The organism is Epibacterium sp. MM17-32 (genome assembly GCF_022348205.1).
Taxonomy (GTDB): Bacteria; Pseudomonadota; Alphaproteobacteria; order Rhodobacterales; family Rhodobacteraceae; genus Epibacterium.
In genome coordinates this window covers 1-57,671 of sequence record NZ_JAKRFC010000021.1, presented here as the reverse complement: position 1 = coordinate 57,671, position 57,671 = coordinate 1, and the positions used below count along the sequence as shown (strand labels likewise).

46 protein-coding genes and 1 pseudogene are annotated in these 57,671 nt (G+C 64.9%); 32 read left to right on the top strand and 15 right to left on the bottom strand.

Annotated elements, in window-relative coordinates:
- The first annotated feature begins 476 nt into the window (after window positions 1-476).
- The 8 genes from mraZ to murD all read left to right on the top strand — a co-directional run bounded on the left by mraZ (window position 477) and on the right by murD (window position 10,156).
- Complete coding sequence (gene mraZ / locus MHM88_RS21595) at window positions 477-980, top strand: division/cell wall cluster transcriptional repressor MraZ (RefSeq protein WP_239324029.1); 504 nt, start codon at window positions 477-479, stop codon at window positions 978-980.
- 3 nt (window positions 981-983) lie between these two features.
- A complete protein-coding gene (gene rsmH / locus MHM88_RS21590; protein WP_239368915.1) occupies window positions 984-1,973 on the top strand; it encodes a 16S rRNA (cytosine(1402)-N(4))-methyltransferase RsmH in 990 nt (329 codons plus the stop codon).
- Window positions 1,973-2,320, top strand: coding sequence for a cell division protein FtsL (locus tag MHM88_RS21585; RefSeq protein WP_239368913.1), 348 nt, complete (start codon window positions 1,973-1,975; stop codon window positions 2,318-2,320). Before rsmH ends, MHM88_RS21585 begins: the two co-directional genes overlap by 1 nt.
- Entirely contained in the window at window positions 2,317-4,101 is a 1,785-nt protein-coding gene (locus MHM88_RS21580) for a penicillin-binding protein 2 (RefSeq protein ID WP_239368911.1), read from the top strand. Before MHM88_RS21585 ends, MHM88_RS21580 begins: the two co-directional genes overlap by 4 nt.
- 15 nt (window positions 4,102-4,116) lie before the next feature.
- Window positions 4,117-5,601, top strand: coding sequence for a UDP-N-acetylmuramoyl-L-alanyl-D-glutamate--2,6-diaminopimelate ligase (locus tag MHM88_RS21575; RefSeq protein WP_239368909.1), 1,485 nt, complete (start codon window positions 4,117-4,119; stop codon window positions 5,599-5,601).
- Entirely contained in the window at window positions 5,598-6,989 is a 1,392-nt protein-coding gene (gene murF / locus MHM88_RS21570; protein ID WP_239368907.1) for a UDP-N-acetylmuramoyl-tripeptide--D-alanyl-D-alanine ligase, read from the top strand. The genes MHM88_RS21575 and murF overlap by 4 nt, the downstream gene beginning before the upstream one ends.
- Window positions 6,990-7,029: 40 nt before the next feature.
- Window positions 7,030-8,112, top strand: coding sequence for a phospho-N-acetylmuramoyl-pentapeptide-transferase (mraY, locus tag MHM88_RS21565; protein ID WP_239368905.1), 1,083 nt, complete (start codon window positions 7,030-7,032; stop codon window positions 8,110-8,112).
- A 640-nt stretch (window positions 8,113-8,752) separates the two neighbouring features.
- Entirely contained in the window at window positions 8,753-10,156 is a 1,404-nt protein-coding gene (gene murD, locus MHM88_RS21560) for a UDP-N-acetylmuramoyl-L-alanine--D-glutamate ligase (protein ID WP_239368903.1), read from the top strand.
- 37 nt (window positions 10,157-10,193) lie between these two features.
- Here the strand turns inward: murD and MHM88_RS21555 are convergent, their stop codons facing one another.
- Entirely contained in the window at window positions 10,194-10,355 is a 162-nt protein-coding gene (locus MHM88_RS21555) for a DUF1127 domain-containing protein (protein ID WP_239368901.1), read from the bottom strand.
- A gap of 92 nt (window positions 10,356-10,447) precedes the next feature.
- Here MHM88_RS21555 and MHM88_RS21550 point away from each other — a divergent pair, with 92 nt between their 5' ends.
- The gene (locus MHM88_RS21550) at window positions 10,448-11,344 is read left to right on the top strand and encodes a LysR substrate-binding domain-containing protein (protein ID WP_239368899.1); all 897 of its coding nucleotides are present in this window, start codon (window positions 10,448-10,450) and stop codon (window positions 11,342-11,344) included.
- A gap of 37 nt (window positions 11,345-11,381) precedes the next feature.
- Here MHM88_RS21550 and MHM88_RS21545 read toward each other — a convergent pair whose 3' ends face one another.
- The gene (locus MHM88_RS21545) at window positions 11,382-12,563 is read right to left on the bottom strand and encodes an NAD(P)/FAD-dependent oxidoreductase (RefSeq protein WP_239368897.1); all 1,182 of its coding nucleotides are present in this window, start codon (window positions 12,561-12,563) and stop codon (window positions 11,382-11,384) included.
- A 263-nt stretch (window positions 12,564-12,826) separates the two neighbouring features.
- Between MHM88_RS21545 and ftsW the strand changes: the two genes are divergently transcribed.
- The 14 genes and pseudogenes from ftsW to MHM88_RS21475 all read left to right on the top strand — a co-directional run bounded on the left by ftsW (window position 12,827) and on the right by MHM88_RS21475 (window position 31,070).
- Entirely contained in the window at window positions 12,827-13,996 is a 1,170-nt protein-coding gene (ftsW, locus tag MHM88_RS21540; RefSeq protein ID WP_239324083.1) for a putative lipid II flippase FtsW, read from the top strand.
- Window positions 13,997-14,042: 46 nt separating this feature from the next.
- Entirely contained in the window at window positions 14,043-15,140 is a 1,098-nt protein-coding gene (locus MHM88_RS21535) for a UDP-N-acetylglucosamine--N-acetylmuramyl-(pentapeptide) pyrophosphoryl-undecaprenol N-acetylglucosamine transferase (RefSeq protein WP_239368895.1), read from the top strand.
- Window positions 15,137-16,546 (top strand): UDP-N-acetylmuramate--L-alanine ligase, encoded by a 1,410-nt coding sequence (gene murC / locus MHM88_RS21530; RefSeq protein WP_239324087.1) that lies wholly within the window; start codon window positions 15,137-15,139, stop codon window positions 16,544-16,546. The genes MHM88_RS21535 and murC overlap by 4 nt, the downstream gene beginning before the upstream one ends.
- 154 nt (window positions 16,547-16,700) lie before the next feature.
- Window positions 16,701-16,949 (top strand): DUF2484 family protein, encoded by a 249-nt coding sequence (locus MHM88_RS21525; protein ID WP_239368893.1) that lies wholly within the window; start codon window positions 16,701-16,703, stop codon window positions 16,947-16,949.
- A 59-nt stretch (window positions 16,950-17,008) separates the two neighbouring features.
- Window positions 17,009-18,544 carry a DUF6161 domain-containing protein gene (locus MHM88_RS21520; protein WP_239368891.1) on the top strand — a complete coding sequence of 512 codons (1,536 nt, stop codon included), beginning with the start codon at window positions 17,009-17,011 and terminating at the stop codon, window positions 18,542-18,544.
- Between the two features lie 153 nt (window positions 18,545-18,697).
- The gene (gene murB, locus MHM88_RS21515; RefSeq protein WP_239368889.1) at window positions 18,698-19,624 is read left to right on the top strand and encodes a UDP-N-acetylmuramate dehydrogenase; all 927 of its coding nucleotides are present in this window, start codon (window positions 18,698-18,700) and stop codon (window positions 19,622-19,624) included.
- Window positions 19,625-19,968: 344 nt separating this feature from the next.
- Window positions 19,969-20,853, top strand: coding sequence for a D-alanine--D-alanine ligase (locus MHM88_RS21510; RefSeq protein WP_239324145.1), 885 nt, complete (start codon window positions 19,969-19,971; stop codon window positions 20,851-20,853).
- Entirely contained in the window at window positions 20,841-21,740 is a 900-nt protein-coding gene (locus tag MHM88_RS21505) for a cell division protein FtsQ/DivIB (protein ID WP_239324093.1), read from the top strand. Before MHM88_RS21510 ends, MHM88_RS21505 begins: the two co-directional genes overlap by 13 nt.
- 1 nt (window position 21,741) lies before the next feature.
- Window positions 21,742-23,076 (top strand): cell division protein FtsA, encoded by a 1,335-nt coding sequence (gene ftsA, locus MHM88_RS21500; protein WP_009179265.1) that lies wholly within the window; start codon window positions 21,742-21,744, stop codon window positions 23,074-23,076.
- Window positions 23,077-23,495: 419 nt separating this feature from the next.
- Complete coding sequence (gene ftsZ, locus MHM88_RS21495) at window positions 23,496-25,250, top strand: cell division protein FtsZ (RefSeq protein WP_239368887.1); 1,755 nt, start codon at window positions 23,496-23,498, stop codon at window positions 25,248-25,250.
- A 209-nt stretch (window positions 25,251-25,459) separates the two neighbouring features.
- Window positions 25,460-26,395, top strand: coding sequence for a UDP-3-O-acyl-N-acetylglucosamine deacetylase (lpxC, locus tag MHM88_RS21490; protein ID WP_239324096.1), 936 nt, complete (start codon window positions 25,460-25,462; stop codon window positions 26,393-26,395).
- A 328-nt stretch (window positions 26,396-26,723) separates the two neighbouring features.
- Complete coding sequence (locus MHM88_RS21485) at window positions 26,724-27,575, top strand: outer membrane protein assembly factor BamD (RefSeq protein WP_239368885.1); 852 nt, start codon at window positions 26,724-26,726, stop codon at window positions 27,573-27,575.
- Between the two features lie 76 nt (window positions 27,576-27,651).
- Window positions 27,652-29,301 (top strand): DNA repair protein RecN, encoded by a 1,650-nt coding sequence (recN, locus tag MHM88_RS21480; RefSeq protein ID WP_239368883.1) that lies wholly within the window; start codon window positions 27,652-27,654, stop codon window positions 29,299-29,301.
- A gap of 87 nt (window positions 29,302-29,388) precedes the next feature.
- Window positions 29,389-31,070 (top strand): annotated as a pseudogene (locus MHM88_RS21475) (chloride channel protein).
- A gap of 29 nt (window positions 31,071-31,099) precedes the next feature.
- Here the strand turns inward: MHM88_RS21475 and MHM88_RS21470 are convergent.
- The 7 genes from MHM88_RS21470 to MHM88_RS21440 form a co-directional block, all read right to left on the bottom strand.
- On the bottom strand, window positions 31,100-32,059 hold the full coding sequence (locus tag MHM88_RS21470) for a LysR family transcriptional regulator (RefSeq protein WP_239368881.1): 960 nt from the start codon (window positions 32,057-32,059) through the stop codon (window positions 31,100-31,102).
- Between the two features lie 534 nt (window positions 32,060-32,593).
- Window positions 32,594-32,935 (bottom strand): DUF427 domain-containing protein, encoded by a 342-nt coding sequence (locus tag MHM88_RS21465; protein WP_239324102.1) that lies wholly within the window; start codon window positions 32,933-32,935, stop codon window positions 32,594-32,596.
- A gap of 61 nt (window positions 32,936-32,996) precedes the next feature.
- A complete protein-coding gene (locus MHM88_RS21460; RefSeq protein ID WP_239368879.1) occupies window positions 32,997-34,781 on the bottom strand; it encodes an aminopeptidase P family protein in 1,785 nt (594 codons plus the stop codon).
- Window positions 34,782-35,212: 431 nt separating this feature from the next.
- A complete protein-coding gene (gene cobT, locus MHM88_RS21455; RefSeq protein ID WP_239324106.1) occupies window positions 35,213-37,090 on the bottom strand; it encodes a cobaltochelatase subunit CobT in 1,878 nt (625 codons plus the stop codon).
- A 156-nt stretch (window positions 37,091-37,246) separates the two neighbouring features.
- Window positions 37,247-38,233 carry a cobaltochelatase subunit CobS gene (gene cobS / locus MHM88_RS21450; protein ID WP_239368877.1) on the bottom strand — a complete coding sequence of 329 codons (987 nt, stop codon included), beginning with the start codon at window positions 38,231-38,233 and terminating at the stop codon, window positions 37,247-37,249.
- Window positions 38,234-38,528: 295 nt separating this feature from the next.
- Window positions 38,529-39,131: an isoprenylcysteine carboxylmethyltransferase family protein gene (locus tag MHM88_RS21445; protein ID WP_239368875.1), complete on the bottom strand. Its 603-nt coding sequence runs from the start codon at window positions 39,129-39,131 to the stop codon at window positions 38,529-38,531.
- Between the two features lie 313 nt (window positions 39,132-39,444).
- Window positions 39,445-40,071 (bottom strand): DnaJ domain-containing protein, encoded by a 627-nt coding sequence (locus tag MHM88_RS21440; protein WP_239368873.1) that lies wholly within the window; start codon window positions 40,069-40,071, stop codon window positions 39,445-39,447.
- Between the two features lie 117 nt (window positions 40,072-40,188).
- Between MHM88_RS21440 and MHM88_RS21435 the strand changes: the two genes are divergently transcribed.
- Window positions 40,189-40,443 carry a BolA family transcriptional regulator gene (locus MHM88_RS21435; RefSeq protein ID WP_239368871.1) on the top strand — a complete coding sequence of 85 codons (255 nt, stop codon included), beginning with the start codon at window positions 40,189-40,191 and terminating at the stop codon, window positions 40,441-40,443.
- A 50-nt stretch (window positions 40,444-40,493) separates the two neighbouring features.
- Here the strand turns inward: MHM88_RS21435 and MHM88_RS21430 are convergent, their stop codons facing one another.
- Window positions 40,494-41,069, bottom strand: coding sequence for a DUF4177 domain-containing protein (locus MHM88_RS21430; RefSeq protein WP_239368869.1), 576 nt, complete (start codon window positions 41,067-41,069; stop codon window positions 40,494-40,496).
- A 76-nt stretch (window positions 41,070-41,145) separates the two neighbouring features.
- Window positions 41,146-42,390 (bottom strand): peptidase T, encoded by a 1,245-nt coding sequence (gene pepT / locus MHM88_RS21425; protein ID WP_239368867.1) that lies wholly within the window; start codon window positions 42,388-42,390, stop codon window positions 41,146-41,148.
- Between the two features lie 95 nt (window positions 42,391-42,485).
- Here pepT and MHM88_RS21420 point away from each other — a divergent pair, with 95 nt between their 5' ends.
- Together MHM88_RS21420 and MHM88_RS21415 are read left to right on the top strand one after the other, a co-directional pair.
- On the top strand, window positions 42,486-43,466 hold the full coding sequence (locus MHM88_RS21420) for a hypothetical protein (protein WP_239368865.1): 981 nt from the start codon (window positions 42,486-42,488) through the stop codon (window positions 43,464-43,466).
- A 66-nt stretch (window positions 43,467-43,532) separates the two neighbouring features.
- Window positions 43,533-43,994 carry a hypothetical protein gene (locus tag MHM88_RS21415; RefSeq protein WP_239368863.1) on the top strand — a complete coding sequence of 154 codons (462 nt, stop codon included), beginning with the start codon at window positions 43,533-43,535 and terminating at the stop codon, window positions 43,992-43,994.
- 129 nt (window positions 43,995-44,123) lie between these two features.
- Here the strand turns inward: MHM88_RS21415 and gatB are convergent, their stop codons facing one another.
- Window positions 44,124-45,632, bottom strand: coding sequence for an Asp-tRNA(Asn)/Glu-tRNA(Gln) amidotransferase subunit GatB (gatB, locus tag MHM88_RS21410; RefSeq protein ID WP_239368861.1), 1,509 nt, complete (start codon window positions 45,630-45,632; stop codon window positions 44,124-44,126).
- A 291-nt stretch (window positions 45,633-45,923) separates the two neighbouring features.
- On the opposite strand from gatB, the gene MHM88_RS21405 reads away from it, so the two are divergent.
- Window positions 45,924-48,272 carry a Tex family protein gene (locus tag MHM88_RS21405; protein ID WP_239368859.1) on the top strand — a complete coding sequence of 783 codons (2,349 nt, stop codon included), beginning with the start codon at window positions 45,924-45,926 and terminating at the stop codon, window positions 48,270-48,272.
- A gap of 75 nt (window positions 48,273-48,347) precedes the next feature.
- Here MHM88_RS21405 and MHM88_RS21400 read toward each other — a convergent pair whose 3' ends face one another.
- From MHM88_RS21400 to pepN, 3 genes are all read right to left on the bottom strand, one after another.
- Window positions 48,348-49,685: a hypothetical protein gene (locus MHM88_RS21400; RefSeq protein ID WP_239368857.1), complete on the bottom strand. Its 1,338-nt coding sequence runs from the start codon at window positions 49,683-49,685 to the stop codon at window positions 48,348-48,350.
- A gap of 191 nt (window positions 49,686-49,876) precedes the next feature.
- The gene (locus MHM88_RS21395; RefSeq protein ID WP_239368855.1) at window positions 49,877-50,329 is read right to left on the bottom strand and encodes a hypothetical protein; all 453 of its coding nucleotides are present in this window, start codon (window positions 50,327-50,329) and stop codon (window positions 49,877-49,879) included.
- Entirely contained in the window at window positions 50,322-52,886 is a 2,565-nt protein-coding gene (pepN, locus tag MHM88_RS21390) for an aminopeptidase N (protein WP_239368853.1), read from the bottom strand. Before pepN ends, MHM88_RS21395 begins: the two co-directional genes overlap by 8 nt.
- A gap of 122 nt (window positions 52,887-53,008) precedes the next feature.
- Here pepN and MHM88_RS21385 point away from each other — a divergent pair, with 122 nt between their 5' ends.
- The 5 genes from MHM88_RS21385 to MHM88_RS23165 form a co-directional block, all read left to right on the top strand.
- Window positions 53,009-53,227 carry a hypothetical protein gene (locus tag MHM88_RS21385; RefSeq protein ID WP_239368851.1) on the top strand — a complete coding sequence of 73 codons (219 nt, stop codon included), beginning with the start codon at window positions 53,009-53,011 and terminating at the stop codon, window positions 53,225-53,227.
- A gap of 292 nt (window positions 53,228-53,519) precedes the next feature.
- Complete coding sequence (locus tag MHM88_RS21380; protein WP_239368849.1) at window positions 53,520-55,649, top strand: malate synthase G; 2,130 nt, start codon at window positions 53,520-53,522, stop codon at window positions 55,647-55,649.
- A gap of 62 nt (window positions 55,650-55,711) precedes the next feature.
- Entirely contained in the window at window positions 55,712-56,137 is a 426-nt protein-coding gene (locus MHM88_RS21375; protein WP_239324133.1) for a heme-binding protein, read from the top strand.
- 277 nt (window positions 56,138-56,414) lie between these two features.
- Window positions 56,415-57,191, top strand: a complete 777-nt coding sequence (locus MHM88_RS21370; RefSeq protein WP_370645759.1) for a gamma-glutamyl-gamma-aminobutyrate hydrolase family protein — start codon at window positions 56,415-56,417, stop codon at window positions 57,189-57,191.
- 348 nt (window positions 57,192-57,539) lie between these two features.
- On the top strand, window positions 57,540-57,671 hold a 132-nt coding region (locus MHM88_RS23165; protein WP_370687527.1), incomplete at its 3' end, for a hypothetical protein.

Sequence of the window (57,671 nt, the reverse complement as noted above, 5' to 3'; positions counted from 1 at the left end):
GAATCGTGGGAAACTAGGGGAAGTTTTTCTCGGCTGCAAGTCGTGCGTATATATGGTGGTCCCTTGTGGTTTTGCACCAATATACGGCAGGAAACTCCTAATTTTCTCTTGAGATCACGCGCAAAATGCGACTCGCACTGCCGATTCTGGGCGTGGAGTGGCAAAAATCCCTTGCAGGGCCATGCATTCCCATAGTATCCCTAATTCATCCGATGAGGACGAAGAGCACGGGGCACCAAACGACCCCAACCTTACAAAACGGCAGGTTTCATACAGGCCTTCGCTTTCATCAACAAAGAGATCCGGCGCGCGGGCGAGCAGACATCCCCCCAGGTGGCGCGCGCAGTCGGACACCCCGCAAAGCGGGTCAAGGCGGCGGGTTGATCAGTGGCAGCGGATCAACTCGCCCCTTTTAGTTTCGGGCCCCTGAATTGGGGCGACACGGCAACGCGAGGGGCGCGGAAAGGGTCGGCACATTGGGCCGCAGGTTCAGAGGCGAAAGCCAGCACAAGGTCGATACGAAGGGGCGGGTGTCTATCCCGGCCTCTTTTCGGCGTGTGCTGGAGGCCTCCGATCCCAACTGGCAGCCCGGTGACAACCCGGAGCTGGTGATTGTCTACGGCGACCAGCGCCGCCAGTACCTGGAATGCTATACCATGGAAGCGATCGAGGAGGTCGACGCCAAGATCGCCGCCTTGCCGCGCGGCTCCAAAGGGCGCAAGATCCTCGAACGTATGTTCAACGGTCAGTCCCTGCCCACCACCGTCGATGAGACCGGTCGCCTGGTGCTGCCCGCGAAGCTGCGCCAGAAGATCGACCTCGATGGTGAGGCCTTCTTTATCGCCTCCGGGGATACCTTCCAGATCTGGAAGCCCGAGACCTATGAAGAGGTCGAAATGGCCGAAGCCGAGAAGATGATGGAAGAGCTGCCCGAAGACTTCGATCCCCTTGAGTTCCTAGACGGCGCCGGAGGCGCGTAACCGATGACGGACCGCCCCGCTGCCCCTTCCGGTCCCCATGTTCCCGTCCTGCTGAAACCGCTGCTGGAGGCGGTGGCGCCGGTCACGGGCCGCTGGCTTGATGGCACGTTCGGCGCCGGAGGCTACACCAAGGGCCTCTTGGCCGCGGGTGCCGATCAGGTCATTGGCGTCGACCGTGACCCGCTGGCCTTTGAGATGGCGCAGGATTGGGCGGCAGAGTACGGTGACCGCCTCGTGCTGCAACAGGGCGTGTTCTCGCGTATGGATGAATACGCCTCTGATCTGGATGGCGTAGTGCTGGACCTTGGGGTATCCTCGATGCAGCTGGATCTGGCAGAGCGCGGTTTTTCCTTCATGAAGGACGGACCGCTGGACATGCGCATGTCGCAGGATGGCCCCTCGGCGGCGGATCTGGTGGCAGAGCTCACAGAGGTGCAACTGGCTGATATTATTTACAGTTTTGGCGAAGAACGCGCCTCGCGCCGGATTGCAAAGGCGATCGTGCGGGAACGCGCGCTGGAGCCGATCACCACCACCCTGCGTCTGGCCGAAATCATCGAGGGCTGCCTGCCGCGTCCCAAGCCCGGTCAGTCGCACCCGGCGACCCGCAGCTTTCAGGCGCTGCGCATCGCGGTGAATGGCGAATATGAGGAGCTGATGGGCGGGCTACTGGCCGCAGAACGGGCGCTCAAACCCGGCGGGCTGCTGGCGGTTGTGACCTTCCATTCGGTCGAGGACCGCATGGTCAAACGCTTCTTTCAGCATCGCGCCAACAAGACCGGCAATGCCAACCGTTTTGCGCCGGCGATGGAAGAACAGCCCAGCCAGTTTGAGCTGGTCACCCGCAAGGCCGTTGGCCCCGACAAGGACGAGCTGGCGCAGAACCCGCGTTCGCGCTCGGCGCTGTTGCGCGTGGGCCGCCGCACCGATGCCGCCCCGGTGGAGATCACCGCCAAGGAGCTGAGCATGCCGCAGCTGAAAGAGACGCGCTGATGAGAACCCTTGCCTATATCATGACGATCCTCGCGGTCTTTGGTCTGGCATTCTGGGCCTACCGCGAGAATTACGCCACCCAGCAGGTGCTGAAGGAAACCCGCGCGCTGCGCAGCGAAATCGCCGCGGCGCAGGTCCGGCTCAGCGTGCTGCGCGCCGAATGGGCCTATCTCAACCGTCCCGACCGCCTGCGCGAGCTGGCGGAACTGAACTTTGAACGCCTCGGCCTGCTGCCGCTGCGCCCGGATCAGTTTGGCCGCGTCGATGAGGTCTCCTATCCGCCGTCGGGTCTGGTGATCGAGGAGGGGGTCGAGGTCTCCGCCTATGGCCGGGAGGACGACCAATGATCCGCACCCCCCTGCGTCCGCTGGCCCGTGTTCTGCCCGCCCGTGCGCGCGGCGAGAACCCGGATCTGATCGAACGCGAGAACCTCGCGCAGCGCCACCGCGACATGGAAGTCCGCGCCCGCACCCGGGCCGAGGGGCGCCTGCTGGTGCTGGCGGCCTTTTTTGTCTGCGCCTATCTGGCGATCGGCGGACGCATGGCGATCATGGCGACCTCGGAACCTTCCGAGCCCGTGGCCTCGATCGGCGGCAGCGCCATTGCCAACCAGCGCGCCGATATCGTCGACCGGGCCGGGCGCATTCTGGCGACCAATTTCGAGACCCATTCGCTCTATGCCCAGCCGCCGCAGATGATCGACCCGATCGCTGCCGCCGACAAACTGGTGGCGATCTTTCCGGATCTGGAGCGCGAACGCCTGGTCAAGGACTTCACCGGCAAGCGCAAGTTCCTGTGGATCAAGAAGAAAATCAGCCCCGAGCAGATGCAGGCGGTGCATGACATCGGCGATCCCGGCCTGTTGTTCGGCCCGCGCGAAATGCGGCTCTATCCCAATGGCAAGCTGGCCGCCCATGTGCTGGGCGGGGCCTCCTTCGGCAAGGAGGGCGTCAGCGCGGCTGAGGTGATCGGGGTGGCCGGGGTCGAAAAGACCTTTGACGACTATCTGCGCGATCCGGCCAATGCGGGCAAGCCGCTGGAACTGAGCCTCGATCTCTCGGTGCAGGACGCCACCGAAGAGGTGCTCTATGGCGGCATGAAGCTGATGAACGCCAAGGGCGCGACCTCGATCCTGATGGATGTGAACACCGGCGAGGTGATCTCTGTCGCGTCGCTGCCGGATTTTGATCCCAACGACCGCCCGCGCCCGCCGACCTCGGGCTTTGATCCCTCGCAGAGCCCGCTGTTCAACCGTTCGGTGCAGGGGGTCTATGAGCTGGGCTCCACCTTCAAGATCTTTGCCACCGCACAGGCGATGGAGCTGGGGCTGGTGAACCCCTCGACCGTGATCGACATTCGCGGGCCGTTGCGCTGGGGCAAGTTCACAATCCGGGATTTCCACAACTACGGCAAGGAGTTGACGGTCTCCAAGATCATCGAGAAGTCCTCCAACATCGGCACCGCGCGACTGGCGCAGCAGATCGGCGCGGAGCGTCAGCGCAGCTTCCTGGAGGATCTGGGCATGCTGAAGCCGACGCCGTTCGAAATCGTCGAGGCCTCGGGCGGTCAGCCGCTGTTGCCGAAGAACTGGTCGGAGCTGTCGGCGATGACGATCTCTTATGGTCACGGTATTTCCACCACGCCGATGCATCTGGCGGCGGGCTATGCGGCGATCGCCAATGGCGGCCATTACGTGGCGCCGACGATCCTGAAGCAGAAGACGCCGCAGCCGGGTCCGCGGGTGATGCGCGAGGAGGTGGCGAATGCCTCGCTCGACATGCTGCGCCGGGTGGTCAGCGAGGGCACCGCCTCCTTTGCCGAGGTCAAGGGCTACGAGGTGGGCGGCAAGACCGGCACCGCCGACAAGCCCAAGCCCCGCGGCGGCTATTACGAGAACAAGGTGATCGCCACCTTTGCCGCCGTTTTCCCGGTCAGCGAGCCCAAGTATGTGCTGGTGGTGACGCTGGATGAACCGGAGGTCGTGGCCCATGGCGAGCCGCGTCGCACCGCCGGTTGGACCGCAGCGCCGGTGGCGGCGGAGATGATCGCACGTCTGGCGCCGCTGCTGGGGCTCAGACCGCAGATTGAACCTGCCCGTATCTCTGGTGTAACCCTCACCTCAAACTAAAGAGGTGGGGACGCCATGACAGACAAACCAGCGCTCAAGCTCAGCCAGTTGGGGCTGACCGCCCGTGGCGGCATGGATCCGGAGATCACCGGGCTGGCGGTGGACAGCCGCGAGGTGCAAAAGGGCTTTGTCTTTGCGGCCTTGCCCGGGGTTCGCGTGCATGGTGCGGAATTTGTCGTACAGGTGCTGGAGCAGGGTGCTGTGGCGGTGCTGACCGATGCCAGGGGCGCCGAGATCGCGGGCGATGCGGTGAGTGCGGCGGGTGCGGCGCTGGTGGTCACCGAGGACCCCCGGCAGGCGCTTTCGGGTGCGGCGGCGCTGTGGTTCGGCGGACAACCGCCGGTTTCGGTGGCGGTCACCGGCACCAATGGTAAGACCTCGGTCGCCACCTTCCTGCGCATGATCTGGACCGAGTTGGGCCATCAGGCGGTGAACCTCGGCACCACCGGGATCGAGGGCGCCTGGTCGCATCCGCTGGCCCATACCACGCCGGAACCGATCACCCTGCATCGCGCCCTCGCGGCGGCGGCAGAGGCGGGGGTGACCCATGTCGCGATGGAGGCCTCCTCGCACGGGCTCGATCAGCGCCGGCTCGACGGGGTGCAACTGATGGCGGGTGGCTTTACCAATTTCACCCAGGACCATCTGGATTATCACGAGACCTTCGAGGCCTATTTTGCCGCCAAGGCCGGGCTGTTCCGCCGGGTGCTGTCCGAGGACGGTGTTGCCGTCATCAACATGTCCGATCCGCGTGGTGCCGAAATGCGCGCCATTGCCGCCGCGCGCGGGCAGGAGATCATCTCGGTCGGTCGCGGTCTGGGCGACATTGCGCTGATGGGGGTGCGGGTGGATGCCACCGGGCAGGACATCCGGTTTAGCTGGCATGACCGGCCCTTTACCGCGCGGCTCAATCTGATCGGGGGCTTTCAGGCGGAAAACGTGCTGGTCGCCGCCGGTCTGGCCATCGCCAGCGGCGAGGTGCCGGAGCAGGTGTTTGAAACCCTGCCGCATCTGACCACCGTGCGGGGCCGGATGGAGCTGGCTGCGACCCGCGACAATGGCGCCACGGTCTTTGTCGATTACGCCCATACGCCCGATGCGGTGGCCACCGCGATCAAGGCGCTGCGCCCGCATGTGCTGGGCCGCCTCGTGGCCATCGTCGGGGCAGGTGGGGATCGCGACGCGACCAAGCGCCCTCTGATGGGGCAGGCGGCACATGAAAACGCCGATGCGGTGATCGTGACCGATGACAACCCGCGCTCCGAAGACCCCGAGGCCATCCGCGCCGCGGTGATGGGCGGGGCGCCCGATGCGCTCAATGTCGGCGACCGGGCCGAAGCGATCCTGCGCGGTGTCGACATGCTGGAGCCGGGCGACGCGCTGCTGATCTGCGGCAAGGGCCACGAGAGCGGCCAGATCATCGGCACCGATGTGCTGCCTTTTGACGACGTCGAACAGGCCAGCATGGCCGTCGCCGCGCTGGACGGGAGAATGGTATGAGCCTCTGGACCTCTGTAGATGCCGCTGCCGCCACCGGTGGGCGGGCCACCACCGACTGGGTGGTGGAGGGGATCTCCATCGACACCCGCAGCATCGCGCCCGGTGATCTCTTTGTGGCGCTGACGGCGGCGCGGGACGGTCACGACTTTGTGGCGCAGGCGCTGGAGAAGGGTGCAGGCGCGGCGCTGGTCTCGCGCATTCCCGACGGCGTTGCCGAGGACGCGCCGCTGTTGCTGGTCGATGCCGTGCAGACCGCGCTGGAGGCTCTGGGTCGCGCCGGTCGGGCGCGCACGGCGGCAAAGGTCGTTGCCGTGACCGGATCTGTCGGCAAGACCTCGACCAAGGAAATGCTGGCTGCGATGCTGGCGCCACAGGGGCGCACTCATGCCGCCGTGGCCAGTTTCAACAACCATTGGGGCGTGCCGCTGACGCTGGCCCGGATGCCCGCCGACTCCGAATATGCGGTGATCGAGATCGGCATGAACCATCCCGGCGAGATTGCCCCGCTGGCCCGTCAGGCGCGCCCGCATGTGGCCATGGTCACCACCGTCGCCGCCGTGCATCTTGAGGCGTTCGAGGATGTCGCTGGCATCGCCCGCGAAAAGGCCGCCATTCTTGACGGGCTGGAACCCGGCGGGATTGCGGTGCTGAACGCCGACCTGGTTGAGAGCCCGGTGCTGGCCGCGGTGGCTGAGGCCAAGGGCTGCGCCACCCGCTGGTTTGGCCGCAGCGCATCGGACTATACGCTCCGTGCCGTGGAGCTGGACGGTGATGTGACCCGCGCCAGCTTCGGGGTCGAGGGGCGCGAAGTCACCGCCGAGATTCAGTCGCCGGGTGCCCATTTCGCCATGAACGCCATCGGCGCGCTGGCGGCGGTGACGGCGCTGGGCGCGGATCTGGATCTGGCGCTGGCGGGTCTTGCGGGCTGGTCGCCGGTCAAAGGGCGCGGTGCGCGGTTCACGGTGGATCTGCCGGACGGGCCGGTGACGGTGCTGGATGATGCCTATAATGCCAACCCGACCTCGGTCGCCGCCGCATTGACCGTGCTGGCGGCAACGGCCGGGGAAGGGCGCCGGATCGCGGTGCTGGGCGACATGGGCGAGCTGGGACCGCAGGCCGAGGCGCTGCATGCCGGGCTGGCCGCGCTGCCGGCGATGGAGAAGATCGACACCGTGCATTGCGTCGGCCCGCTGATGGGGGCGCTGCATGCGGCGCTGCCCGAGGCCAAGCGCGGCCTGCGGGTTGAGACCAGCGCGCAGGCGGTCGCGGCCCTGACGGGGCAGATCCGCGGCGGCGACATGGTGCTGGCCAAGGGCTCTCTCTACATGCAGATGGCGCGCGTGGTTGACGCGATCCGGGAAATCGGTCAAGGCAACGCACCTTCATGACTCTTCAACTTGCACCACACAGAACAGGAACCGCTCTGGTATGCTTTACTGGCTGACTGCCCTGTCGGACGGGGGGGACTTTTTCAACCTCTTCCGCTACATCACCTTCCGCGCGGGCGGAGCCTTTCTCACGGCGCTTGTCTTTGGCTTCATGTTCGGCAAGCCGCTGATCAACGTCCTGCGCCGCACCCAGGGCAAGGGCCAGCCGATCCGCGATGACGGGCCGGAGGCGCATCTGGCCAAGGCGGGCACCCCGACCATGGGCGGACTGCTGATCGTGGGCGCGCTGCTGACCTCGACGCTGATGTGGGCGCGCTGGGACAATCCGTTTGTCTGGCTGGTGCTGTTCGTGACCATGGCCTTTGGTCTCATCGGGTTTGCCGACGACTACGCCAAGGTCTCCAAGCAGAACACCAAGGGCGTGCCGGGCAAGCTGCGGCTGCTGCTGGGATTTGCCATTGCGGTGATCGCGGCGCTCTGGGCCAGCTGGAACCACCCCGGCGACCTGCAGAACCAGCTGGCGCTGCCGGTGTTCAAGGACACGCTGGTGAACCTCGGGTTCCTTTATGTGCCGTTCTGCATCTGCGTCATTGTTGGCGCGGCCAATGCGGTGAACCTGACCGACGGGCTCGACGGGCTGGCGATCATGCCGGTGATGATTGCCGCCGGCACGCTGGGGATCATTGCCTATGCGGTGGGTCGGGTCGACTTTACCGAATATCTGGACGTGCACTATGTGCCGGGCACCGGCGAGATCCTGATTTTCACCGCCGCATTGTTCGGCGGCGGGCTCGGGTTCCTGTGGTACAACGCGCCCCCGGCGGCGGTGTTCATGGGCGATACCGGATCCTTGGCGCTGGGCGGCGCGCTTGGGGCGATCGCCGTGGCCACCAAACACGAGCTGGTGCTGGCGATCGTCGGCGGCCTGTTCGTGGTGGAGGCGCTGTCGGTCATCGTGCAGGTGCTTTATTTCAAGCGCACCGGCAAGCGGGTGTTCCTGATGGCACCGATCCATCACCACTATGAGAAGAAAGGCTGGGCAGAGCCGACCATCGTGATCCGTTTCTGGATCATCTCGCTGATCCTGGCGATGATCGGGCTGGCAACGCTGAAGGTCCGCTAAGGCCCAAGCCCGGAGTGGCTGCATAATGTCTGGCCGATAGGCCGGACAGCCCCCGACCTCCCCCATGGGAGGGGCTTTCACCCCCACCCGAGGTCGGCAGCTGTCCGTGTTCGTCTGTCGTTGGGGTCGTCATCGCAGGACCTTTGGCGCCCGGCCTGCTGGCGGGGCGCGTGTTGGGGGCACTGGTCTATATGGAGCCGCGTGGGAGAGATCTCGCGCGGCGTTTTTTGTCAAAAGAAGGCGGCGCCGCCGGGAGGGCGGAGCATCGGCTGGCCTTTTTAAGGGCCAGATCCGCTGAGGCCTCGGGTGGACCCGCCCTGCACCCAATGAGGGGGTGGTCTCGGGACGGGCCGAACTCCTGTGGTCTTTTGATGTCGCGACGGGGGAACTGTAGCGCGTCGGCATGAAGGTGGCGTCAGCAGGGCGTGCGCGGGGTTGGCAACGCGAAAGGGCAGCGCCCGACCGAGGTGGGGGCAAAGCCCCGCCTGGGGGGGGGGCGGGCGGGGGCTGCCCGGCCTATCGTCCGGGCGAAGAGCCTGCGACCTCCCCAAGGCGGGACGTGTGGGCCTCAGCCCGCTTGCATTCCCGCCGCGCTCCGGTGCAGTGTCGCGCCGAACTGAGATGTCAAAAGAGGTAAGGCATGATCCCGGTACGAGGCGTTCAAGGTCAGAAGGTGGCGGTTCTGGGATTGGGCCGGTCCGGCCTCGCCACCGCGCGGGCGCTGCGCGCAGGCGGTGCGGAGGCGATCTGCTGGGACGACAATCCGGCGGCGCGCGACACCGCCGAAGGTGAGGGCTTTGCCTGTCGTGAGTTGACCAGGCAGGGGGCCTTTGACGACATCGCGGCGTTGATCGTGTCGCCGGGCATTCCGCATCTCTACCCCAGGCCCAACCCGGTGGTGCGCGCCGCGCTGATCGCCGGCGTGCCGGTGGACAATGACATCGGGCTGTTCTTCCGCTCGGTCGCCTCGGGCGAGTGGGACGAGTTCGACACTCCGCCCAAGGTGGTTGCGATCACCGGGTCGAACGGCAAATCGACCACGGTGGCGCTGTTGCATCATATCCTCGAACATGTGGGCCGCGACAGCCAGATGGCGGGCAATATCGGCCGGGGGGTGCTGGACATCGACCCGCCGCGCGATGGCGGCGTGGTGGTGCTGGAGCTGTCGTCCTACCAGACCGATCTGGCCCGGGCGCTGACGCCGGATGTGGCGGTGTTCACCAATCTGACGCCGGATCATCTGGACCGCCACGCCGGCATGGGCGGCTATTTTGCGGCCAAGCGGCGGCTGTTTGCCGAAGGTGGTCCCGACCGCGCGGTGGTTGGCGTCGACGAGGACGAGGGGTTGTTCCTGGCCGGGCAGCTGAGCGAGGGCAACGGTGACGACCGGGTGATCCGGGTGTCGTCAGGGCAGAAGCTGACGGGCGGCGCAGGCTGGACGGTCTTTGCCCGCAAGGGGTTCCTGTCGGAATATCGCAAGGGGCGGCAGGCGGGGTCGATCGACCTGCGCGACATTCCTGGCCTGCCCGGCGCCCACAACCATCAGAACGCCTGCGCGGCCTATGCGGCGGCGCGCACCCTGGGCCTGGCGCCCCGGGTGATCGAGGCGGCGATGCGGACCTATCCCGGATTGCCGCACCGCAGTCAGCGCGTGGCCGAGGTCGATGGCGTGTCCTACGTGAACGACAGCAAGGCCACCAATGTCGACAGCGCGGTCAAGGCGCTGAGCGCCTTCAGGAAGATCCGCTGGATCTGCGGTGGGCTGGAAAAGGAAGGCGGGCTGGAGGGCCTCAAAGGCGCGACCGGCGAGGTGGTCAAAGCCTATGTGATCGGGCGCGAGGCGGCGCAGTTCGCCATGCAGCTGGACGTGGAAGCCGAGGTTTGCACCACCATGGCGCAGGCGGTGGCGCAGGCGAGTGCGGAGGCCGAGGCGGGCGAAACCGTGCTGCTGGCCCCGGCGGCGGCAAGTTTCGACCAATACGACAGTTTCGAGAAACGCGGCGAGGATTTCATCGCCGAAGTCACGGCCCGATTGCAGCTCTGAGGTCTCAGGCTGCCCGAACCTGCTGTCGCGGCCTTGGTTATAGCCCGAGGTCGCGCAGCATGTGGTCGGACATATGCGACAGCTCACGGCGGGCCTGGCTGTGCAGGGCGTGCTGACCCGGGCCGCGTTTCTGCGTGGGGCGGGTAAAAAACCTGCTGATGGCGGGCCAGAGGCTCAGCTGTGCGATCATGGTGGTCATGGCAGTCTTCCTTGCGTGATGTCGTGTAGATGTGCGCTTTGCAGAGGCAAATGACCAATTGAAACTCAAGGGGCATGGTATAAGCTGGCTTTATGGATAAGGCGAAATCCCCCCTGCCACCCCTGCCTGCGGTGCGCGCCTTTGAGGCGGCGGCCCGGTTGGGCAGTTTCAGCCGCGCCGCGGAAGAGCTTGCGATGACGCAGGCGGCGGTCAGCTATCAGATCAAGCTGCTTGAGGATCGCGCCGGTCAGCCCCTGTTTCGGCGCCTGCCGCGCGGGGTGGTGCCGACAGCGGCGGGCAAGGCGCTGCAGCTGCAGGTTGGTGAGGCGCTGGACATGGTGCGTCGCGGCTGGGCCGAGGTGCGCGGCGGTGGGCAGGAGCTGGTGATCAGCGCCATTGCCAGTTTCGCGGCCTTCATTCTGGGCCCGCGACTGGGGCTGTTTCAGGTCGCCCATCCCGGCATCACCACGCGGGTCGAGGTCAATCACCGTTACGTCGATCTGGAGGCAGGCGAGGCCAGCGTGGCCATTCGTGTCGGACATGGCAGCTGGCCCGGCTTGGCGGCGGACCTGCTGTTCCGCTCCAGCTATACGCCGCTCCTGACCCCGGCCCTGATGGAGGCCTATGGCCCGATCACGCAGCCCGAAGATCTGCTGCGGGTGCCCTTGGTGGATGCGGGGGATCCGGCCTGGGAGATGTGGTTCCGGGCGGCCGGTGTCGACTATGTCCCACAGGCGGACCTGCACAGTCTGGGCACTCAGGTGCTGGAGGTGCAGGCGGCCTTGGCAGGGCATGGCGCCTGCCTGCTGACCCCGGCTTATGCCAGCGGCATGATCGCCAGCGGCGCGTTGGTGCAGCCGTTTGATCAGGTGACGGAGGATGATATCTCGGTGTGGCTGGTCTACCCGGAAGCGCGTCGCGCGGACCCTGCGGTTGCCGCCTTTCGCAACTGGCTGCTGGCCGAGGTTGCGGATTTCGACAGCACCTGAGGCGGGCTGGATCGCAGTGCCGGTGTCAGGGCGCGTATCAGGCGCTGCTGGCGATGGCCTGTCCGGCGGCATGGCCCGAGGCCCAGGCCCATTGGAAGTTGTAGCCGCCAAGCCAGCCGGTGACATCCACCGCCTCGCCGATCGCATAGAGGCCGGGCTGCGCTTTGGCCTCCATCGTGCGCGAGGAGAGCGCGTCGGTGTCGATGCCGCCAAGGGTCACTTCGGCGGTGCGGTAGCCCTCGGTGCCGGTGGGCTTTAGCTGCCAGTTGTGCAGCCGGTCGCACAGCGCCTGCAAGGCGGCGTCGGATTGGTCCGCAAGGCGTCCCTTGAGGCTACCATCGGCGGCGAGGTCTTCGACCAGCCGGGCGGGCAGGTGGCGCGCAAGCTCGGTGGTCAGATCCTTGCGCCCGCTTTGCTGGCGCTGGTCGCGCAGGGCACTGAACAGATCGACGTCGGGCAGCAGATGCGCGGTGATTTCCTCGCCTTCCTGCCAGTAGCTGGAAATCTGTAGCACCGCCGGGCCCGACAAGCCACGATGGGTGAACAGCAGCGCCTCGTCAAAACTGGCGCGCGCGTTCGACAGCCGCGCGGGCAGGGCGACGCCGGCCAGCGGCTTGAACCGCTCCGCGCCAAAGGTGAAGGGCACGAGGCCGGGGCGGGTGTCCAGCACCGGCAGGCCGAACTGCTGTGCGATGTCATAGGCCAGCCCGGTGGCGCCCATCTTGGGGATCGACTTGCCGCCGGTGGCCAGCACCAGGTTCTGCGCGGTGACGGTGACGGGCGTGCCCTCACGCTCCAGCCGGACCGTGTATCCGTCGGTGCTGTGGCGCACGTCCACCACCGAGGTTTGCAACCACAGATCGGCGCCCGCATCGCGCAGCTCCTGCACCAGCATGGCAACGATTTGGCGGGCCGAGTCGTCGCAGAACAGTTGGCCGAGGGTTTTTTCGTGCCAGGCGATGCCGTGGCGGGTGACAAGGTCGATGAAATCCCACTGGGTGTAACGGGCCATGGCCGATTTGCAGAAATGCGGGTTCTGAGAGATGTAGTTTTCGGGCGCGGCATACATATTGGTGAAGTTGCAGCGCCCGCCGCCGGAGATGCGGATCTTCTCGCCCGGGTTCCTGGCGTGATCCACCACCAGGCAATCGCCGCCCGCATGGGCTGCACACATCATGCCAGCCGCGCCGGCGCCGAGAATCAGGGTCTTTATCCGCATGGGGCGCATCGACCACGAAAGCCGCAGCCGCGCAAGCGGCCACCTCCGGGCCGGCGCGGGCCTGCGGCAATTGATGCGAATGTGACGGATCTGCGGCGGTGCAGCGGAATTTTCCCGGCACGAAGGGCAGGAAGAGGCTGGCCTGTGCGTCGCAATCGGGGTACAGTTTCCTCAATAAATCCCGAAAAAGGGATATTTTTGAGGCAAAACGCGCCCTTGCATCTGTATTTGCACCTGCGGGGCCGAACCAAGGCAGTGAACCCATGACTGAGATGGTCTATGGCGCGCTTCCCGCGCAAGAGGGGGAGCCGATCCTCCCGAAATGGTGGCGGACGCTGGACAAGTGGACGATGACCTTTGTCATCACCCTGTTCATCATCGGGTTGCTGCTGGGGCTGGCCGCCTCGGTGCCGCTGGCGGCGCGCAACGGGTTCGACAATTTCCACTATGTGCAACGGCAGGCCTTTTTTGGCTGCACCGCGCTGGTGGCGATGGTGCTGACCTCGATGATGTCGCCGACGCTGGTGCGACGGCTGGCGGTGATCGGCTTTGCCTGCGCGTTTGTGGCGCTGGCGCTGCTGCCGATCTTTGGCACCGACTTTGGCAAGGGGGCGGTGCGTTGGTACAGCCTCGGCTTTGCCTCGCTGCAACCGTCGGAATTCCTGAAGCCCGGTTTCATCGTGCTGGCGGCCTGGATGATCGCGGCCAGCCAGCAGATCTATGGCCCGCCCGGGACGCTGTTGTCCTTTGGCCTCTGCCTGTCGGTGGTGATGCTGCTGGTGATGCAGCCGGATTTCGGGCAGGCCTGTCTGATCCTGTTTGGCTGGGGCGTGATGTATTTCGTCGCCGGCGCGCCGATGCTGCTCTTGGTGGGCATGGCGGGCGTGGTGATCTTTGGCGGTGTGGTTGCCTATTCCAACTCCGAACATTTTGCCCGCCGCATCGATGGCTTCCTGAGCCCGGATCTCGACCCGACCACGCAGCTTGGCTATGCCACCAATGCGATCCGTGAGGGTGGCCTGTTTGGTGTCGGCGTCGGCGAGGGGCAGGTGAAATGGTCGCTGCCGGATGCGCATACCGATTTCATCATTGCCGTCGCGGCCGAGGAATACGGTCTGGTGCTCGTCTCCATCATCATCTTCCTCTATGCGATGATCGTCGTGCGCTCCCTGTTCCGCCTGATGCGGGAGCGGGACACATTCATCCGCCTCGCCGGGGCGGGTCTGGCCTGCACATTCGGCGTTCAGGCGATGATCAACATGGGGGTTGCGGTGCGTCTTCTGCCCGCGAAAGGCATGACTTTGCCGTTCGTGAGCTATGGCGGCTCCTCCCTGATTGCAGGCGGCATCGCAATGGGTATGCTCCTGGCCTTCACCCGGTCCCGACCTCAGGGCGAAATCGCGGACGCCTTGCGCGGCCGTGGGCGCGGATAAGAGAGGTGGGCCGGTCAACGGATAAGAACGCGAAGGCAGGCACGAGATGACACAGAAACTGCTCCTGATGGCGGCGGGCGGCACCGGGGGGCATATGTTCCCCGCGCAGGCCCTGGCAGAGGCGATGTTGCGCAAGGGCTGGCGGGTGAAGCTTTCTACCGATGCGCGTGGCGCGCGCTATACCGGCGGCTTTCCCCATTCGACCGAGATCACCGAAGTGTCCTCGGCGACATTTGCCCGTGGCGGCCTGCTGGCAAAGGCCATGGTCGCGCCCCGGATCGCGGCGGGCGTGGCGGCGATGGCGCTGGAGATGCGGCGTGAGCGGCCTGACGCGGTGATCGGCTTTGGCGGTTACCCGTCGATCCCGGCGCTGGGGGCGGCGACGTTGTTGGGACTGCCCCGCATGATCCACGAACAAAACGGCGTGCTGGGCAAGGTGAACCAGAAATTCGCCACGCGTGTGGCGCAGGTCGCGTGCGGCGTCTGGCCGACCGATCTGCCGGAGGGCGCGCAGGGCGTGCATGTCGGCAATCCGGTGCGCGGCGCGGTGCTGGAACGTCAGGGCGCGCCTTATATTCCGCCCGGCGATTATCCGATGTCACTATTGGTGATCGGCGGCAGCCAGGGCGCGCGCATCCTGTCGGATGTGGTGCCCGGCGCGATCGCCGCGCTGCCGGATGAGGTGCGCCGCCATTTGCGCGTCAGCCATCAGGCCCGCGACGAAGATCAGGCGCGTGTTGCGCAGTTTTACGCCGATGCCGGGATTGATGCCGAGGTGCAGCCGTTCTTTACCGATGTGCCTGCGCGGATTTCGGAGGCGCAGCTGGTGATCTCGCGCTCCGGTGCGTCGTCGATTGCCGATATTTCCGTCATTGGACGGCCCTCGATCCTGATCCCGCTGGCCACAGCTGCAGGGGATCACCAGACCGCCAATGCCCGCGGGCTGGTCGAGGCCGGGGCGGCGATCCGCATCCCGGAGAGCGCCCTTGACACCGCATCACTGTCAGAGCAAATCGCCGCAGTCCTGACCAATGCCCAAGGGGCCACCAAGATGGCGAATGCCGCATTGAGCACAGGCATTCCCGATGCCACGGATCGTCTGGTGGCGTGTGTTGAACAATTGTCCGAGGAAGCTGCCCCATGACCCCTGCCACCAAACTGCCCGGCGACGTTGGCCCGATCCATTTTGTCGGCATCGGCGGCATCGGTATGTCTGGCATCGCCGAAGTTCTGCTCAATCTCGGCTATGTGGTGCAGGGCTCGGATCTGAAATCCTCCAAGATCACCCAGCGGCTGGAAACCCTCGGGGCCACCGTGTTTGAGGGCCAGCGCGCCGAGAACCTGGAAAACGCCGAAGTGGTGGTGATTTCTTCTGCGATCAAACCCGGCAATGCCGAACTGGATGAGGCGCGCGCGCGCGGCCTGCCGGTGGTGCGCCGGGCCGAGATGCTGGCCGAACTGATGCGGCTCAAATCCAACATCGCCATCGGCGGCACCCACGGCAAGACCACCACCACCACCATGATGGCCGAGTTGATGGTCGCGGGCGGTTTTGATCCTACCGTGGTCAACGGCGGCATCATCCACGCCTATGGATCGAACGCGCGGATGGGGCAGGGCGAGTGGATGGTGGTTGAGGCCGACGAGAGCGACGGCACCTTTAATCGGCTGCCCGCTACCATCGCCGTGGTGACCAATATCGACCCCGAGCATATGGAACACTGGGGCGACTTTGACCGGCTGCGCGACGGGTTTTACGAGTTTGTCTCCAACATTCCCTTTTACGGTCTTGCGGTCTGCTGCACCGATCACGCCGAGGTGCAGGCGCTGGTGGGGCGGATTTCGGACCGCCGCGTGGTGACCTATGGCTTTAACGCACAAGCGGACGTGCGGGCGGTGAACCTGACGTACAAGGGCGGCGTGGCGCATTTCGACATCCTGCTTCAGGCCGAAGGGCAGAAGATCGAAGGCTGCACGCTGCCGATGCCGGGCGATCACAACGTCTCTAACGCGCTGTCGGCGGTGGCGGTGTGCCGTCACCTCGGCATGAAGCTGGATGAGATCCGCACGGCACTTGCGGCCTTTGGCGGCGTGAACCGGCGCTTCACCAAGGTTGGCGAAGTCGACGGCGTCACCATCATCGACGATTACGGCCACCACCCGGTCGAGATTGCCGCGGTGCTGAAGGCCGCGCGTCAGGCGATCGGATCTGAGGGCGACGGTCGGGTCATCGCGGTACACCAGCCGCACCGCTATTCGCGCCTGTCGAGCCTGTTCGACGATTTCTGCGCCTGTTTCAACGACGCCGATGTGGTCGCCATTGCCGAGGTCTTTGCCGCCGGTGAGGACCCGATTGAGGGCGCCAGCCGCGATGATCTGGTGGCGGGTCTGATCCGCCATGGCCACCGTCATGCCCGCGCGATCCTCAACGAGGACGACCTGCTGCGCCTGGTGCGCGAACAGACCCGCCCCGGCGACATGGTGGTCTGCCTCGGGGCCGGTACCATTTCCGCCTGGGCCAACGGCCTGCCCGAAAGGCTGCAGGGGTGAGGGCGCGCGCACTCCGGCCCGCGATGGCAGGGGAGGGGACAGGGATGCTGTCCGCCTTGCGCCTTGCCGATGGGGGCCGGGGGGCTGGCGACGGCGCCGCAGGAGGCGCTCCGGGTGGCATCTGCGACATCTCAATGGCGGGAGGGGCGCGCCCATGAACACCTCCCTGATCCTCGCGTGCCTCTGGGTGGTGCTGGCGAACGTGCTGGCAATGCTCCCGTCAAAGGACAACCACTGGTCCCGGGCCTATGTGCTGATTGCCCTCGGCATCCCGATCCTCGGCTATGTGACCCTGGAGAACGGCCCCTGGTGGGGGCTGGCGATGCTGGTTGCGGGCATGTCGATCCTGCGCTGGCCGGTGATCCATCTGGTACGCTGGCTGCGCGGATTGCGCAGAGGTTAAGCGCTTGCCAAGCTTTCCATGCTGCCTCAAGTTGAGCGCAAGGGTATTTTGAGGCGGCGATGATTGAGATTAGCGAGATTACGGATCAAGACAGCCTGATGAAATGGTTGGATGGGCAACCCCAGGAAGTCATTGTGGCGGTTGCGCTTCGAATGGCTCTCAGGGTGTTTCCCATATTTCTACGTCAGGCGATTGAAACTGACCAGTCACGAGGCGAGCAATTAGCATTGGCAGGTATTCGAGCGCTGCTCTTGTCATCAGTCGCTCATGAAACCGCTAATGCTAGGTTGCGTACCAAAGCTGCGGACTTGGCTCGCCGGCATTCCGTTGCAAAAAGGAGTAAAGTCGAGACAGCAGTATTTGCTTCAGTCTTTGTGGTCGGCAACGTTAACGCGATGCGTACATCAATCGGTGCTGCGCTTGCTGCTTTTCGTGAGTTTGGTAAGTCAAATAAGTATGTCGATGCGGGATTGGCTGATGAAATCGCCATCGACAATATGCGAAATGACTGCTTGGCTGTATCGCAAAACGAAGATGTTTGGCAGTTGCCGCTTTGGGTAGATGAGAACCCTATAGGTCGTGATATCGTCAGACTGTTCGCAAGGCTCCATAACGCCGTAGGTGATTGGTCGTTCTGGATGGAGTGGTACGAGCAGATGCTCGACCCCGTCACCAACCCGCCCGACTGGGACCTGCTGGAACAGGTTGCGCTGATCGAACCTGAGGTCTGGGATGCCGGTCCAGAAGCTGTGGGCGTGGCAATCGAGAGGATCAAGCAGGGGCGTGTTAAAAATGCGCGGTCCCGATCCACCAACATGGATGTGATCGACGAGCGGCAACATGTGCTGCAATCCACAATGGACAGTCTGCAGGATGAAGTGTCCTCGCTGGAAGAGCGCTTGCCATTGCTTTCCAAAGAGAATGAAGCACTTCACGAACGATATTCCGCGCTCTCAAATGAGATAGACGCGCAGAAAAAGCACTTTCAATCCTCCTTTGACGCGTTAAGCGCGGATTATCAGGACAAGTTCTCAACCGCGCTGGCGAGTTTTGTTGAGGATCAGAAGATCAAGGCCCCGGTTGAGCTCTGGCAGGAAAAAGAAAAGGAACACACCGAACGGCGTGATAAAGCATGGACAGGGTATCTGAGGGCACTTTTTCTCGTTGCGGGGCTGATTGTTGCGATCATCAGTGTGCTCTGCTTTGGCAATGAAATATTGGAACGGGTTTTGACGCCGGTTGGCTGTGACCCGATCAATAAGCCTGAGCTTTGCAATGGTTTCAGCTTTAGGGGCATGATCGTATCGGGTTCGGTGCTGACCTTGCTGACTCTGGCGCTGTGGTTTGCGCGTATCCAAATGAAGGAATACCTGTCAGAGCGACATTTGGCGCTGGATGCGCGCGAGCGCCGGGCTTTCGCACAGGCCTATATTGGGCTGATTAATGAAGGCGATAGCGTGACGGATGAGGCTAGGGACCAGCGCGCGCTTGTTTATGCGGCTCTGTTTCGACCGAGTTCAGATGGCATAATTAAAGAGGATAGCGGGATCGATCCCTCGCTGACAGCTGCGCTGAGTAAGCTACTGTCGAAATGATGTGCTAAGCGTCCGACCGAGATCGGGGGCGAAGCGCAGACACCGGGGCGGGCGCTCGGCATGAAATGCGTGATCGACGGGTGGCGCGGGCGCGGGGGTTTTCCTCGGCACGCGCATGGCCTAAACCCGCCCTGAAACCAGAGACGAGCCACCATGACCGATCTTCCTGCCGTGCGCGGGCGGCTGACGCCGAACCGTGACCTTTCAGACCTGACCTGGCTGCGCGTGGGCGGGCCGGCGGATTACCTGTTTCAGCCTGCGGATCTGGAGGATTTGCAAAGCTTCCTGCGGGATCTGCCCGCCGAGGTGACGGTGTTCCCGATGGGCGTGGGGTCGAACCTGATCGTGCGCGATGGCGGTTTGCGGGCGGTGGTGATCCGGCTCGGGCGGGGCTTTAACGGGATTGACGTGGACGGCGATACCGTCACCGCGGGGGCCGCGGCGCTGGACAGCCATGTGGCGCGCAAATCGGCGGAGGCGGGCGTCGATCTGACCTTCTTGCGGACCATCCCCGGCAGCATCGGCGGCGCGGTGCGGATGAACGCGGGCTGCTATGGCGCCTATGTGGCGGATGTCTTTGTCTCGGCGCAGGTGGTGCTGCGCGATGGCAGCCTGACCACGCTGACCGCCGAGGACCTGCAATTCCGGTATCGCCAGACCGAGCTGCCCGCGGGCGCGGTGCTGGTCTCTGCCACCCTGCGCGGCCCGGCGGGCGACCCCGCGGCGCTGGCCGACCGGATGCAGGCGCAGCTGCAAAAGCGCGATGAAAGCCAGCCCACCAAAGAGCGTTCGGCAGGCTCGACCTTCCGCAATCCGGCCGGGTTTTCCTCTACCGGCAGGGCCGATGACGTGATGGATCTGAAGGCCTGGAAGGTGATCGACAACGCCGGGATGCGCGGGGCGACCCTTGGCGGGGCGCAGATGAGCGAGAAACATTCCAATTTCATGATTAACGCGGGTGGCGCAACCGCCGCAGATCTTGAAGGTCTTGGCGAAAATGTGCGAAAAAAGGTTTACGCGGACTCCGGCATTTGGCTAGAGTGGGAAATCATGCGTGTTGGCGATCCTGAGCGGTCGTGATCCTAGAAAACCCAGTGAATTCATACGATTGCCCCAGTCTGGCGACATGCTGGTCGAGGGCGGGTGGTTCAGGTGTCACGGCGGGCGTCGGCTCCGGTTGGCAATCTTGGTTAATCAAGCCGTAAGGTTTTGGTCATATCCTGATTGCCGCGGGCATCGTCCTGGACCACAGGCATGCGTGACATGCTGGCGATGGGGAACAGGCCCCCGCTGCCGGAATGCGGATTTGCTATGCGGGAGCCGGAAAACCGGGCCTGCGAGAATGATAAAATGGGCGCAAACGCCCGGGTATAATTGAGGCAGTGATCGTGGGTGGAGCGAGCGGAACACTCCCGAAGGTTGCGATGTTGATGGGTGGCCCCTCTGCCGAGCGCGAGGTGTCACTGTCGACGGGGCGTGAATGCGCCCGCGCGCTGAGGGGCGAAGGCTATGAGGTGGTCGAGGTCGATGCGGGCCCGGACCTCGTGGCGCAACTCAAGGACATCAAGCCGGATGTGGTCTTCAACGCGCTGCATGGCCGTTGGGGCGAGGATGGCTGCGTGCAGGGCATCCTGGAATGGCTGCGCATCCCCTATACGCATTCGGGCGTGCTGGCCTCGGCGCTGGCGATGGACAAGGAACGCTCCAAGGCGGCCTATCGCACCGCGGGCCTGCCGGTGGTGGACAGCGTGATTGCCGCCAAGGCCGATGTCATGGCCGCGCATGTGATGGCGCCGCCCTATGTGGTTAAACCCAACAACGAAGGCTCCTCGGTCGGGATCTATATCGTCTGGGAGGCGGCCAACAGCCCGCCGCAGCTGTCGCAGGACATGCCCGCCGAAGTGATGGTGGAGACCTATGCGCCGGGCCGCGAGCTGACCGTGACGGTGATGGGAGAGCGGGCGCTGTGCGTGACCGACATCCTCACCGATGGCTGGTATGACTACGAGGCGAAATATGCCGATGGCGGCTCGCGCCATGTGCTGCCGGCGGAGCTGCCCGAGGAGATCACGCAGCTCTGTCTGGACTATGCGGTGCGCGCCCATCAGGTGCTGGGGTGCCGGGGCGTGTCGCGCACGGATTTCCGCTGGGATGAGGCGCGCGGCGCGGCGGGGCTGGTGCTGCTGGAGACCAACACCCAGCCTGGCATGACGCCGACCTCCCTGACGCCGGAACAGGCGGAGCATTGCGGCCTGTCCTTTGGTGCCTTCTGCGCCTGGCTGGTGGAGGATGCCTCATGCGAGCGCTGACCGGGGCGAAACGCAGGAAGCAAGCCGCCGAGGGCAAGGCCGATCCGGCGCCCTCGCGCCTGAAGTATCGCATCCAGCGCTGGATGCTGACCCCCGGCATTCGCACGGGGCTGCGATTGGGCGTGCCGACCTGCCTGCTGGCGGCGGCGATCGGCGGCTACCTGGCGGATGAGGCGCGGCGGGACCATCTCATGGGGCTTTATGCCGAGGCGCGGGCGTCCTTCGAGACCCGGCCGGAATTCATGGTCAACGTGATGGCGATCGACGGGGCGGGAGACAGTGTCGCCACCGACATTCGCGAGGTGACGGCGCTGGATCTGCCGCTCAGTTCCTTTGATCTCGATCTGGCGGCGATCCGCGAGTTGATCGTGGGGCTTGATCCGGTGAAAACGGCGGCGGTGCGCATTCGCCCCGGCGGCATTCTGCAAGTCGATGTGGTGGAGCGTCAGCCCGCCATTGTCTGGCGCAGCCGCGACGGGCTGGCGCTGCTGGATGACACCGGCGCTTTTGTTGCGGAGCTGGGTCAGCGCAGCCTGCATCCGGACCTGCCGCTGATTGCGGGGCGGGGCGCGGACAAACGCGCCGCCGAAGCGCTGCGGCTGTTTGCGGCGGCGCGTCCGCTGGGCGAACGGCTGCGTGGTCTTGTGCGCATCGGCGAGCGGCGCTGGGACGTGGTGCTGGATCGCGGTCAGCGCATCCAGTTGCCGGTCGAGCGCCCGGTGGCGGCGCTGGAGCGGGTGATCGCCGTCAGCGAAGTCAAAGACCTTTTGGAACGGGATGTGGCGGTGGTTGATCTGCGCCTGCCGACCCGCCTGACCGTGCGGATGAATGCACCGGCCGTCGAGGACTGGTGGCGCATCCGCCAATTGAACGAGAGCTCCTATTGATATGACAGACCTGTATCAATCCCAACGTGCGATGCGGCAGATGCGCCGCCAGGCCATGCAACGCGGTGTGGTGGCCATTCTGGATGTGGGCAGTTCCAAGATCTCCTGTCTGGTGCTGCGGTTTGACGGCATCGGGCGGCTGAGCGAGGACAACTCCATCGGTTCGCTGGCGGGGCAGTCGGGGTTTCGCGTCATCGGCGCGGCAACCACCCGCTCGCGCGGGGTGCAGTTTGGCGAGATTTCCGCCATGCAGGAAACCGAGCGCGCCATCCGCACCGCCGTTCAGGCGGCGCAGAAGATGGCCGAGGTGCGGGTCGATCATGTGATTGCCTGTTTCTCCGGCGCGCTGCCGCGCTCTTATGGGCTGGACGCCACGGTCGAACTCGAAGGGCAGGAAGTCACCGAGAATGAAATCGCCCGCGTGCTGGCCGCCTGTGAGGTGCCGGAATATGGTGCGGGGCGCGAGGTGCTGCACGCGCAGCCGGTGAATTTCGCACTCGACAATCGTTCCGGTCTTGAAGACCCGCGCGGCCAGATGGGGCAGGCGCTGTCGGTGGATATGCATATGCTGACGGTGGAGGCGGCGGCGATCCAGAACCTGGTGCGCTGCGTGCAGCGCTGTGATCTGGAGCTGGCGGGGATTGCGTCCTCGGCCTATGTGTCGGGTATTTCCGCCCTTGTCGAGGATGAGCAGGAGCTGGGTGCGGCCTGTATCGACATGGGGGGCGGAACCACCTCGGTGTCGATCTTCATGAAGAAACACATGATCTATGCCGATGCGGTGCGCATGGGCGGCGATCACATCACCAGCGACATTTCCATGGGGCTTGGGGTGCCAACCGCCACCGCCGAGCGCATCAAGACCATGTCCGGCGGCGTGCATGCCACCGGGGCGGATGACCGGGACATGATCGATATCGGCGGCGAGACCGGCGACTGGGAGCGCGACCGCCGCACGGTTAGCCGGGCGGAACTCATTGGGATCATGCGCCCCCGGGTCGAGGAGATCCTGGAGGAGGTGCGCGTCCGGCTGGATGCGGCCGGGTTCGACCATCTGCCGAGCCAGCAAATCGTTCTGACCGGTGGCTCCAGCCAGATCCTCGGGCTGGATGGGCTTGCAAGCCGCATCCTGGGCCAGCAGGTGCGTCTGGGGCGCCCGATGCGGGTACACGGGCTGCCGCAGGCGGTGACCGGGCCGGGCTTTGCCTCGGCGGTGGGAATGTGTCTTTTTGCTGCCCATCCGCAGGATGAATGGTGGGATTTCGACGCGCCGGTGGACCGGATGGCGGGTGGGTCGATGCGCCGCGTCGTGCGTTGGTTCAAGGACAACTGGTAGGATCGCGGCGCTCGGCAGAGGTTTGCCGATGGCCGCCACCGCCGGCGGGGTTATCCACAGGTTTCCCACAGCTTCTCCACATTGCGGGTGACAGCGGCGTCGGGATGCGATAAAAAGGCCCCAATACGCTGAAATCAGCGATGCGCGAGGCCGAGCAGGGGTTCGCCAGCACAATTTGACCGATCTGCGCGACATGGCTTGCCATGTGCGGTCTCTGTCCTGTTGTGTGTGAGTAGCTCCTGACCCTCAATATTTCGCCTGAATGGCGAAATCCGGCAAGAATCCCCTCAGTTTGGTCCATATTTTGTGGGGCAATGCGCTTTTGGGGATGACGAGACTCATGCATCGCGATAGGATTGAGGCAGAATAGTGACAATCGACGCCCTTGCGGGAGGGCTAAAACCACAGGCGGAAAGAGCATGACCCTGAACCTTTCGATGCCCGGAGAAGAAGACCTGAAGCCAAAGATCACCGTGTTCGGTGTGGGCGGTGCTGGCGGCAATGCCGTGAACAACATGATCGCCAAGCAGCTTGAAGGTGTGGACTTCGTCGTGGCCAATACCGACGCGCAGGCGTTGCAGCAGAACGCGGCTCAGAACCGCGTGCAGCTGGGCGTCAAAGTGACCGAAGGCCTGGGCGCCGGCGCGCGCCCCTCGGTCGGATCGGCTGCGGCGGAAGAAAGCATCGAACAGATCGTGGATCATCTGGCGGGCGCGCATATGTGCTTTATCACCGCCGGCATGGGCGGCGGCACCGGCACCGGCGCAGCGCCGATCATCGCGCAGGCCGCGCGTGAGCTGGGCGTTCTGACCGTGGGTGTCGTGACCAAGCCGTTCCAGTTCGAAGGCGCCAAGCGCATGCGTCAGGCCGAGGAGGGTGTCGAAAGCCTCCAGAAGGTCGTTGACACGCTGATCATCATTCCGAACCAGAACCTGTTCCGTCTGGCCAATGAGAAGACCACCTTTACCGAGGCGTTCTCTCTGGCTGATGACGTTCTCTATCAGGGCGTCAAGGGCGTCACCGACCTGATGGTGCGTCCGGGTCTCATCAACCTCGACTTTGCCGACGTGCGTGCGGTCATGGACGAGATGGGCAAGGCGATGATGGGCACCGGCGAGGCCGAGGGCGAAGATCGCGCCATCCAGGCCGCCGAGAAGGCCATCGCCAACCCGCTGCTCGACGAGATCAGCCTCAAGGGCGCCAAGGGCGTGCTCATCAATATCACCGGTGCGCATGACCTCACCCTGTTCGAGCTGGACGAGGCCGCCAACCGGATCCGCGAAGAAGTCGACCCGGACGCCAATATCATCGTTGGTTCCACCCTCGACACCGATATGGAAGGCAAGATGCGCGTTTCCGTCGTCGCCACCGGCATCGATGCGAGCGACATGGTGCATGACGTTCCGGTGCCGCGCCGTCCGATGTCCGCGCCGCTGACCAAGACCGTCAGCGTGGAAGAAAGCCGCCGCGCGCCGCTGGAACTGACCGAGCCGGTCGAGACCGCGCCCGCTGCGACCCCGGCTGCACAGCCCGCAGCCGCAGAAGCGCCCGCCGGACAGGAGCCCTCGCTGTTTTCCGAGTTCGACCGCGAACAGGCAAACACGGCACAGGCCTCCGACGAGCTGTTTGAAGACGTGAGCGAAAGCGCCGACGCCAATGACGGCCTGCCGCCGCCGGCCTACCAGCCGCAACCGCAAACGGCGCAGCCCGCACCGCAGGCGCAGGCACAACAGCCCGCGCCGCAACCGCAGCCTCAGCCGCAACAGCGTCCTGCTGCCGCGCCGGAAGAAGCTTTTGTCGCGCCGCGTGCACCGGCGCCCGGAACACCGTCGCAGGATGCCATCGTGCGTCTGCGCGAGGCCGCGCAGCGTCACCAGGGCGCGCAGAAAGCACCGCAGCAGCATGGCGCGCAACCGGCGGCAGCACCGCAGGCGCAGCAGCAACAGCCGCAGCGCCGCACCGCCGATGCGCAGGAGCAGCGCCGCTTTGGTCTCAACTCGCTGATCAACCGCATGACGGGGCATCCGCAGGAAACCACGCAGAACCGCCCGCAGGCCGCGCAGCGGGTGCAGCCGAGTGTCCAGAACGCCCAGCCGCAGCAGGCGGAGCAGCCCTATGACGAGGATCAGGAGCGCATCGAAATCCCCGCGTTCCTGCGTCGCCAGGCCAACTAACTGCTCACAATACACCTTAAAAGAGCCGCCGTTTGGCGGCTCTTTTTCGTTTTGAAACAGCGTATTAGCCTGTCCTGAGCGACCTTCTGCCGAGTTGTTTTTTCGATGTTACATTCGGTTGCAAAGATTGAATTGTGAGGCAGCGGCGGAGCCCTTAGGTGTACCCTCGACGCGGTCCTTGAGGCCGCAGGCAACCCAAGAGGCACGTTGTGCAAAACACGCTCAAAGCAGCAGTCACCTTTGATGGGATTGGTTTGCATTCCGGCAAACCGGCCAGGATGATCGTGCATCCTGCCGGGGCAGGGCATGGCATCACCTTCAAACGGACTGACATCGCATTGGGCGACACCACCATCCCGGCGCGCTGGGACATGGTGGAGCGTACCGCGCTGTGCACCCGGCTGGTGAACCGCGCCGGCGTGTCCGTCTCCACCGTGGAGCACATCATGGCGGCGCTGGCTGGCTGTGGCGTCCACAACGCCCGGGTTGAGCTGGACGGGCCGGAAGTGCCGATCATGGACGGGTCCTCGGCGCAGTTCGTGCGCGAGATCATGGCCACCGGCATCCATCGCCTTGGCGTTGCGGTGCAGGCCTGGGAAGTGCTGAAACCGGTGATGGTGGAAACCCGCGAGGCGCGGGCGACCCTGCTGCCATGCGACCGGCTGAAAATCTCCTTTGACATCGAGTTCGCCGAAGAAGGCATTGGCCATCAGAGCCGCGAGCTGGATCTGCGCAACGGCACGTTTGCCCGCGAACTCTGCGACAGCCGCACCTTCTGCCGTCGCGCCGATGTGGAGGCGATGCAGGCCAACGGCTTGGCCCTGGGCGGTCTGCCGGGCGAAAACGCGGTGGTCTTCGACGGCCCTGTCGTGCATGCGGGCTCCGGCCTGCGGCACTCGGACGAGCCGGTGCGCCACAAGATGCTGGACGCGCTGGGGGATCTGGCGCTGGCGGGGCTGCCGATCTTTGGCCATTATGTGGGCGAGAAGGCGGGCCACTCGCTGACCAACACGCTGCTTCGGGCGCTTTTTGCAGAGCCGGGTGCGGTGCGCCTGGTCACCTGTGACCCGATCATGACCGCCCGCCTGCCGGGGCAGGGGCTGGTGTGGTCCGAAATCCCCGCCCAGGTGCGCCGCGTCGCCTGAGACGGGGCGGGGCCCCGCAGACGTGACACATGCGATCCCGGCTGGCGCTGCGCCAGCCGTTTTTCGTTTCGGCCGCCGGCATTTCCCGTCCCCGGGGCGCCGGGGCCCGGAATTCCCCGGTGGCGGATCGCATCGGCGCGGCTTGCAGCCTTGACCCTCACCGGCTTTCTCTGCCAATTGAACGGGAGCAGTGTGAAAGGCGTTTTGCACATCATATGAATGTGCTAGACCGTGGCGGTGCCGGGGCCGAATGTTCCGCAATCCGCCTCCGCACAGACAAAGAGGACGCCCCGCGCGGGGGTCAACGAGACGGTGAAGTGAGGCAGGAATGATCGGCATCAGGGCAGCAGCCAAAGGGATCGGAGCGGTCGCACTGATGGCGACTCTCGCCGCATGTGGTGGCGCGGATGGCGACGCACGGCAGGCCTCGCAGAACCTGGAGGTTTTCTCTCCGGCCCAGATCTACGAGCGCGGCGAATTCGAGCTGGCCCGCGACCGGGAAGAGGACGCGGCCTATTTCTTTTCCGAGGTGGAGCGGCTTTACCCCTATTCGGAATGGGCCAAGCAGGCCCTGATCATGCAGGCCTTTACCTATCACCAGGCCAAGGATTACGAGAACAGCCGGTCGGCGGCGCAGCGCTATATCGACTTCTACCCGACGGACGAGGACGCGTCCTATGCGCAGTATCTGCTGGCGCTGAGCTATTATGACCAGATCGACGAGGTGGGCCGCGATCAGGGGCTGACCTTCCAGGCGCTTCAGGCGCTGCGCACGGTGATCGAGGTCTATCCCGACAGCGAATATGCCACATCGGCGATTCTGAAATTCGACCTCGCCTTTGACCATCTGGCGGGCAAGGAAATGGAGATCGGCCGCTACTACCTGAAGGGGCAGCACTACAGCGCGGCGATCAACCGGTTCCGCGTGGTGGTGGAGGATTTCCAGACCACATCGCACACGCCCGAAGCGCTGCACCGTCTGGTGGAGGCCTATCTGTCGCTGGGCCTGACCGAAGAGGCGCAGTCCGCCGGCGCGATTCTCGGCCACAATTTCCGCTCGACGGAGTGGTACGAAGACAGTTTCCGGCTGCTGACCTCTCAGGGGCTGAAGCCAAAGGATCGCGGCAACAACTGGTTGGCCAAAATCTATCGTCAGTCGATCAAGGGCGAATGGCTCTGATCGGTATCGGTTTCGCGCACTCGGGTCCCCAGGGCGGGTCCGCCGGATCGGGGTGCGCTTTTTACGGGGCATCTTGATGCTGCGCGCGCTTGATATTCGCGACCTTCTGATCATCGACCATCTGGAACTGACCTTCCAGCCGGGTCTGAACGTGCTGACCGGGGAAACCGGGGCGGGCAAGTCGATCCTGCTGGATTCGCTCGGCTTTGTGCTGGGCTGGCGGGGCCGTGCCGCGCTGGTGCGGCAGGGGGCCGCGCAGGGCGAGGTGGTGGCGGAATTCGATCTGCCCGAGGGTCATGCGGCGCGTGCGGTCCTGGAAGAGGCGGGATTGCCGGTCTCCGACAGCCTGCTGCTGCGCCGGGTCAACACCGCCGATGGCCGCAAGACCGCCTGGGTCAACGACCGGCGCTGCTCGGGCGAGGTGCTGCGGGCGCTGTCGGACACGCTGCTGGAGCTGCACGGCCAGCATGACGACCGGGGGCTTTTGAACCCGCGCGGCCACCGCGCGATGCTGGATGAGTTTGCCGGTGTGGCGGCACAGGTCGACGAGGTGCGCAGCGCCTGGGCCACCGTGGCGCAGGCCCGCAAACAGGTCGAGGACACGCGGGAAGCCCTGGACGCGGTGCGCGCCGAGGAGGAATTCCTGCGCCATGCGGTGGCGGAGCTGGACCAGCTCAGCCCCGAACCCGGCGAGGACGAGAGCCTGGACGAACAGCGCCGCCGGATGCAGGCCGCCGAACGCATTCGCGGCGACATTGCCCGCGCCCACAGCCTGCTGTCCGAAGGGGCAGAGGGGGCCATGGGCGAGGCGCAGCGCTGGCTGGAGGCGGTTGCCGGGGATGCGGGCGAGGCGCTGGAGCCGCCGCTGGCCGCCCTGAGCCGGGCGATGATCGAACTGGGCGAGGCCCAGGACGGGGTCGAACGCTTCCTTGAGGGGCTGGAGTTCAACCCCGGCGATCTGGAGGATTGCGAGGAGCGCCTGTTTGCGATCCGGGCGATGGCGCGCAAGCACAACGTGCAGCCGGACGAGCTGGCCGCCCATGCGGATGTTCTGCGCGAGAAGTTGCAGGCGCTGGATGCCGGCGATCAGAACCTGGCCGATCAGGAACAGGCGCTGAAGGCAGCGGAGCAGGCCTATCAGGCGGCGGCGGACCGGCTGTCGGCAAAACGCCGCGACAGCGCCGCCACCCTGGATGCGGCGGTGATGGCAGAGCTGGCGCCGCTCAAGATGGAGCGGGCGGTGTTCGAGACCTGCATCACCCCGGCCGATCCGGGCCCCGAGGGCGTCGACGCCGTGGCCTTTACCGTGGCGACCAATCCCGGCGCTCCGGCGGGACCGTTGAACAAGATTGCCTCCGGTGGCGAACTCAGCCGGTTCCTGCTGGCGCTGAAGGTCTGTCTGCGCGGCGAGGATGCTGAAAAGACGCTGATCTTTGACGAGATCGACCGGGGCGTGGGCGGCGCGACGGCAGATGCGGTGGGCCGTCGCCTGAAGGCGCTGGCCGATGGCAGCCAGGTGCTGGTGGTGACCCATTCGCCGCAGGTGGCGGCCCAGGGCGCGCATCACTGGCGGGTGCAGAAATCGGTCGCAGAGGGCGTGACCCTGTCCGAGGTGGTGCCGCTGGATGCGGCCGAGCGGGTCGACGAGATCGCCCGCATGGTCTCCGGGGATCGGATCACGCCGGAGGCGCGCGCCGCCGCACAGGCGCTCTTGACGGTCGAATGACGGTTTACCCCACGGAAAGATCTCTTCGATATCCCTCTTGGGCACCGCGCGCGTCTGATTTATTACTCAATTGATCGGAGATCCCTGATGGCGCCCCAGCACCGTTCCGCCCTGTCCGCCTATTTCGCCCAGACCCGGGCGAAACTTGCGGATGCACGGCGGGTGTTGGTGCATCGGGGGCCGAGCCAGATCCAGTTCTGGCTGATCGCGCTGGTGATCGGGGTGCTTGCGGGCTTTGCGGCGCTGTTCTTTCGCAAGGGGATCACGGCGCTTCAGGGCGCGGTCTATGGCGCTGAGGACGTGGATTACCTGCATAGTTTTGCCGCGACGCTGCCCTGGTATCTGCTGCTGGCGGTGCCGGTGGCGGGCGGGCTGGTGGTCGGTCTCATCCTGCATCGTTTCACGCCGGACGGGCGGGTGCGCTCGGTCGCCGATGTGATCGAGGGCGCGGCCCTGCGGAAATCCGCGAGGGGCTGGCCTCGGCCTGTGCGTCCTTCCTGACCCTGTCCACCGGCGGCTCCTCCGGGCGGGAGGGGCCGGTGGTGCATATGGCGGGGATGATCTCCACCTGGGTCAGCGAGCGCATCCGCGCCGATGGTGTCACCGGGCGCGACCTGCTGGGCTGCGCGGTGGCAGCAGCGGTGTCGGCGAGCTTCAACGCGCCGATTGCCGGGGCGCTGTTTGCGATGGAGGTGGTGCTGCGGCATTTCTCGGTCAATGCCTTTGCGCCGATCGTGGTGGCCTCGGTGGCGGGCACGGTCATCAACCGGCTCGAATACGGCGATGTGACCGAGTTTGTGCTGACCACCCCCGGCGCGTTGCAATTCTATGTGGAGCTGCCCGCCTTTCTGATGCTGGGGCTGATCTGCGGCGTGGTGGCGGTGGTGCTGATGCACTCCATCTTCATGGCGGACCGGATGGGCACCATGCTGCAATCGGCGCTGCACGTGCCGCGCTGGCTGCGCCCGGCGGGGGCGGGGCTGCTGTTGGGGCTGATCGCGATCTGGTTTCCCCATATCATCGGGGTCGGCTATGAGACCACGGTGCTGGCGCTTTCCGGTCAACTGGTGCTGATGCAGGCGATCCTGTTTGCCATCGTGAAGGTGGCTGCGGTGTCGATCACCATGGGCGGGCGCATGGGCGGCGGCGTGTTCTCGCCCTCGCTGATGGTGGGGGCGCTGACCGGGCTCGCGTTTGGTCTGATTGCCACCGCGGTGCTGCCGGATGTGTCCGGCACCCATACGCTCTATGCCTTTGCGGGCATGGGGGCGGTGGCAGCGGCGGTGCTGGGCGCGCCGATTTCCACAACCCTTATCGTGTTCGAGCTGACCGGCGACTGGCAGATCGGCCTGGCGGTGATGGTGTCGATTTCCATGTCCACGGCGCTGGCCTCGCGGCTGGTGGACCGGTCGTTCTTTCTCACCCAGCTGGAGAAACGCAACCTGCGCTGCGCCGCCGGGCCGCAGTCCTACCTGCTGGCCACCTTGCAGGTGGGCAAGGTGATGCGGCCGCTGTCGGCCTCCGACCCGGAAGGGGCAGAGGCGCTGATGGCGGAGGGGATCGCGATCAGCCCGACCGCGACGCTGGAGGCGGCCTTGCCGATCTTTGACCGGGCGGATGTGGAGTTCCTGCCCGTGGTCGAGGAGGAGGCCCGCGCCGCGGAGACCGGAGAGCCGGCGCTGAGGCTGATCGGGGTGATCCACCATCTGGATGCGCTCAAGGCCTACAACCGCGCGCTGGTGGCGGTTTCGGCCGAAGAACACCGATGATGCGGTAACGGCGCTGCGGGGTCGCGCGCTCAGCGGCTCAGGGCGCTGCGCAGGGCCTGTTGCGTCGCATCGTGCAGCAGATCGGAGCGTTCGCTCAGCGCCGTCTTGATCGCCATCAGCAGCCATTCGAGCCGCGCGGAGTTTGCATAGCGCCGGTGCCAGACCATGTCGAACTGCATCGGCGCGAGATCGATGGGGAAGGGCGAGGACGCCAGCACATCCCCCGCGGTGCGGGCGACGCGGGCGGGCAGGCTGGCGATCATGTCGGTGCCGCGCATCAGCCGGATCAGGGCCCACAGGTTGGGGGCGCCAAGCACGATCCGGCGATGGATCGACAGCGCGTCCAGTTCACCTTGCAGCAGGCTCTTGCGGCCCTGGCCGATGGCCACGGTGGCATGCGCGGCGGCGCAGTAGTCCTCGACGCTGGAGACAGGGCCGCGGGCGTTCGGATCGTAGAACACCCGCATGTGGTCCTGAAACAGCGGCAGCCGGCTGAGCGTATTGGGGTAGCTGCGCGGTCGCAGGGTCAGCACCACGTCCACATGACGGGAGTCCAGCAGCGGCTCGATCACCCCGCTGGTGCCAAGGTCGCGAAAGATCACGTGTTTCTGCGGCAGGCTCGCGCGCAGCGCCTTGGCAATCGTCTCCATCTCGGTGTCGAGAATGCTGGTGCTGAGCGCGATCACAAAAGGGTCGGGGTCGGTCACCGGATCATAGATCCCCTGATCGGCGAGCGCTTCGAGATCGACCAGGATGCGGCGCACCTTTGGGGCCAGGGCATCGGCGCGGGCACTGGGCACGATCCCGCGACCGGATTGCACAAACAGAGTATCGCCCAGTAATCCGCGCAGTTTCTCCAGATTATGGCTCACCGTGGATTGGCTGCTGTTGAGCACTTCGGCGGCGCGGCTGACGGATTTCTCATCATAAACTGTGAGGAAAACCCGCAATACCCGCCCGCTGATTTGGGAAATATCAATTCGCTGCATAACGCGCCCCACATTTTACTTGATAACAAAGGTTAACCCGGGCAGTTTTATTACCAAAAGATTAACAATAGCAGGCATCGGGTGGAAGATAATAATGCGTGCTTGGGCAGGCGGTCCGCAAGAGATCGCGTCCGCGAGGACAAAGACAGAGCAGGAAAATGAGCGGGCGGCACTGACGGCCCTCATTGACTATGTTGTTGAAACAACATGCAATTCCCAAGAGTCTCAGGACCGGGATGGGGCTGATTTCATGCGACGAAGTCTGTGTGAATCGCTGCTGGCCGGCTGAATTAAACGACGGTAAAAATCCTCTACAATTGTAGGGAGTGCCGGCTGCGGTCATGCGCGCCGCAGAAACGCGTCATCCTTTTTCACGACATTTCGGGGACGCAAACAGGCGGAAACTTCGGGAATTTGAAATTTCCGGCAGCCTGTCCGAGAAAAAACCGGAAACTGTTGCAAAAAAGCCGGGCAGTCCTGCCCGGCTTTGCATTTGAGATCTTGATGTCGGAACACCGCAGCGGTGGGACCGGCTCAGACCTGTTCCACCTTGACGGAGTCCAGCGGCAGAAAGGCCAGATGGCCCTTGATCTGCGCAACCGCGTCCAGCGGGGTTTCATAGCTCCAGACCGCATCGGCGGTGACCGAGGATTTGTTGACGATGGAATAATAGGTGGCATCGCCCTTGTGTGGGCAATGGGTGGTCTTCTCGGTTTTGTCGAGGAAGGCCATGGCGACGTCTTCCCGGGGGAAGTAGATCACCGGGGCCAGATCGCCCTCGCTCAGTTCCAGCGCATTGGACGTCTCGCCCAGAACGGCGCCGCCCGAACGGACAACCCATCTGCCTGTCGCTTTGCGGATCGTGATCTTGCTCATCGGGTTCCCCCTCCTTCTAGCTTTGGTAAGGCTTCTGCCCGGTCAATGTAACAGTCGAGTATCAGAGCGGCGCACAGGCCGCGTCCAACCACTTGGCCGCCGACGCGCTCAGGCGCGGTGCGATCTTGTGATATACCTCTGCGTGATAGCTGTTGAGCCAGTCGCGCTCGCCCGGGGACAGCATCTCGGGCACCACCAGACGGCGGTCGATGGGCGCAAACGTCAGCGTGCGCCACGACAGCATCTTGCGGTCTGCGTCGCCGGTGTCAAGGGCTGGCGCTGTCTCGACCACCAGGAGATTTTCGATCCGGATGCCAAAGGCGCCCTCGCGGTAGTAGCCGGGTTCGTTGGACAGGATCATGCCCGGCTCCAGCGGCACGGTGTTGAGCCGCGACAGCCCCTGTGGCCCCTCGTGCACGCTGAGGAACGCGCCGACGCCATGGCCCAGCCCGTGATTGAAATCCTGCCCCGCCATCCACAGGGGCAGGCGGCCGATCGCCTCCAGCTCGCGTCCCGTGCGGCCCTCGGGCCAGCGCAGGCGGGACATGGCGATCATGCCTTGCAGCACGCGGGTGAAGGCCTCGGCCTCGGCGCGGCCCGGGGTGCCGATGGCGATGGTGCGGGTGATGTCGGTGGTGCCGTCGAGATACTGCCCACCGCTGTCGAGCACCAGCAGGTGGCCGTCCTGGAGCGTTGCGTTGGTGTCCTCGGTAACCCGGTAGTGGATCACGGCGCCATGGGGGCCGGTGCCGGAGATCGTCTCAAAGCTGATATCGCGCAGGCTGGGATCGGCGGCGCGAAACCCTTCCAGCGTCTTGACCACGTCGATTTCGGTCACGGTGCCCGGGGTCTGGGCATCGAGCCAGGCAAGGGTTTCCGCCACCGCCGCACCGTCGCGTTCATGGGCGGCGGCGCTGCCGGCGATTTCGGCGGCGTTCTTGCGGGCCTTGGGCAGGGCGCAGGGATCACCGGAAGCGACCAGTTGCGGCCCCAGCACCTTGGCCACAGCCTGCGGCAGGCTGCGGATGTCGCCGGCGATCTTGCCGTCGAGGCGCGCAACCGCATCGAGGAAGGTCTCAGGGGCGTGGCGGCTGACGCTCGGGTCGAGGCGCAGATCGGTGAGTTTTGCGGCGGCCATGAAGAGATCCACGCGCCCATCCGCGTGCAGGATGGCAAACCCATGGGCGACCGGATTGCGGGGAATGTCGCTGCCGCGCAGGTTCAGAAGCCACATGATGCTGTCGGGCAGCGTGATGACGGCGGCGGCCTGGCCGGCCCTGCGCAGGTCGGCGGCGAGGCGGTTGATCTTGTCGGCTGCGCTTTCGCCCGCGATCTCGTCGGGGTGCGGGACAGCGGGCTGCATCGGCGGGGCGGGTTGATCCTGCCAGATCCGGTCGATGAGGTTGTCCGTCTCCACCAGCGTGATGCCGCTGCCGTCGAGACGGGTGGTGAGATCGCGGATCTCCTGGGCGGCGTGCAGCCAGGGGTCATAGGCGATGGTGCCGCCCTCGGGCAGGTGGTCCAGCAGCCAGTCTCCCAGCGTGATTTCGGGCCAGGGCACGGGGGTGTAGACATCGGCGACCTGCTCTTTCACCTGGGTGCGGTAGCGCCCGTCGATGAAGACCCCGGCGACCTGGCGCAGGGCGGCGCAGAACCCCGCCGATCCGGTGAAGCCGGTCAGCCAGGACAGGCGTTCGTCGTGCGCGGCGACATATTCGCCCTGATGGGCATCGGCGCGGGGGATCAGGAAGCCGTCGTAGCCTTCGGTTTCCAGCTGCGCCCGCAGCGCGGCAAGGCGATCCGGTCCCTGTTCCGGGCGTGCGGTGACATCGAAGGTCTGAAACATCTCTCTCTCCTGATGGCGAGGCCCGGACCCCGGAGGGGCAGAAGGCAGGTGGGTGGGGCATCATCGGTGCTGTCGCGACAGGCGCCGGGTTACGGCGTGCGGTGACCGGGAGTTGTTTTGTTACAGATCACGCCCGCGCAGACAAGCCCATGTGGCGTGATGCCCCGGGAGAGGGGGCGGAGGGGGCTCCCGCCCGTTGCCCAGCCTCCCTTGCGGGACCCCGGGCGCCCGTTGGGCCGGGCGTCGCGCCTCCCGGGGGGAGGCGCGGCGCGGGTGCGCTACGCCGTTCTTGGTGCGTGACGTTTGCAGGGGTGCGCTGGAGCCGCGCGCCGTCAGGCGCGCGGCCGGGCCCAAGGCTTTGTCTTGCATCTGTGATGCGGGGCAAAGGGGCGGGAGCCCTGCGCCCGCCGCAGGCGCAAACGGACGGGAGGTCAGCTGACCTTGCGCATCCCCATCACACGGGCACGGGCGCGTGGATCGCTGTCGAACAGCGCCGCCAGCTGTTCGGTCATGGCGCCGGCGAGTTGCTCCACATCGGTTATGGTCACCGCGCGGTCATAATAGCGGGTCACGTCATGGCCGATGCCGATCGCCAGCAGCTCCACCTGCTTCTTCTTCTCCACCATCGCGATCACGTCACGCAGGTGTTTTTCGAGATAGTTCGCCGGGTTCACCGAAAGCGTGGAATCATCCACCGGCGCGCCATCGGAGATCACCATCAGGATCTTGCGCGCTTCGGGGCGTCCGACCATGCGCCGGTGCGCCCATTCCAGCGCCTCGCCGTCGATGTTTTCCTTCAGCAGCCCCTCTTTCATCATCAAGCCAAGGTTCGGGCGCACCCGGCGCCAGGGCGCGTCGGCCCCCTTGTAGATGATGTGGCGCAGGTCGTTCAGGCGGCCCGGCAATTGCGGGCGCCCGTCGTTCAGCCAGGCCTCGCGCGAGAGCCCGCCCTTCCACGCGCGGGTGGTGAAGCCGAGGATCTCGACCTTGACGTTGCAACGCTCCAGCGTGCGGGCCAGAACATCGGCGCAGATCGCGGCAATGGAAATCGGTCGGCCCCGCATGGAGCCGGAGTTATCGAGCAGCAGCGTCACCACCGTGTCGCGGAATTCCATGTCCTTTTCGACCTTGAAGGACAGCGGTGTGGTCGGATTGGCCACGACGCGCGCCAGACGGCCCGCATCCAGCACGCCTTCTTCCTTGTCGAACTCCCAGGAGCGGTTCTGCTGCGCTTGCAGCCGGCGTTGCAGCTTGTTGGCGAGCCGCGAGACCGCGCCTTTGAGCGGCTCCAGCTGCTGGTCGAGATAGGCGCGCAGGCGCTCCAGCTCCGCCGGTTCGGCCAGGTCCTCGGCGGCGATTTCCTCGTCATGCGCATCAAGGAACACACGATAGTCGGGATCGGCGTCCGAGACCGGCGGCGGCGCGGGGGGCTCCTGCGGGGCCTCGCCATCGGGCATTTCGGTCTCGTCGGTGATCTCTTCCTCGGCCATGTCGTCGGCAGAGACCTGGGCCTGGCTTTCGTCCTGCTGCTGTTCCTGGGCCTGTTCGGGAGAGGCGTCGGCCTCTTCCTCTTCGCTGTCGTCCTGGCCGGAGCTGTCGGGCTGTTCCTCTTCCTCGGCGGTTTCCTCGGACTCGTCGTTCATCTCGTCATCGAGGTCGTCCGGATCGTCGCCCAACTGATCGCCGTAGCCGAGATCGGAAATCACCCGGCGAGCGAATTTGGCGAAGGTGGCCTGGTCGGCGATGGTTTCGTCGAGGTTTTCCAGAGTTTCACCGGCTTGCGCCTCGATAAAGCCGCGCCACAGTTCCATCACGTTGGCGGCAGCCTCCGGCAGTGGGCGGCCGGTGGCGAGGTGGCGGATGAGATAGCCGGCAGAGACCGCGAGCGGCGCTTCGGAGGAGGAGGTGACCTGATCGTAGCCGCGCCGCAGCGCCTCGTTCTGGATCTTGACGTCGATATTGGAGGCGGTGCCGGGCATGTCGCGGGCGCCCATCGCCTCGCACCGCGCGCTTTCCATCGCGTCATAAAGCTCGCGCGCCATATCGCCTGATGGCGCATAGCGGCTGGCGACGCCTTCGTCGTGGTATTTGCGGCGCAGGGCAAGTGCGTCGGCGGTGCCGCGGGCGAGCAGTACCTCTTCGCGGGTCATCCGGCGCGAGACCTGCGGAAGGCGCATGGTGTCGCCGCTCATGCCCGAGGGGTCGACCGAGTAGTTCACCGTCAGTTCGGTATCGTCGGCCATGACCTTGGTGGCCTCGGCCAGCGCCTTTTTGAACGGATCTGCGGGGTTATCTGAGGGTTTGGTCATGAACCGGTGCTCCTAGGGCAAGCATTCGTCCTTTGCGCGGCGCTGTCCAGTCATTTGAACAATGACTGGTCCCGCCCCGCCGGGGCAGGGTGCCGAGGCCCCCGTCGAGGGGGCCTCGGCACCGGTCGGACGGCGCAGCCGTCCGACCCCCGCTCCTTAGCCGAGGCTTACGTTTGCAGCACTCTCCGGCAGTTCCTCGTCAAAGCAGCGCTGGTAGAACTCTGCCACCGTCTGGCGCTCCAGCTCGTCGCATTTGTTGAGGAAGGACAGGCGGAAGGCATAGCCGATGTCGCGGAAGATCTCGGCGTTTTGCGCCCAGTTGATCACGGTCCGCGGGCTCATCACGGTCGACAGGTCGCCGTTCATGAAGGCGGTGCGGGTCAGGTCCGCGACGGTCACCATCTGGGCGATCTGCTTGCGGCCTTTCTCGGTGTTGTAATGCGGCGCCTTGGACAGGACGATTGCGGTTTCCGCATCGTGACGCAGGTAGTTCAGCGTCGCCACCAGCGACCAGCGGTCCATCTGGGCCTGGTTGATCTGCTGGGTGCCGTGATAAAGCCCGGTGGTGTCGCCGAGACCCACGGTGTTGGCGGTTGCAAACAGGCGGAAGAACGGGTTCGGGGTGATGATCTCATTCTGGTCCAGGAGCGTCAGCTTGCCGTCATGTTCCAGCACGCGCTGGATCACGAACATCACGTCGGCGCGGCCCGCGTCATATTCGTCGAACACGATCGCCACCGGGTTGCGCAGCGCCCAGGGCAGGATGCCTTCGTGAAACTCGGTGACCTGCTTGCCGTCGCGCAGCTTGATCGCGTCCTTGCCGATCAGGTCGATCCGGGAGATGTGGCTGTCGAGGTTGACCCGCACCGAGGGCCAGTTCAGGCGTGCGGCGACCTGTTCGATATGGGTCGATTTGCCGGTGCCGTGGTAGCCCTGGATCATCACGCGGCGGTTGTGGCTGAAACCGGCAAGGATCGCCATCGTGGTGTCGGGATCGAACTTGTAGGTGGGGTCCAGCGCCGGCACGCGGTCGGTGCCGTCGGCGAACCCTTTCACCGTCATGTCGGTGTCGATGCCAAAGACCTCACGCACCGAGATCGTCTCGGTCGGTTTTGCGTTCATATCCAGCAGGCCGTCGGTCATGGGGTCAGTCCTTGTCTTGTCAGTCTCGGGCGCGGGCGATTGGCGTCTGTCAGGTGGCCCGTCGGTCTCTATCGGGATGCGTCTTGCGCGTAATCGCAGGATTGGTGCCTGAAGATGCCCGGGAGGGCAAGGGAAACCGTTGTGTTGATACGCCAAAGCCGCAGTGCGGTGCAGGTAGCGGCAAAACCCGCCAATACAAGGGCCGCGTACACATCGGCCCAAACGCAGGACGGCCCCCAGGACAGGAGGCCGTCTGTGGCGGAGGGGGCGCGGCGGGTTTCGCCGTTGGGCAGGGTCAGAGCGCGGCGCGCAGGCGTTCGAGGCTGCGTTCGTCCACAAAACGCGGCGTCGAGCGCATGTAGTCGGCAAAGGCCTGGCCATAGCCCTTCAGCAGCCAGCGTTCCTCGTTCAGCACAAAGAGGAAATAGAGCGCAAACAGCACCACCGCCAGCGCCACGGTGATCCAGGATCCGGTGGTGATGCCGAGGCCGACGGTGGCCAGCACGGAGGTCACATACTGCGGGTTGCGGGAGTATTCGTACATACCGCCGGTCACCAGTCCGCCGTTGTCGCAGTAGGTGTTGTCGATCCCGAGGAACCGATAGCCCCAGAGCGTGATGCCAAAGGCCATCACCATGATCGGCAGGCCGACCACGTAGCGCGCCCAGTGGCCCCAGCCGTTCACCCCGATTTCGGTCAGGGCAAACACCACGGTTGCGCCGCAGAACACCCGGAACAGCCCAAAGGCCAGATGGTGACGCCAGCCTTCGGCGGCGGGCCAGAGCCCGAGGTCGGGGCGCTTCAGGCTGTAGCCAAGATGGGCGGCCAGGGCCACGGCCGCACCGCAGGCCACGAGGAGAGCAATGTCATGCAAGGTCAGGACGAGGTCGTACAACATGGCGTCTTCGAATCCCTTTCTGAAGATCTGGACTGACACTCCGGGGCGCGCGGCCCCTCGGATCTGGTTGTGCGCCGGGGCGTGCCCGGGTTGACGCATCGCGTAACAACTCAATGTAACAGAAAATCCTGCATTCCCGCATCTGCCTGTGCTCAAGCCGTTTCACGCCTGTGAGAGCTGCCCAAAAAGAAGGCGCCCGGCGCCATGACGGCCCGGGCGGGAAAACATCGGCGGCCAGAGCCGTTTCGGGAAGGGCCGAACAGCGACCCGAGACAGCGCCCCGGGCGCGGGGGGCTGCCGGCGGGCGGTCGCCTTATTTGAAGCTGCGGCTGTCCTTGACCTGATCCCAGGCCCACATGACCTCTTGCAGCTGCTCTTCCTGGCTGCGGTCGCCGCCGTTCATATCCGGGTGCAGCACCTTGATGAGCTTCTTGTAGGCCTTGCGGATCTCGGCCTTGGACCAGTCGTCCTTGGCTTCGAGGATCTCCAGCGCGCGGCGTTCGGTGGGGGGCAGGCGGCGGCCGGCGGACTGGCCGTTCTTGCCCGGGTTCTTGGTCGCATTCTGACCCAGCACCTGATGCGGGTCCTCGATGCCCAGACGCGCCCAGGCGCGGGCCTCGGGGTCGCCTAGCGGCTTGGTGGTGCGTTCCCAGACCTTGTCCTTGGAGGCCTGGGCATTCATCTCCGCCTCGGTGGTGCCTTCGAAGAAGTTCCATTTCTGGTTGTACTCGCGCACATGCTGCTGGCAGAACCAGTAGAAGTCGTCGAGCACATCGGGGGCCTTGGGGGCGCGGAACTTTCCCGGTTCTTCACAGCCGGGGTGATCGCAGACCCGCACGGAGGTTTCCGAGGCGCTGGACATGCTCCGCCGCCCGCGCGGATTTTTCTTTTTCGCGGAGCGAATGGACATATCGAAGCCAAAGGGATCGGATTTGGTCATGCGGGAGCACCTTCTAGACGCATCTGTTCGACTCGGAGGCAGCAGTTTAGTCTAACGGTCGAGAGATAAAAGGGGGGCGGGCACAGTTTTATGAACAACAGGCGGAGTGACGCTGCAATGAGCGTAAGAGACGAAATCGAAGAAACCCTGGAGAAGAGCTTTGCGCCCAGTCGCTTGGAGGTTGTGGACGACAGCGACAGCCATATCGGGCATGCCGGGCACGACGGCAAAGGCGAAAGCCATTTTAACGTGCTGATCCGGGCGGAGGCCTTTCAGGGCATGACCCGGGTGGCGCAGCATCGCGCCGTTCACAAGGCGTTGGGCGACATCGTGCCGCGAATCCACGCCCTGGCACTGGACATCGGCGCCTAAGGCACGGGGACCGGCCGCTCGCGCGGTGGCCGGTCCGTCATCATCGGGGCTCAGTCCTGCGGTTTGCCGCGGCTGGCGCGGGCCTTGAGCGCCGCCGTGAGGCCCGACACCGGGCTCAGTTCCTCGACCCCGTCGTCGGCAACCATGCGGCGAGCGCCGGGACCAGGCACCGGGACCGCTTCGGGCGGGGCCTCGGGGTCGCCGGCGATCGCCGTCAGCGGCGCCGGTTCCGGGGCGTGCTGGGCGTCGGGAAGGGAGACGCGCGGCGTCTCGGCAATCCGCTGCGCGTCCGGCTCTGACGTGGCTGCGGGGGCCGCGGCCTCGGCTGTTGCGTCGGCGGCAGGCGTGGGATCCGCCGCGGCGGCGGGCGTGGGCTCTGTCAGGCCGGGGGCGGTAAGGGCGCGGCGAAACACCAGAATATTGCGCCAGGTGGTCTTGGTCCCGGTGAGGCCCGACCGCTCTTCGCTGGGCAGCATTTCGGCGCGCTGGAACTCCCAGCCCTGTGCGGCCATCTCGTTCAGCACGCCCTCAATTCCGTTGGCAAAGCGGGCCTCCGGGGTTTTGACACCGCGGGCCTTCTTGCCGCGATTAGGAGCGGGGACGACCTTATACTCGTAGTTCTGCATCACATGTTCCTATGCGGCCCACGACACCAGCCTAGCAGCTGTGCGGGGCGGAGAGAAAGAAGATCAGAGGCATCTGTCACTTTGGCACGGCAGCGGCACGCGCTGCCAGCTTCAGGCACATCTGCGTCGCCAGCGACATATCCTGAACCGAGATCCACTCCAAGGGGCCATGGATGCATTGCATGCCGGTAAAGAGATTCGGCGTCGGCGTGCCGAACTCTGTCAGCCGGGAGCCGTCGGTACCGCCGCGGATCGGCACCGAGACCGGTTCCAGCCCGATATCGCGGCAGGCGGCATGGGCCAGCTCCACCGGGGTCATGTCCTGTTCCAGCCAGTAGCGCATGTTGCGGTATTGCGGCGTGATCTCGCAGGTGATCTCCGCCCGCGGCTCGGTCGCGGCGACCGCGGCACAGACCTGACGCAGGAGGGCGCCCTTGGCCTCCAGCCCGTCCAGTTCGAAATCGCGCAGGATGAAGCGGAGCTCCATCTCGGAGGAGCCGCCCAGCATGTCGGTGGCGTGGATGAAGCCCTCGCGATCGTCGGTGGTTTCCGGCGTCATCGTGGCCTGCGGCAGGGTCTGGATGATCTTGGAGGCGAGGTGGATGGCGTTGACCATCTTTTCCTTGGCAAAGCCGGGGTGGATTGACACGCCGGTGATTTTCACCACAGCGCGGTCGGCAGAAAAGCTTTCATATTCGACCTCGCCCACTCTGCCACCATCGAGCGTATAGGCAAAATCGGCCCTGAGGTCCTGCTCCAACCGGGGCTGCACGCCACGGCCGATTTCCTCGTCGGGCGTAAAGGCGATGCGGATCGGCGGGCGGGGGGCATCGGGGTTTTGCAGCAGATGTTCGGCGATGGTCATGATGATGGCCACGCCGGCCTTGTCATCCGCACCCAGCAGCGTGGTGCCGGAGGCGGTGATCAGGTCGTGGCCGATCTTCGTCGCCAGATAGGGGTGCTCGGCGGGGGAGAGCACCAGGTCCGGATCGTCGGGAAAGCTGATGTCGCCGCCGTTGTAACCCTTGATGACGCGCGGTTTGACGCCGGTCGCATTGAACTGCGGCGCGGTGTCGACATGGGCGAGGAAGCCCACCGTCGGGGCCTGCGTGGTGCCGGGGATGGTGGCGAGCACGGTGCCATACTCCGTGAGGGTGACATCCTGCGCCCCCATCGCGGTCAGCTCGTCCCGCAACAGGTGCAGCATGTCGAACTGGAGTGCGGTGCTGGGGGTGCTGTCGGAGGTTTCATCGCTCTGGCTGTCGATGGCGGCATAGCGGGTAAGACGGGCTTCGAGCGCGTCCGTAAAAGGCGTGGTCATCCATAAGCTCCTGCTGATGGCGGCAAGATTGCCGAGGGGCGCGGGGAGGTCAAGCGCCCTTGCCGAGCAGCACGCGCCGGGGCAGGGTGGAGGGATTGGATGCGGACGGATTTGGGCAGGCAATGGTTCAGGTTGAAGAAATTACGGATCGCGAGAGTTTTGCGGCGTGGCTTGAGGCGCAGCCAGAGGACCGGCGCTATGAGGTCGCGGTCACTTTGGCGACACGCTGCGCGCTGCGGGTGTTTCCGATCTGGGCTGCGGCGATGCGGCAGGACTGGGCGCGCACAGGTGATGTGACACCCTTACCGTCATTGCGCAGCATGTTGATATCCGGGGTTGCGGGCAGAATGCCAACCCCGGATATCAGAAACGCCGCCGCCTCCGCCGCCTACGCCGCCGCCGACGCCGAAATTATGAGTCTTCTCCGTCAAGATATTCAGGGAATTGATCACGGGGACGACCTGCTGACGCTGCCACTGTGGCCGGAAGAGATCCCCGACAGGATTGCAACCGCTTGGACCAGCGGTCGGACCTGGATGCAGGCCAATCCCGGCTACAGCTTCTGGATCCGCTGGTATGAGGCCGTGCTTGCGGGCCGCCCGCTGACGGGTGACTGGCAGAGCCATTGGCAGTTGATGCAGGACATCGCCTTGATTGCCCCCGCGGATTGGGACAAGGGGGCGGAGCGTGTAGCGGGGGTGATTGAAAAGCTTGAGGAAAAGCACAGCTATCGTGTTTCAACTGAGACGCAGGGCGAAGCAACTACATTGCTGCGTGCTGCGCTGGGGCAATTCGGTTTCAACGACATCCGTCACCTGATGGAGCTGCTGCCTTTCGCAGAGGACCTGAAGCATCTCAAAGATCCCGACGCGGTTTCGGATTTCGTGGCTGGCATGGACCAACAAAGGCATGAAATCGAGACATTTATGCGCGCAGTTGACCGGGAGGGGCGGTCCCTTCAAGGAGCAGGCGGCATCCTGACCTATTTTGAAGAGGTGCTGACGGAGACCTCCAAGGCACGGCAGCTCATCCAACTCAATGTGGGCTGGATTATTGATTGTGGGGAGATTTTATAGGGGTACGCGCAGAGTTCAGAAACTGTAGCGGAGCTTGGCCCGCTGAACATTCCGTTTCAGCGGACGGTGCAAAACCTGCTGGACCTGATCCACAGTCATTTCTCGGCCACTTTGCTGCGCTTTGGTGCTCTGCGTGATATTCGATCATCGGACGAGACACGGCTTGCGGAGCTGATGGAAGATCTCCGGCGCGGATTGGCGCAGATCAAGGAGGACACGGCGGGTAGTCGTGTTCCCATGGCGCCGGAAGCGATTGCTGTTTTTGAAAAACTGTTGGATGACCTCGACGGTATGATCCAGCGGGAGTTTATTGCAGGAAACTCCGCGATCAAGAGCCAGATTCGCAGAGATATCGACTACCGGATGGCTCAGGTTGCTGTGTCACTTCGACTTTATTGGGAGCAATCTGCGGCCCCGCGTATGGCTGTCGGACAGGTGATATCGGGCGTTGCGAAAAAGAAACTTAAAGAAGGGATCGAAGGTCTGGTGCAATGGGCGCTTGATTGGTTGAGTTCGCCCGGACGATAGGCCGGGCAGCCCCCGCCCGCCCCCTAGGCGGGGGCTTTGCCCCCACCTCGGGCGAGCGCTGCCCTATGCTCTAGAGCGCAAAAGGGCGACCCGATGGGCCGCCCTCGTTTAACTTGGAACGTCTAAGCCTCAGCTCAGTTTCTTGGCCACCAACTCGTTCACAGCCTTGGGGTTGGCCTGACCGCCGGTGGCTTTCATCACCTGGCCGACGAACCAGCCGGCGAGCTTTGGGTTGACCTTGGCCTTTTCCACCTGGGCGGGGTTGGCGGCGATGATCTCGTCCAGCGCGGCCTCGATGGCGCCGGTGTCCGTCACCTGCTTCATGCCGCGCTCTTCGACGATAACCGCCGGGTCGCCGCCTTCGGTATAGACGATCTCGAACAGCTCCTTGGCCATCTTGCCGGAGATGGTGTCGGCGGCGATCAGGTCGATGATGCTGCCGAGCTGCGCCGGTGATACCGGGCTTTCGGTGATCTCCTTGTCGTCCTTCTTGAGGCGGCCGAAGAGTTCGTTGATGATCCAGTTCGCGGCCAGCTTGCCGCTGCGGCCCTCGGCCACGGCGTCGAAGTAATTGGCGCTCTCCACATCGGCGGTCAGCACGGAGGCGTCATAATCGGTCAGGCCGAAGTCCTTGATGAAGCGGGCTTTCTTCTCGTCCGGCAGTTCGGGCAGGGCGGATTTGATGCCGTCGACCCAATCCTGTTCGATTTCCAGCGGCAGCAGATCCGGGTCGGGGAAATAGCGGTAGTCATGCGCTTCTTCCTTGGAGCGCATCGAACGGGTTTCACCCTTGTCGGGATCATAGAGCCGGGTTTCCTGCTCCACTTCGCCGCCCGCCTCGACGATGGCGATCTGACGCCGGGCCTCGACCTCGATCGCCTGCTGGATAAAGCGCATGGAGTTCATGTTCTTGATCTCGCAACGGGTGCCGAGATGGGAGAAATCCTGGGTTTCCTGATACTTCTCATACTGACCGGGACGGCAGATGGAGACGTTCACATCGGCGCGCAGGTTGCCGTTCTGCATGTTCCCGTCACAGGTGCCCAGGTACCGCATGATCTGGCGCAGCTTGGCGATATAGGCGGCGGCTTCCTCGGGGCCACGGATGTCCGGGCGCGAGACGATCTCCATCAGGCACACGCCGGTGCGGTTCAGGTCCACAAAAGACATCGACGGGTCCATGTCGTGGATCGACTTGCCGGCGTCCTGCTCCATGTGGATGCGCTCGATCCGCACGGTGCGGGCGGTGCCGTCGCCGAGTTCCACCAGCACCTCGCCCTCGCCCACGATGGGGTGGTAGAGCTGCGAAATCTGATAGCCCTGCGGCAGGTCGGGGTAGAAGTAGTTCTTGCGGTCAAAGGCGGACCAGAGGTTGATGTCGGCCTTGAGGCCGAGGCCCGTGCGCACCGCCTGTTCGACGCAGTATTCGTTGATCACCGGCAGCATGCCGGGCATGGCCGCATCCACAAAGGCGACATTGGCGTTCGGCTCGGCGCCGACTTGGGTCGAGGCGCCCGAGAAGAGCTTGGCATTGGAGCTGACCTGGGCATGCACCTCCATGCCGATGACCAGTTCCCAGTCATGCTTGGCGCCCGCGATCACTTTGGGCTTGGGGAGTTCATATGTCAGGTCGAGCATGGTTTTCCGCCGTATCCGTATATCTGTGTCTGCACAGCGTTCTAGGCCCGCGGGCGGCAGGGGGCAAGGGGGCAGGGGGTACATGAAACCGGGAGCCGGGTCGATATTTCCACTTTTGTACGGGCTGCAAGCCCGGGCAGCGCCCGTCCGCCCCCATGGGCGGGCGCTTCGCTTCGGCCGCGGACGTGTGCTGCCCTCAGCGAAGGATGGCTTGGCGGCGATTCAGCCTCTTGGCGGCGTGTGCCGGCAGGGCTAGAAGTGGCAGCCCGAGCAGTTCAAAAGGAGGCCGCCTTGGACACATCCGCACGCATCAGCCAGACCATCGCCGGTGAAATCAGCGCCAGCGCCAAACAGGTCAGCGCCGCCGTGGCGCTGCTGGACGAAGGCGCGACCGTGCCCTTCATCGCGCGCTACCGCAAGGAGGTCACGGGTGGGCTGGACGACACCCAGCTGCGCACCCTGTCGGAGCGGCTGGAGTATCTGCGCGAGATGGAGAAACGCCGTGCGGCCATCCTCGAGTCGATCCGGTCGCAGGACAAGCTGACGGATGATCTGGCGGCCTCCATCGCCAAGGCAGAGACCAAGGCGCAGCTGGAAGATATCTATCTGCCCTACAAGCCCAAGCGCCGCACCAAGGCGATGATCGCGCGGGAAAACGGGCTGGAGCCGCTGCTGGATGCGATTCTGGCGGATCGCGCAGCCGATCCCGAGGCGCTGGCGGCGGGCTATCTGTCCGAGGCGGTTGCCGATACCAAAACGGCCCTCAATGGTGCGCGTGACATTCTGACCGAACGTCTGACCGAAAACGCCGATCTGTTGGGGCGTTTGCGGACCTATATGCAATCCGAGGCGGTGCTGAGCGCCAAGGTCGTCGAGGGTCAGGAACAGGCGGGGGCGAAGTTCTCTGACTATTTCGAACACTCCGAGGCCTGGAAAACCACGCCCTCGCACCGGGCGCTGGCGATGCTGCGGGGCTCGAACGAAGGCATCCTGACGCTGGACATCGCGCCCCCGGGCGACGACGGCGTGACCCGGGCCGAGGAGATGGTTGCGGCGGTGCTGGATGTGCGCGGCAGTGCTCCGGGGGACAAATGGCTGCGCAAGGTGGCGGGCTGGACCTGGCGGGTGAAATTGTCGCTGTCGATGATGCTGGAGCTGATGGGCGATCTGCGCACGCGGGCACAGGACGAGGCCATCGCGGTCTTTGCACGCAACCTCAAGGATCTGTTGTTTGCCGCGCCGGCCGGTGCGCGACCGACTCTCGGGTTGGACCCGGGCATTCGCACCGGCGTCAAGGCGGCGGTGGTTGACGCCACCGGCAAATTGGTGGCCACCGAGACCCTGTACCCGTTTCAACCCAAAAACGATCTGCGCGGGGCGCAGGTCTCCATCCTGAAGCTGATTGCGGAACATGGCGTTGAGCTGATCGCGATTGGCAATGGCACCGCCAGCCGCGAAACCGAACGTATGGTGGCCGAGGTCATCAAGAACCTGCCTGCCAAGGTCAAAGCCCCGACCAAGGTGGTGGTGTCTGAGGCTGGCGCTTCGGTCTATTCCGCGTCCGAACTGGCGGCGCGGGAGTTCCCGGATCTGGACGTGTCCCTGCGCGGGGCGGTCTCGATCGCGCGGCGCCTGCAGGATCCGCTGGCGGAACTGGTCAAGATCGAACCCAAGAGCATCGGCGTCGGCCAGTACCAGCATGACGTGGACCAGCACAAGCTGTCGAAATCGCTGGAGGCAGTCATTGAGGATGTGGTGAACGCGGTGGGCGTCGACCTCAATATGGCCTCGGCGCCGCTCCTGGCGCATGTCTCGGGCCTTGGCCCCGGGCTGGCCGAAGCCATCGTGGCCCATCGCGACATCAACGGCGCCTTTGCCACCCGCAAGGAGCTGCTGAAAGTCGCGCGCCTCGGCCCCAAGGCGTTTGAGCAATGTGCGGGCTTTCTGCGGATCCAGGGCGGCAAGGAGCCGCTGGATGCCTCTGCCGTGCACCCCGAAAGCTATGACGTGGCGCGCAAGATCGTTGCCGCCTGCGGGCGTGACATTCGTCAGATCATGGGCGATGGGTCGGCGTTGAAATCGGTGCGCGCCGAGACCTTTGTCTCTGGCGATGTCGGCCTGCCGACGGTGCGCGACATCTTTGCCGAACTGGAAAAACCGGGCCGCGACCCGCGCCCCTCTTTCGTGACCGCGAGCTTTACCGATGGGGTGGAGGAGATCACCGACCTCAAGCCCGGCATGGTGCTGGAAGGCACAGTGACCAATGTTGCCGCCTTTGGCGCCTTTGTCGATATCGGCGTGCATCAGGACGGGTTGGTGCATGTGAGCCAGCTGGCCGACAAATTCGTCAAGGACCCGCATGAGATCGTGAAAACCGGCCAGGTGGTGAAGGTTACCGTGGTCGAGGTCGACGTGCCGCGCAAACGCATCGGTCTCACCATGAAAAAGGATGGCGGCGCTTCGGCCCGGGACGACCGCAATGCCCGCGGTCCCGCCAAGAGCGACAGCAAGGGCGGCCCCAGGGGGCGCGGTGCGCAGGCGCCAAGGGGCAAGATGTCCGCGGCACCCAAGGGCGGTAAACCGGGCAATGACACCGGGGCGCTGGGCGCGGCCCTGATGGATGCGTTCAAGAAGAAATAGCGGCGCGCGGCGGCCTGCGTGCGTGCTGTCGCGCGCCGACCGCCGCCCCCTCAAGCCTGGCCGAGGCCTCTCTGGTTAGCCGGGTGTGACCTCGGGGCCATCGGCGGTGAACACCACCCGGTAGCCGGCTTCGATCTCGTCGCGAAACAGATCGGCGATGGCGCGCAGCGCGTCCATGCGGCCGCGTTCGGCGAACTGGCGTAGCGAACGCACCGGCGCGTCATTGTCAAAGCCGGCCGAGGCATGGGCCCAGATCATCGGGTGCAACTCGCGCAGGTGGTCCCGGATCAGCCAATGGGCGGCCTCGGCGATCTGCGCGCGCACCTGTGCCGCTGCGGGGGGGCTGTCGGGGCGCGGCTTCAGTGCGATGCTGCAGTAGGCCGACATCAGGTTGATGCGATCCTGGCTGGGCGCGCGGGCAACGATGTCGGCAATCCCATCGAGGAAAAACGCCACATCGACCCCGAGGCAGGCGGCGTCGGACTGGGCCAGGGCGTCGAAATAGACCCAGGCATATCCCGCCGCACCCCAGTGATCCTGGACCAGCGCGGCGACGCGGCGGGCTTCGAGGTCCAGCGCCGACAGCCCGTGTGTGCCCTGCTCGGCCAAATGCGTGCCAAGCGCGCGCTGATGGCGGGGGTTGCAGGGATCGAGCCGGATCAGGTCGATATAGTCATCGGCGATCTGCCGTGGCTCCGCTGCGCCGCCTGCGCTGTAGAGCGCACAGCGCGCGGCGGCGACAAAGGGCTGTTGGGCGGCCTCGTCGGGCAGCTGCTCCAGCAGGGCCCGGGCGCGGCTCTGATGCGCCTCGGCGCGGGACAGGATGGCGCTGCGCTGCCGGTTCACCTTGCGCCTGGCCGCGCGGCGACAGGCCCAGGAAATATCGAGATGCGCCAGCGCCACCACCGTGGACATCACCGGCGTGCGGGCGCATTCCAGCCGCATGCGCTCCAGCGACATGATGCCATCCAGGGTGACACGCTCGGTCAGCGGCAGCCCTTCGGACAGCGCGTGTTCCACCGCGTTGACGACGTCGGCCCGCGCCCCGTAGGCGAGGAGATCGGCGATCGGCGTGCCGCCGGGGGTGGCATCGCGGGCGGTGTCCGCCGCGATGATCCGTGCCTCGGCGTCTTCCCACAGTTCCTGACGGGCCAGGAACTGACCCTTGGCGATGGCGGCATCGGCGGCCTCATCCTCGGCATTGGTCGCCGGCACCGGGATCGAGAGCACATCCTCGAGGCTGAGCGGGGCTGTGGCCTCGGCCGCGTCGGTCGCGCCCGTAGCAAGGGCGCGCGGCAGCGGCAGGTGCGGCAGGCGAATCCCGCCGGGGGATCGCAGAGGCGGCAGGCGCGTCGAGATGAGGCGAAGCGCCTTTTTCAAACCGTCTTTTGCCGGTGGTGCAGAAAGTGGCATCAGCTGGTCCCAGATATGTGCAGCAGTCTTTGGTCTGGGTCCGACTGTCGGAAAGCTTTGGGGCGCAAACATGGCAGCGACGGGGTGTTCGCCGGATCAATTCCGGCGCCAGGTCAGCAAATGGCGGCAAAAGCGCGGCATTTTGCCGAAGGCCCGGGAAATGCTGGCGAATTCCGGCCGATTGATGCGTCTCAGAGAACAGTAAAATGCTGTCTTTTCACCGCAATCCCGCGCTGCGTCAGCGCGTCTTCGAGGGCCGTGGCTTTTGGCGTGACTTCGGCCGGGAGGCGGTGGTGGGTGCCGACGCGGGTGTGAACCGTCGCACGGATCGAGAAATCCCAGCGCGTGACCAGCAGCACATGATCGATTTCCGCCAGCGCGATGTCGGCGGTGCTGCGCGCGGAGGTCCAGCGCAGGCGGTCGGCGGTGAGTTCGAACCAGGCTTCGGGATTGCGCCACAGCTCCCACAGCGAGGGCAGGAGCGGCAGGGCGAGGAGCGCGACAATCCAGCCGCGCGCCTCGAACAGCAGCCAGAGCGCGGCCACCACCCCGGCCCAGCCGGCGATCACCAGAACCGTTCCGGCCGACCGCGCGTCCCGACAAAAGCGGAACACGCCCGGGGCAGGGGCACCGCGGTCAGGCATCGAGAATCCGGCTGACCATCTCGTTGGTGTCGCGGCTGAGCCCTTCGGTGGACTTGATCCGCTCCAGCGCGGTCAGGATCTTTGCCTGGCGCTCCGCATCATAGCGTTTCCAGGTCTGGAAGGCGGTGCACATGCGGGCCGTGGTTTGCGGGTTCAGCGGGTCGAGCGCGATCAGCTGATCCGCCAGCAGCCGATAGCCGCTGCCGTTGGCCTGATGGAACCCGGCGTGGTTCATCGACAGCGCCCCCATCACCGCGCGGAACCGGTTGGGGTTCCGGATGGTGAACAGCGGATGCCGGGTCAGCTCTGCCGCCACCGCGGGGGCGCGGTCGGGGCGGGCGGTGGCCACCTGCAAGGCAAACCATTTGTCCATCACCAGCCGGTCGTCCTGCCATTGGTCAAAGAACGCCTGGCTCTGGGTGTCGCCCTTCTCGGCCTTCAGCAGGCAGGCGAGGGCGGTGTTCTGAACGGTCATATTGTCGGCCAACTCGAACTGCTTGGCGGCGGCATCGCCCCCGTCGATACGGGTCAGCAGCGCCAGCAGCCGACCGTTCAGCGCCCGCAGGCCCGCGTCCCTGGCCTCTGGTTGGTAGGGGCCTTCGACCTGGGTGGCCGAGAACAGCCGCGGCAGGCTGTCCGAGAGGCTCTGGGCAAGCGTCTGGGCAAAGGTCTCGGCGGCGTCGTGGATCGCATCCGGGTCGGGGGTCACGCCGCGGTCGGCCAGAGCCTGGGCGATCTCGCTCTCGCTGGGCGGTGTCAGCACCAGCGCGCGAAAGGCCGGGTCCAGCGTGTCGTCGCGCACCAGCGATTGCAGCGCCTCCAGATACTGTGCGTCGGGGCTTGCGCCCTCGGTCACCATGGCGATGCGCGAGGCCTTGGCCAGTTCACGGCCCGCCTCCCAGCGGTTGAACGGATCGGTGTCATGGGCCAGCAGGAAGGCCCGTTCCTGCGCCGAGGTGTCGCGGGCCAGGATCACCGGCGCCGAGAAATCCCGCAGGATCGAGGGGATCGGGCGGGCCGACAGCCCGTCAAAGCGGAAGCTCTGTTCGGCCTCCGTCATCTCCAGCACCGTTGTCGGGACCACCTCGTCACCATCGGGGCCAAGCAGCCCCACGGCGATCGGGATCACCTTCGGGTCCTTGTGGTCCTGACCGGGCGTCGGCGGCGTGGTCTGGCGGAAGGTCAGCGTGTAGGTGCCGTCGTCATAGCTGTCCTCCACCGACAGGCGCGGCGTGCCGGCCTGGCTGTACCAGTTCTTGAACTGCTGGAGATCGCGGCCGGTGCTGTCCTCGAACACCTTGATCCAGTCCTCGATGGTGCAGGCCTGCCCGTCGTGACGGTCGAAATAGAGATCAAGCGCGGTGTAGTAGGCGTCATCCCCGACCAGCCGTTTCAGCATGCCGATCACCTCGGCGCCCTTTTCGTAGACGGTGGCGGTGTAGAAATTGTTGATCTCCTGGAACGACTCGGGGCGCACCGGGTGGGCGAGGGGGCCGTTGTCCTCGGGGAACTGACGGGCGCGCAGGTCGATCGCATCCTCGATCCGCTTCACCGGGGCGGAGCGCATGTCTGCGGTGAACTGGGCGTCGCGATAGACCGTCAGGCCTTCCTTCAGGCAGAGCTGGAACCAGTCGCGACAGGTGATCCGGTTGCCGGTCCAGTTGTGAAAGTACTCATGGGCGATAATCGCCTCAATTCTCTCAAAATTGGAATCAGTGGAGGTCTCAGGGCTGGCCAGGACGCAGGACGAGTTGAAAATGTTCAATCCCTTGTTCTCCATCGCGCCCATGTTGAAGTCATCCACGGCGACGATATTGAACACATCCAGGTCGTATTCGCGGCCATAGACCTCCTCGTCCCAGGTCATCGACTTTTTCAGCGCCTCCATGCCGAAATCGCATTTGTGTTCATCGCCCGGACGCACCCAGATGTTGAGCAGAACCTCCTTGCCCGAGCGGGTGGTGAAGCGGTCGGAATGGTTGATCAGATCACCGGCCACCAGGGCAAAGAGATAGGCCGGTTTGGGCCAGGGATCGTGCCATTCGGCAAAACCGCTGCCCGCATCCACCGGGTTGCCGTTGGACAGCATCACCTTTTCGTCGCCCTCGATGCGCACGCTGAAGGTGGCCATCACGTCGGGGCGGTCGGGGTAGTAGGTGATCTTGCGAAACCCTTCGGCCTCGCATTGGGTGCAATACATGCCGTTGGACATATAGAGCCCCTCAAGCGCAGTATTGGCCTTGGGGTTGATCTCCACCTCGGCCTCCCAGGTGAAGGGGCGGTCGGGCACGTCGCAGGTGAGGCCCGTATCGGTGACCTCGGGGGTGACGTCGGTTCCGTCAATACGTGAAGAGATCAGCTTAAGCTGCTCGCCATGCAGGAAAAACCGCCGGTCCTGCGCATCGTCCCTGGGCGCGAACCGGATTTTCGACAGCACGCGGGTGGCCTCCGGCGCGAGGCGAAAGACCAGTTCGACGCTCTCCACCACATAGCCGAAGGGGGTGTAGTCCTTCAGGTAGAAGGTCTCGGGCTCGGTGCTTGGGGCGGCGTCTTTCATGGATACATCCTTCGCGATTTCTGGGAACCTGCGCCGGGGCGCGTGCGTTGTTCACCAGAGGTATGCAACCGGAGACAGTCGGGCAAGCGCCCTTCGTCTCTTTGTTCAAAAAGGAGAGTATCATGTCCGATGCAGAGACCCCGATGACCACCCGCAAGGAAGTGCGCCAGCGCCGTTACGGGCTGTATTGGCTGGTGGCTCTGTTGGCGCTGATCGTTCTGGGGCTGGCCCTGTTCGGGTTTGCCGACGATCTGACCGATGACGGGCAACCGCTGCTTGGCGGCGACGTGGAGACATCAACTGATGACGCAGCCGGCACAGGGGGCACCGCGGGCGAATAAGAGGCCCGCACCACCTCCGCATGATCGGCCGCCGCCCCGCCAGGCTGAGCGCGCCGGGCGGTCCGGCAGCGCGCCAGGGGCCGGGGCGGGGAGGCTGCGAACAACGCGCCAGTTTTGCCCCGGCCCTGTTCCATGCCGCTGGTCAGGAGGGGTGAAATCGGAAATCCCGGAACACTTTCTTGAAAAACGAGAAGATGCGTTCGCATTTCCTGAGTGCCGGATTTGTTGCTGATCGGAAACTTTTCCCGTATCAGGCGGCATGCAATTGTGTACCGCCGAGAGGAGCAGGAAAATGAGTCGGATCGAACGGAATGGACTTCAGGTGGCTTCCGCTCTGGCGGCCTTTGTCGAGGACAAGGCCCTGCCGGGCACCGGTGTCAGCGCGGATGCGTTCTGGGCGGGCCTGTCCGGGCTGGTGAACGGCATGGGCGACGAGAACCGCGCCCTGCTGGCCAAGCGCGAGGCGATCCAGGGCAAGATCGACGCCTGGCATCTGGAGCGCCGCGGCCAGCCGCATGACGCAGCGGCCTACAAAGCGTTTCTTCAGGAGATCGGCTATCTGGTGCCCGAAGGCGCGGATTTCGAGGTGGAGACCACCCATGTGGACCCCGAGATCGCGCATGTGCCGGGACCGCAGCTGGTGGTGCCGATCACCAATGCGCGCTTTGCCCTGAACGCGGCCAACGCCCGCTGGGGCAGCCTCTATGATGCGCTTTATGGCACCGATGCGATGGGCGACCTGCCCACCGGCAAGGGCTATGACGCCGCGCGCGGCGCCCGCGTTATCGCCTGGGGCCGTGGTTTCCTCGATGAGACCTTCCCGCTGGCGAGCGGCTCCTGGTCCGATATTTCCGGCCTGCGGGTCGAGGATGGCGCCTTGGTTCCGGCGCTGCAAGACGCCAGCCAGTTCGCGGGCTATGTCGGCAATACAGGTGCTCCGACACGTATTGTGTTGAAAAACAACGGGCTGCACGCGATCCTTGAGATCGACGCCGCAGGCAACATCGGCAAGGATGACGCCGCAGGGATCAATGACATCACGCTGGAATCGGCGCTCTCCACCATCATGGACTGCGAGGACTCCGTCGCCTGCGTCGACGCCGAGGACAAGGTCACCGCCTATTCCAATTGGCTGGGCTTGATGAAGCGTGACCTCGCCGAAGACGTCACCAAGGGCGGCAAGAGCTTTACCCGGGTGCTGAACGAGGATGTGGCCTACAAGACGCCCACGGGCGCAGAGGCCACGCTGAAGGGGCGCTCGCTGCTGTTGGTGCGCAACGTTGGCCATCTGATGACCAACCCGGCGGTGCTGGACAGCGCCGGGCGCGAGGCCGGCGAAGGCTTCCTCGATGCGATGATCACGGTGCTCTGCGCCATGCACGACCTCAAGGCCGAGGGCGGCAATTCGCTGCACGGCTCGGTCTATGTGGTGAAGCCCAAGATGCACGGGCCGGAAGAGGTCGCCTTTGCGGTGAAGATCTTTGACCATGTCGAGGATGCGCTGGGCCTGCCGCGCAACACCGTCAAGATCGGCATCATGGACGAGGAGCGCCGCACCAGCGCCAACCTCAAGGAATGCATCCGCGCCGCAAAATCCCGCGTTGCCTTCATCAACACCGGCTTCCTGGACCGCACCGGCGACGAGATCCACACCTCGATGGAGGCGGGACCGATGCTGCGGAAGGGCGAAATGAAGGGCACCGCCTGGATTGCCTCCTACGAGGATCGCAACGTCGACATCGGTCTGGCCTGCGGGCTGAAGGGCCGGGCCCAGATCGGCAAGGGCATGTGGGCGATGCCCGACCGCATGGGCGAGATGCTGGAGGCCAAGATCGGCCACCCGCAATCCGGCGCCACCTGTGCCTGGGTGCCGTCGCCGACCGCCGCGACCCTGCACGCGACGCATTATCACAAGGTGGATGTGCTGGCCCGTCAGGACGCGCTGAAGGCGGGCGGCGCGCGTGGCACGCTCGACGATCTGCTGACCATCCCGGTGATGGACGGCCAGAACCTGTCGGAGGAGGACATCGCCCGCGAGATCGAGAACAACGCCCAGGGCATCCTCGGCTATGTGGTGCGCTGGGTCGATCAGGGAGTCGGCTGTTCCAAGGTGCCGGACATCAACGATGTCGGCCTGATGGAAGACCGCGCCACCTGTCGGATCTCCAGTCAGGCGCTGGCCAACTGGCTGCACCACGGCGTGGTGTCCGAACAGCAGGTGATGGCCGCGATGCAGAAGATGGCCGCGGTGGTGGATGGTCAGAATGCCTCCGATCCCAGCTATCGCGCGATGGCACCGGGCTTTGATGGTGTCGCCTTTCAGGCCGCCTGCGATCTGGTGTTCAAGGGCCGTATCCAGCCCTCGGGCTATACCGAACCGGTGCTGCACGCCCGCCGCCTTGAACTGAAGGCGCAAGGCTGACATGGTTTCGAGGCCGGGGGTTTTCCCCGGCCTTTCTTCTTCCCGACCAAGGATTTGCAGATATGAGCCTCTCTCTTGACCAGGCCCGCACCATCATCGAGACCGCCCGCGCCAAGGGCCGCGACATGAACCTGAAGCCGCTCTCCGTCGTGGTGCTGGATGCGGGCGGCCATGTGCTGGCGTTTGAACGCGAGGATGGCGCCGCGCCGGGCCGGTTCGGGATCGCCCAGGGCAAGGCCTATGGCGCGGTGATGCTGGGCATGGCCGGCACCGCGCAGATGGCCCGGGCCGAACAGCAGGCCTATTTCATGGCAGCGGTGAACGGTGTCTACGGGGGACAGGTTGTGCCGGTGCCGGGCGGCGTCTTGGTCCGCGATGACACCGGCGCGGTGATCGGCGCTGTCGGCGTGACCGGCGATACCTCCGACAATGACGCGGTGGCGGCCAAGGCAGGTGTCGAGGCCGCAGGTCTCACCGCAGAGATCTGAGCCGCACACCTGTCGGATTGAAAACGCGGGGCTGCTTCGGGGAATACGCCTGGAGCAGCCCTTTGCCCGCCCTTGGTGCGAGAGGGCAGCATCACCGCGTTGCCGCAGCCCCTATGCATGGACGAGAGGCGGCGCCTGCTGCTGTTTTTGTGATCTGTCGCCCCTGTGCACCAGTGAACAGGGGCTTGCGCCACGCTAAAGAGTTGCGCGCTGATGGGCCGTCACGCTACCGTGACCTTTGATCCAATAGCGTCCATTTGTTCCGGAGACTTCCAGCGTGCGCCCCAAAGTCGGCATTATCGGCAATTCCTACCTGATGAACGATCAATACCCGACCCATGCGGGCGGCACCATGAATTCGGATGCGGTGGCGAATGTATCCGGTTGTCTGCCGCTGCTGATCCCCACCGACCCGCGCTATGTCAGCGTTGCGGAACTGCTGGAGAGCTTTGACGGGTTTCTGCTGACCGGCGGGCGTCCCAACGTGCACCCGGAGGAATATGGCGAGGACCCGACCGAGGCGCATGGCGATTTCGACCGTGCCCGCGATGCCATCACCCTGCCGCTGGTGCGGGCCTGCGTGGAGCGGGGCCAGCCGTTTTTCGGGATCTGCCGCGGCTTTCAGGAGGTCAACGTGGCGATGGGCGGCACGCTTTACCCCGAGATCCGCGACCTGCCGGGCCGGATGAACCACCGCATGCCGCCGGATGGCAGCATCGAGGAGAAGTTCGCCCTGCGGCACCCGGTGACCCTGGTCGAGGGCGGCCTGTTCCATCGCCTGCTCGGCGCGCGCGAGGTCATGACCAACACGCTGCACGGGCAGGGGATCAAGACACCAGGGGCGCGCATCGTGGTCGAAGGACAGGCCGAGGATGGCACCCCGGAAGCGATATATGTCAAGGACGCGCCCGGGTTCAGCCTCGCCGTGCAATGGCACCCGGAATATCGCGCTGGTGAGGATCCGGTCTCGCGCCCCTTGTTCGAGGCCTTCGGAGAGGCCGCACGGGCCTGGGCCGGGGGCACCCGCCCGGCGGCTCTGCAACGCTCTGCCTGAGGGGGCGCTGCGACGGGCGCAACGGGCCAGCTGTGCCAAGGCGTCTTTTTGGCAAATGCAGAAAGACATTTTGGCGAGATTCTTGCGCAGGGTGACGGAAAACGCGGTTGTTTTGTCGCAATCGGCAAAAATTCTCGTGATCCATGCTTTTCATTCGCCGGAACATCTGTTGCTTTGAGCGCGCGTGCGCGGCGGTTGAGGCCTGTCGGCCCTGCACCCGTGGGGATCGCCGAAGATGTGCCGCGACGCAGCGAAAAGCTTGCGCAATATTCTTGCGCACCTTATGCAGTGTATTTGCGAAACGTGCGCACCTGACCGCCGTGGTCGGTGCAGACAGGGGGACGACTGGTGAAAATAGGCACACCAAAAGAGATAGCCGAGGGCGAGTCGCGTGTAGCGATGACGCCAGCCTCGGCCAAGGATCTTCAGAAGCTGGGGTTTGAGTGCTGTATCGAGGCTGGCGCGGGTGAGGCTGCGGGG

What these genes read in the sequence shown, in the direction of transcription:
- rsmH (WP_239368915.1), top strand. Translation starts at nt 984, where the DNA reads ATGACGGACCGCCCCGCTGCCCCTTCCGGTCCCCATGTTCCCGTCCTG.
- MHM88_RS21585 (WP_239368913.1), top strand. Translation starts at nt 1,973, where the DNA reads ATGAGAACCCTTGCCTATATCATGACGATCCTCGCGGTCTTTGGTCTG.
- MHM88_RS21580 (WP_239368911.1), top strand. Translation starts at nt 2,317, where the DNA reads ATGATCCGCACCCCCCTGCGTCCGCTGGCCCGTGTTCTGCCCGCCCGT.
- MHM88_RS21575 (WP_239368909.1), top strand. Translation starts at nt 4,117, where the DNA reads ATGACAGACAAACCAGCGCTCAAGCTCAGCCAGTTGGGGCTGACCGCC.
- murF (WP_239368907.1), top strand. Translation starts at nt 5,598, where the DNA reads ATGAGCCTCTGGACCTCTGTAGATGCCGCTGCCGCCACCGGTGGGCGG.
- mraY (WP_239368905.1), top strand. Translation starts at nt 7,030, where the DNA reads ATGCTTTACTGGCTGACTGCCCTGTCGGACGGGGGGGACTTTTTCAAC.
- murD (WP_239368903.1), top strand. Translation starts at nt 8,753, where the DNA reads ATGATCCCGGTACGAGGCGTTCAAGGTCAGAAGGTGGCGGTTCTGGGA.
- MHM88_RS21555 (WP_239368901.1), bottom strand. Translation starts at nt 10,355, where the DNA reads ATGACCACCATGATCGCACAGCTGAGCCTCTGGCCCGCCATCAGCAGG.
- MHM88_RS21550 (WP_239368899.1), top strand. Translation starts at nt 10,448, where the DNA reads ATGGATAAGGCGAAATCCCCCCTGCCACCCCTGCCTGCGGTGCGCGCC.
- MHM88_RS21545 (WP_239368897.1), bottom strand. Translation starts at nt 12,563, where the DNA reads ATGCGGATAAAGACCCTGATTCTCGGCGCCGGCGCGGCTGGCATGATG.
- ftsW (WP_239324083.1), top strand. Translation starts at nt 12,827, where the DNA reads ATGACTGAGATGGTCTATGGCGCGCTTCCCGCGCAAGAGGGGGAGCCG.
- MHM88_RS21535 (WP_239368895.1), top strand. Translation starts at nt 14,043, where the DNA reads ATGACACAGAAACTGCTCCTGATGGCGGCGGGCGGCACCGGGGGGCAT.
- murC (WP_239324087.1), top strand. Translation starts at nt 15,137, where the DNA reads ATGACCCCTGCCACCAAACTGCCCGGCGACGTTGGCCCGATCCATTTT.
- MHM88_RS21525 (WP_239368893.1), top strand. Translation starts at nt 16,701, where the DNA reads ATGAACACCTCCCTGATCCTCGCGTGCCTCTGGGTGGTGCTGGCGAAC.
- MHM88_RS21520 (WP_239368891.1), top strand. Translation starts at nt 17,009, where the DNA reads ATGATTGAGATTAGCGAGATTACGGATCAAGACAGCCTGATGAAATGG.
- murB (WP_239368889.1), top strand. Translation starts at nt 18,698, where the DNA reads ATGACCGATCTTCCTGCCGTGCGCGGGCGGCTGACGCCGAACCGTGAC.
- MHM88_RS21510 (WP_239324145.1), top strand. Translation starts at nt 19,969, where the DNA reads ATGTTGATGGGTGGCCCCTCTGCCGAGCGCGAGGTGTCACTGTCGACG.
- MHM88_RS21505 (WP_239324093.1), top strand. Translation starts at nt 20,841, where the DNA reads ATGCGAGCGCTGACCGGGGCGAAACGCAGGAAGCAAGCCGCCGAGGGC.
- ftsA (WP_009179265.1), top strand. Translation starts at nt 21,742, where the DNA reads ATGACAGACCTGTATCAATCCCAACGTGCGATGCGGCAGATGCGCCGC.
- ftsZ (WP_239368887.1), top strand. Translation starts at nt 23,496, where the DNA reads ATGACCCTGAACCTTTCGATGCCCGGAGAAGAAGACCTGAAGCCAAAG.
- MHM88_RS21485 (WP_239368885.1), top strand. Translation starts at nt 26,724, where the DNA reads ATGATCGGCATCAGGGCAGCAGCCAAAGGGATCGGAGCGGTCGCACTG.
- recN (WP_239368883.1), top strand. Translation starts at nt 27,652, where the DNA reads ATGCTGCGCGCGCTTGATATTCGCGACCTTCTGATCATCGACCATCTG.
- MHM88_RS21470 (WP_239368881.1), bottom strand. Translation starts at nt 32,059, where the DNA reads ATGCAGCGAATTGATATTTCCCAAATCAGCGGGCGGGTATTGCGGGTT.
- MHM88_RS21465 (WP_239324102.1), bottom strand. Translation starts at nt 32,935, where the DNA reads ATGAGCAAGATCACGATCCGCAAAGCGACAGGCAGATGGGTTGTCCGT.
- MHM88_RS21460 (WP_239368879.1), bottom strand. Translation starts at nt 34,781, where the DNA reads ATGTTTCAGACCTTCGATGTCACCGCACGCCCGGAACAGGGACCGGAT.
- cobT (WP_239324106.1), bottom strand. Translation starts at nt 37,090, where the DNA reads ATGACCAAACCCTCAGATAACCCCGCAGATCCGTTCAAAAAGGCGCTG.
- cobS (WP_239368877.1), bottom strand. Translation starts at nt 38,233, where the DNA reads ATGACCGACGGCCTGCTGGATATGAACGCAAAACCGACCGAGACGATC.
- MHM88_RS21445 (WP_239368875.1), bottom strand. Translation starts at nt 39,131, where the DNA reads ATGTTGTACGACCTCGTCCTGACCTTGCATGACATTGCTCTCCTCGTG.
- MHM88_RS21440 (WP_239368873.1), bottom strand. Translation starts at nt 40,071, where the DNA reads ATGACCAAATCCGATCCCTTTGGCTTCGATATGTCCATTCGCTCCGCG.
- MHM88_RS21435 (WP_239368871.1), top strand. Translation starts at nt 40,189, where the DNA reads ATGAGCGTAAGAGACGAAATCGAAGAAACCCTGGAGAAGAGCTTTGCG.
- MHM88_RS21430 (WP_239368869.1), bottom strand. Translation starts at nt 41,069, where the DNA reads ATGCAGAACTACGAGTATAAGGTCGTCCCCGCTCCTAATCGCGGCAAG.
- pepT (WP_239368867.1), bottom strand. Translation starts at nt 42,390, where the DNA reads ATGACCACGCCTTTTACGGACGCGCTCGAAGCCCGTCTTACCCGCTAT.
- gatB (WP_239368861.1), bottom strand. Translation starts at nt 45,632, where the DNA reads ATGCTCGACCTGACATATGAACTCCCCAAGCCCAAAGTGATCGCGGGC.
- MHM88_RS21400 (WP_239368857.1), bottom strand. Translation starts at nt 49,685, where the DNA reads ATGCCACTTTCTGCACCACCGGCAAAAGACGGTTTGAAAAAGGCGCTT.
- MHM88_RS21395 (WP_239368855.1), bottom strand. Translation starts at nt 50,329, where the DNA reads ATGCCTGACCGCGGTGCCCCTGCCCCGGGCGTGTTCCGCTTTTGTCGG.
- pepN (WP_239368853.1), bottom strand. Translation starts at nt 52,886, where the DNA reads ATGAAAGACGCCGCCCCAAGCACCGAGCCCGAGACCTTCTACCTGAAG.
- MHM88_RS21385 (WP_239368851.1), top strand. Translation starts at nt 53,009, where the DNA reads ATGTCCGATGCAGAGACCCCGATGACCACCCGCAAGGAAGTGCGCCAG.
- MHM88_RS21380 (WP_239368849.1), top strand. Translation starts at nt 53,520, where the DNA reads ATGAGTCGGATCGAACGGAATGGACTTCAGGTGGCTTCCGCTCTGGCG.
- MHM88_RS21375 (WP_239324133.1), top strand. Translation starts at nt 55,712, where the DNA reads ATGAGCCTCTCTCTTGACCAGGCCCGCACCATCATCGAGACCGCCCGC.